Annotated in this window: 59 protein-coding genes and 1 tRNA gene (2 of these 60 only partly in view); 20 read left to right on the top strand and 40 right to left on the bottom strand. The window is 29.1% G+C overall.

Annotated features, from left to right (window positions below; genetic code table 11):
- The 4 genes from rny to ATR_RS04215 all read left to right on the top strand — a co-directional run.
- A protein-coding gene (gene rny / locus ATR_RS04230) for a ribonuclease Y (protein WP_115428234.1) crosses the window boundary here: on the top strand, nt 1–414 show its final stretch. 1,131 nt of this gene lie to the left of the window's left edge; 414 of the gene's 1,545 nt are visible here — the last part of the coding sequence; its start codon lies off the left edge, out of view; its stop codon occupies nt 412–414.
- A gap of 19 nt (nt 415–433) precedes the next feature.
- A complete protein-coding gene (gene rsmD / locus ATR_RS04225; protein WP_115428233.1) occupies nt 434–1,027 on the top strand; it encodes a 16S rRNA (guanine(966)-N(2))-methyltransferase RsmD in 594 nt (197 codons plus the stop codon).
- Complete coding sequence (locus tag ATR_RS04220; protein ID WP_115428232.1) at nt 1,027–1,827, top strand: ABC transporter permease; 801 nt, start codon at nt 1,027–1,029, stop codon at nt 1,825–1,827. The genes rsmD and ATR_RS04220 overlap by 1 nt, the downstream gene beginning before the upstream one ends.
- An 85-nt stretch (nt 1,828–1,912) precedes the next feature.
- Nucleotides 1,913–3,148, top strand: coding sequence for an argininosuccinate synthase (locus tag ATR_RS04215; RefSeq protein ID WP_115428231.1), 1,236 nt, complete (start codon nt 1,913–1,915; stop codon nt 3,146–3,148).
- A 58-nt stretch (nt 3,149–3,206) separates the two neighbouring features.
- On the opposite strand, the gene ATR_RS04210 is transcribed toward ATR_RS04215, so the two are convergent.
- Nucleotides 3,207–3,650: a Fur family transcriptional regulator gene (locus ATR_RS04210; protein ID WP_115428230.1), complete on the bottom strand. Its 444-nt coding sequence runs from the start codon at nt 3,648–3,650 to the stop codon at nt 3,207–3,209.
- A 143-nt stretch (nt 3,651–3,793) separates the two neighbouring features.
- Between ATR_RS04210 and ATR_RS04205 the strand changes: the two genes are divergently transcribed.
- Nucleotides 3,794–4,012 carry a FeoA family protein gene (locus tag ATR_RS04205; RefSeq protein ID WP_115428229.1) on the top strand — a complete coding sequence of 73 codons (219 nt, stop codon included), beginning with the start codon at nt 3,794–3,796 and terminating at the stop codon, nt 4,010–4,012.
- 2 nt (nt 4,013–4,014) lie between these two features.
- Complete coding sequence (gene feoB, locus ATR_RS04200; RefSeq protein ID WP_115428228.1) at nt 4,015–5,928, top strand: ferrous iron transport protein B; 1,914 nt, start codon at nt 4,015–4,017, stop codon at nt 5,926–5,928.
- 7 nt (nt 5,929–5,935) lie between these two features.
- Here the strand turns inward: feoB and ATR_RS04195 are convergent, their stop codons facing one another.
- The 3 genes from ATR_RS04195 to trpA all read right to left on the bottom strand — a co-directional run bounded on the left by ATR_RS04195 (nt 5,936) and on the right by trpA (nt 7,845).
- Nucleotides 5,936–6,280, bottom strand: coding sequence for a hypothetical protein (locus tag ATR_RS04195; RefSeq protein WP_115428227.1), 345 nt, complete (start codon nt 6,278–6,280; stop codon nt 5,936–5,938).
- 79 nt (nt 6,281–6,359) lie between these two features.
- Nucleotides 6,360–7,103 (bottom strand): arginyltransferase, encoded by a 744-nt coding sequence (locus ATR_RS04190; RefSeq protein ID WP_115428226.1) that lies wholly within the window; start codon nt 7,101–7,103, stop codon nt 6,360–6,362.
- A 1-nt stretch (nt 7,104) separates the two neighbouring features.
- On the bottom strand, nt 7,105–7,845 hold the full coding sequence (gene trpA, locus ATR_RS04185) for a tryptophan synthase subunit alpha (protein WP_115428225.1): 741 nt from the start codon (nt 7,843–7,845) through the stop codon (nt 7,105–7,107).
- 97 nt (nt 7,846–7,942) lie between these two features.
- Between trpA and panB the strand changes: the two genes are divergently transcribed.
- Genes panB through ATR_RS04170 form a run of 3 tightly spaced genes read left to right on the top strand, consistent with a single transcriptional unit; the run spans nt 7,943 to nt 10,844 of the window.
- Entirely contained in the window at nt 7,943–8,752 is an 810-nt protein-coding gene (panB, locus tag ATR_RS04180; protein WP_115428224.1) for a 3-methyl-2-oxobutanoate hydroxymethyltransferase, read from the top strand.
- Nucleotides 8,753–8,781: 29 nt separating this feature from the next.
- Nucleotides 8,782–9,819 (top strand): Holliday junction branch migration DNA helicase RuvB, encoded by a 1,038-nt coding sequence (gene ruvB / locus ATR_RS04175; RefSeq protein WP_115428223.1) that lies wholly within the window; start codon nt 8,782–8,784, stop codon nt 9,817–9,819.
- Complete coding sequence (locus ATR_RS04170) at nt 9,816–10,844, top strand: AI-2E family transporter (protein ID WP_115428222.1); 1,029 nt, start codon at nt 9,816–9,818, stop codon at nt 10,842–10,844. The genes ruvB and ATR_RS04170 overlap by 4 nt, the downstream gene beginning before the upstream one ends.
- Nucleotides 10,845–10,905: 61 nt before the next feature.
- On the opposite strand, the gene guaB is transcribed toward ATR_RS04170, so the two are convergent.
- From guaB to rpmJ, 8 genes are all read right to left on the bottom strand, one after another.
- Complete coding sequence (gene guaB / locus ATR_RS04165; RefSeq protein WP_115428221.1) at nt 10,906–12,351, bottom strand: IMP dehydrogenase; 1,446 nt, start codon at nt 12,349–12,351, stop codon at nt 10,906–10,908.
- Between the two features lie 16 nt (nt 12,352–12,367).
- A complete protein-coding gene (gene gatA, locus ATR_RS04160; protein WP_115428220.1) occupies nt 12,368–13,726 on the bottom strand; it encodes an Asp-tRNA(Asn)/Glu-tRNA(Gln) amidotransferase subunit GatA in 1,359 nt (452 codons plus the stop codon).
- A 157-nt stretch (nt 13,727–13,883) separates the two neighbouring features.
- Nucleotides 13,884–14,234, bottom strand: a complete 351-nt coding sequence (gene rplQ, locus ATR_RS04155) for a 50S ribosomal protein L17 (protein ID WP_105910829.1) — start codon at nt 14,232–14,234, stop codon at nt 13,884–13,886.
- Nucleotides 14,235–14,248: 14 nt separating this feature from the next.
- Nucleotides 14,249–15,247 (bottom strand): DNA-directed RNA polymerase subunit alpha, encoded by a 999-nt coding sequence (locus ATR_RS04150; protein ID WP_115428219.1) that lies wholly within the window; start codon nt 15,245–15,247, stop codon nt 14,249–14,251.
- 16 nt (nt 15,248–15,263) lie between these two features.
- Nucleotides 15,264–15,890, bottom strand: coding sequence for a 30S ribosomal protein S4 (rpsD, locus tag ATR_RS04145; RefSeq protein ID WP_115428218.1), 627 nt, complete (start codon nt 15,888–15,890; stop codon nt 15,264–15,266).
- A 10-nt stretch (nt 15,891–15,900) separates the two neighbouring features.
- Nucleotides 15,901–16,293 carry a 30S ribosomal protein S11 gene (rpsK, locus tag ATR_RS04140; protein ID WP_105915943.1) on the bottom strand — a complete coding sequence of 131 codons (393 nt, stop codon included), beginning with the start codon at nt 16,291–16,293 and terminating at the stop codon, nt 15,901–15,903.
- Between the two features lie 9 nt (nt 16,294–16,302).
- Nucleotides 16,303–16,671: a 30S ribosomal protein S13 gene (gene rpsM / locus ATR_RS04135; protein WP_115428217.1), complete on the bottom strand. Its 369-nt coding sequence runs from the start codon at nt 16,669–16,671 to the stop codon at nt 16,303–16,305.
- Nucleotides 16,672–16,676: 5 nt separating this feature from the next.
- On the bottom strand, nt 16,677–16,790 hold the full coding sequence (rpmJ, locus tag ATR_RS04130) for a 50S ribosomal protein L36 (protein WP_004509205.1): 114 nt from the start codon (nt 16,788–16,790) through the stop codon (nt 16,677–16,679).
- A 218-nt stretch (nt 16,791–17,008) separates the two neighbouring features.
- On the opposite strand from rpmJ, the gene ATR_RS04125 reads away from it, so the two are divergent.
- Nucleotides 17,009–17,368, top strand: coding sequence for an HIT family protein (locus ATR_RS04125; RefSeq protein WP_115428216.1), 360 nt, complete (start codon nt 17,009–17,011; stop codon nt 17,366–17,368).
- Here the strand turns inward: ATR_RS04125 and ATR_RS04120 are convergent.
- From ATR_RS04120 to ATR_RS04110, 3 genes are read right to left on the bottom strand one after another with little or no spacing between them, the layout of a single operon-like run.
- Nucleotides 17,365–18,294, bottom strand: a complete 930-nt coding sequence (locus tag ATR_RS04120) for a DHH family phosphoesterase (protein WP_115428215.1) — start codon at nt 18,292–18,294, stop codon at nt 17,365–17,367. The two genes, ATR_RS04125 and ATR_RS04120, sit on opposite strands and share 4 nt — an antisense overlap.
- A 9-nt stretch (nt 18,295–18,303) precedes the next feature.
- Entirely contained in the window at nt 18,304–19,371 is a 1,068-nt protein-coding gene (gene leuB / locus ATR_RS04115; RefSeq protein WP_115428214.1) for a 3-isopropylmalate dehydrogenase, read from the bottom strand.
- 4 nt (nt 19,372–19,375) lie between these two features.
- Entirely contained in the window at nt 19,376–19,870 is a 495-nt protein-coding gene (locus ATR_RS04110; protein WP_115428213.1) for a 3-isopropylmalate dehydratase small subunit, read from the bottom strand.
- Nucleotides 19,871–20,035: 165 nt separating this feature from the next.
- On the opposite strand from ATR_RS04110, the gene rpoD reads away from it, so the two are divergent.
- Nucleotides 20,036–21,910, top strand: a complete 1,875-nt coding sequence (gene rpoD / locus ATR_RS04105) for an RNA polymerase sigma factor RpoD (RefSeq protein ID WP_115428212.1) — start codon at nt 20,036–20,038, stop codon at nt 21,908–21,910.
- 12 nt (nt 21,911–21,922) lie between these two features.
- Here rpoD and ATR_RS04100 read toward each other — a convergent pair whose 3' ends face one another.
- From ATR_RS04100 to ribA, 7 genes are all read right to left on the bottom strand, one after another.
- Nucleotides 21,923–22,729, bottom strand: a complete 807-nt coding sequence (locus tag ATR_RS04100; protein ID WP_115428211.1) for a DNA ligase — start codon at nt 22,727–22,729, stop codon at nt 21,923–21,925.
- 175 nt (nt 22,730–22,904) lie between these two features.
- Nucleotides 22,905–24,929, bottom strand: coding sequence for a glycine--tRNA ligase subunit beta (glyS, locus tag ATR_RS04095; RefSeq protein ID WP_115428210.1), 2,025 nt, complete (start codon nt 24,927–24,929; stop codon nt 22,905–22,907).
- Nucleotides 24,922–25,080 (bottom strand): hypothetical protein, encoded by a 159-nt coding sequence (locus tag ATR_RS09855; RefSeq protein ID WP_164966719.1) that lies wholly within the window; start codon nt 25,078–25,080, stop codon nt 24,922–24,924. The genes glyS and ATR_RS09855 overlap by 8 nt, the downstream gene beginning before the upstream one ends.
- Nucleotides 25,077–25,457 carry a hypothetical protein gene (locus tag ATR_RS04090; protein ID WP_115428209.1) on the bottom strand — a complete coding sequence of 127 codons (381 nt, stop codon included), beginning with the start codon at nt 25,455–25,457 and terminating at the stop codon, nt 25,077–25,079. The genes ATR_RS09855 and ATR_RS04090 overlap by 4 nt, the downstream gene beginning before the upstream one ends.
- Nucleotides 25,457–25,681, bottom strand: coding sequence for a PP0621 family protein (locus ATR_RS04085; protein WP_115428208.1), 225 nt, complete (start codon nt 25,679–25,681; stop codon nt 25,457–25,459). The genes ATR_RS04090 and ATR_RS04085 overlap by 1 nt, the downstream gene beginning before the upstream one ends.
- 4 nt (nt 25,682–25,685) lie before the next feature.
- Nucleotides 25,686–26,267, bottom strand: a complete 582-nt coding sequence (rsmG, locus tag ATR_RS04080) for a 16S rRNA (guanine(527)-N(7))-methyltransferase RsmG (protein ID WP_228254251.1) — start codon at nt 26,265–26,267, stop codon at nt 25,686–25,688.
- Complete coding sequence (gene ribA, locus ATR_RS04075; protein WP_115428207.1) at nt 26,264–26,842, bottom strand: GTP cyclohydrolase II; 579 nt, start codon at nt 26,840–26,842, stop codon at nt 26,264–26,266. The genes rsmG and ribA overlap by 4 nt, the downstream gene beginning before the upstream one ends.
- A gap of 60 nt (nt 26,843–26,902) precedes the next feature.
- Between ribA and hemB the strand changes: the two genes are divergently transcribed.
- Nucleotides 26,903–27,877, top strand: coding sequence for a porphobilinogen synthase (hemB, locus tag ATR_RS04070; RefSeq protein ID WP_115428206.1), 975 nt, complete (start codon nt 26,903–26,905; stop codon nt 27,875–27,877).
- Between the two features lie 11 nt (nt 27,878–27,888).
- On the opposite strand, the gene ATR_RS09810 is transcribed toward hemB, so the two are convergent.
- From ATR_RS09810 to metX, 5 genes are all read right to left on the bottom strand, one after another.
- Nucleotides 27,889–27,964 (bottom strand) — tRNA-Glu (locus tag ATR_RS09810).
- Nucleotides 27,965–28,028: 64 nt separating this feature from the next.
- Entirely contained in the window at nt 28,029–28,472 is a 444-nt protein-coding gene (locus tag ATR_RS04065) for a Sua5 YciO YrdC YwlC family protein (RefSeq protein ID WP_115428205.1), read from the bottom strand.
- A gap of 2 nt (nt 28,473–28,474) precedes the next feature.
- Nucleotides 28,475–31,717 carry a carbamoyl-phosphate synthase large subunit gene (gene carB, locus ATR_RS04060; protein ID WP_115428204.1) on the bottom strand — a complete coding sequence of 1,081 codons (3,243 nt, stop codon included), beginning with the start codon at nt 31,715–31,717 and terminating at the stop codon, nt 28,475–28,477.
- An 89-nt stretch (nt 31,718–31,806) separates the two neighbouring features.
- Nucleotides 31,807–32,016, bottom strand: a complete 210-nt coding sequence (gene xseB / locus ATR_RS04055; protein ID WP_115428203.1) for an exodeoxyribonuclease VII small subunit — start codon at nt 32,014–32,016, stop codon at nt 31,807–31,809.
- Between the two features lie 25 nt (nt 32,017–32,041).
- Complete coding sequence (gene metX / locus ATR_RS04050; RefSeq protein WP_115428202.1) at nt 32,042–33,145, bottom strand: homoserine O-acetyltransferase MetX; 1,104 nt, start codon at nt 33,143–33,145, stop codon at nt 32,042–32,044.
- Between the two features lie 158 nt (nt 33,146–33,303).
- On the opposite strand from metX, the gene ATR_RS04045 reads away from it, so the two are divergent.
- Nucleotides 33,304–33,564 carry a hypothetical protein gene (locus ATR_RS04045; RefSeq protein ID WP_115428201.1) on the top strand — a complete coding sequence of 87 codons (261 nt, stop codon included), beginning with the start codon at nt 33,304–33,306 and terminating at the stop codon, nt 33,562–33,564.
- Complete coding sequence (locus ATR_RS04040) at nt 33,564–34,655, top strand: YeeE/YedE family protein (RefSeq protein ID WP_115428200.1); 1,092 nt, start codon at nt 33,564–33,566, stop codon at nt 34,653–34,655. The genes ATR_RS04045 and ATR_RS04040 overlap by 1 nt, the downstream gene beginning before the upstream one ends.
- 63 nt (nt 34,656–34,718) lie before the next feature.
- Here the strand turns inward: ATR_RS04040 and ftsZ are convergent, their stop codons facing one another.
- The 6 genes from ftsZ to ATR_RS04010 form a co-directional block, all read right to left on the bottom strand.
- Nucleotides 34,719–35,816 carry a cell division protein FtsZ gene (gene ftsZ, locus ATR_RS04035; protein ID WP_371317065.1) on the bottom strand — a complete coding sequence of 366 codons (1,098 nt, stop codon included), beginning with the start codon at nt 35,814–35,816 and terminating at the stop codon, nt 34,719–34,721.
- A gap of 59 nt (nt 35,817–35,875) precedes the next feature.
- The gene (gene ftsA / locus ATR_RS04030; protein WP_115428198.1) at nt 35,876–37,258 is read right to left on the bottom strand and encodes a cell division protein FtsA; all 1,383 of its coding nucleotides are present in this window, start codon (nt 37,256–37,258) and stop codon (nt 35,876–35,878) included.
- A 2-nt stretch (nt 37,259–37,260) separates the two neighbouring features.
- The gene (locus tag ATR_RS04025; protein ID WP_115428197.1) at nt 37,261–38,724 is read right to left on the bottom strand and encodes a peptidylprolyl isomerase; all 1,464 of its coding nucleotides are present in this window, start codon (nt 38,722–38,724) and stop codon (nt 37,261–37,263) included.
- Nucleotides 38,725–38,784: 60 nt separating this feature from the next.
- Nucleotides 38,785–41,109, bottom strand: a complete 2,325-nt coding sequence (locus tag ATR_RS04020) for an AAA family ATPase (protein WP_115428196.1) — start codon at nt 41,107–41,109, stop codon at nt 38,785–38,787.
- Complete coding sequence (locus ATR_RS04015) at nt 41,099–41,464, bottom strand: hypothetical protein (protein ID WP_115428195.1); 366 nt, start codon at nt 41,462–41,464, stop codon at nt 41,099–41,101. The genes ATR_RS04020 and ATR_RS04015 overlap by 11 nt, the downstream gene beginning before the upstream one ends.
- A gap of 82 nt (nt 41,465–41,546) precedes the next feature.
- Complete coding sequence (locus ATR_RS04010; RefSeq protein ID WP_115428194.1) at nt 41,547–42,815, bottom strand: Y-family DNA polymerase; 1,269 nt, start codon at nt 42,813–42,815, stop codon at nt 41,547–41,549.
- A 209-nt stretch (nt 42,816–43,024) separates the two neighbouring features.
- Between ATR_RS04010 and ATR_RS04005 the strand changes: the two genes are divergently transcribed.
- Entirely contained in the window at nt 43,025–43,318 is a 294-nt protein-coding gene (locus ATR_RS04005) for a c-type cytochrome (RefSeq protein ID WP_115428193.1), read from the top strand.
- Nucleotides 43,319–43,334: 16 nt separating this feature from the next.
- Nucleotides 43,335–44,627 (top strand): NAD(P)/FAD-dependent oxidoreductase, encoded by a 1,293-nt coding sequence (locus ATR_RS04000; protein ID WP_115428192.1) that lies wholly within the window; start codon nt 43,335–43,337, stop codon nt 44,625–44,627.
- A gap of 32 nt (nt 44,628–44,659) precedes the next feature.
- On the opposite strand, the gene ATR_RS03995 is transcribed toward ATR_RS04000, so the two are convergent.
- From ATR_RS03995 to ATR_RS03980, 4 genes are all read right to left on the bottom strand, one after another.
- A complete protein-coding gene (locus tag ATR_RS03995) occupies nt 44,660–45,262 on the bottom strand; it encodes a pyridoxamine 5'-phosphate oxidase family protein (protein WP_115428191.1) in 603 nt (200 codons plus the stop codon).
- A gap of 12 nt (nt 45,263–45,274) precedes the next feature.
- A complete protein-coding gene (locus ATR_RS03990) occupies nt 45,275–45,976 on the bottom strand; it encodes an MOSC domain-containing protein (protein ID WP_115428190.1) in 702 nt (233 codons plus the stop codon).
- Between the two features lie 81 nt (nt 45,977–46,057).
- Entirely contained in the window at nt 46,058–47,818 is a 1,761-nt protein-coding gene (locus ATR_RS03985) for an ABC-F family ATP-binding cassette domain-containing protein (RefSeq protein WP_115428189.1), read from the bottom strand.
- A 135-nt stretch (nt 47,819–47,953) separates the two neighbouring features.
- Entirely contained in the window at nt 47,954–48,790 is an 837-nt protein-coding gene (locus ATR_RS03980) for a GGDEF domain-containing protein (RefSeq protein WP_164966718.1), read from the bottom strand.
- Between the two features lie 359 nt (nt 48,791–49,149).
- On the opposite strand from ATR_RS03980, the gene ATR_RS03975 reads away from it, so the two are divergent.
- Nucleotides 49,150–49,338, top strand: coding sequence for a helix-turn-helix domain-containing protein (locus tag ATR_RS03975; RefSeq protein ID WP_115428187.1), 189 nt, complete (start codon nt 49,150–49,152; stop codon nt 49,336–49,338).
- A 105-nt stretch (nt 49,339–49,443) separates the two neighbouring features.
- Here the strand turns inward: ATR_RS03975 and lipA are convergent, their stop codons facing one another.
- Together lipA and ATR_RS03965 are read right to left on the bottom strand one after the other, a co-directional pair.
- Nucleotides 49,444–50,343 (bottom strand): lipoyl synthase, encoded by a 900-nt coding sequence (lipA, locus tag ATR_RS03970; protein WP_179948461.1) that lies wholly within the window; start codon nt 50,341–50,343, stop codon nt 49,444–49,446.
- A gap of 3 nt (nt 50,344–50,346) precedes the next feature.
- Nucleotides 50,347–51,060, bottom strand: coding sequence for a lipoate--protein ligase family protein (locus ATR_RS03965; protein ID WP_115428186.1), 714 nt, complete (start codon nt 51,058–51,060; stop codon nt 50,347–50,349).
- Nucleotides 51,061–51,164: 104 nt separating this feature from the next.
- On the opposite strand from ATR_RS03965, the gene aceE reads away from it, so the two are divergent.
- From aceE to lpdA, 3 genes are read left to right on the top strand one after another with little or no spacing between them, the layout of a single operon-like run.
- The gene (aceE, locus tag ATR_RS03960) at nt 51,165–53,837 is read left to right on the top strand and encodes a pyruvate dehydrogenase (acetyl-transferring), homodimeric type (protein WP_115428185.1); all 2,673 of its coding nucleotides are present in this window, start codon (nt 51,165–51,167) and stop codon (nt 53,835–53,837) included.
- Nucleotides 53,838–53,847: 10 nt separating this feature from the next.
- Nucleotides 53,848–55,506, top strand: coding sequence for a dihydrolipoyllysine-residue acetyltransferase (locus ATR_RS03955; RefSeq protein WP_115428184.1), 1,659 nt, complete (start codon nt 53,848–53,850; stop codon nt 55,504–55,506).
- 12 nt (nt 55,507–55,518) lie between these two features.
- Nucleotides 55,519–56,946 (top strand): dihydrolipoyl dehydrogenase, encoded by a 1,428-nt coding sequence (lpdA, locus tag ATR_RS03950; protein ID WP_115428183.1) that lies wholly within the window; start codon nt 55,519–55,521, stop codon nt 56,944–56,946.
- Nucleotides 56,947–56,961: 15 nt separating this feature from the next.
- Here lpdA and ATR_RS03945 read toward each other — a convergent pair whose 3' ends face one another.
- Nucleotides 56,962–57,671, bottom strand: partial view of a ferredoxin-thioredoxin reductase catalytic domain-containing protein gene (locus tag ATR_RS03945; RefSeq protein ID WP_115428182.1) — the 3' portion only. 22 nt of this gene lie beyond the right edge of the window; only the last 710 of its 732 coding nucleotides appear in the window; the start codon falls outside the window, past its right edge; its stop codon occupies nt 56,962–56,964.

Genomic DNA, 57,671 nt, shown 5'->3' with positions numbered 1-57,671 from the left:
GATTTAGGAGCAGAAATTTGTCAAAGATTTGGAGAGTGTGAAACTGTAATAAATGCAATTTATGCTCATCATGGACATGAAGAGCCAATAAATGTTGAAAGTGCTGCTGTTTGTGCTGCAGATGCATTAAGTGCTGCAAGACCAGGAGCAAGAAGGGAAGTTCTTGAAAGTTTTCTTAAAAGAGTTGAAGAGATTGAAAATATAACTACAAGTAAAATTGGAGTAACTAATGCTTATGCTATAAATGCTGGAAGAGAAGTACGAGTAATTGTAAATGCAAAACTTGTAAATGATGATGAAGCAGTGCTTTTAGCTACTCAAATAGCAAAAGAGATAGAAGAGAAAGTTCAATATCCTGGTGAGATAAAAATAAACGTGATAAGAGAGATACGTGCTGAAAGCTATGCTAGATAATCTATAAAAAAGGTAAAAAATGAACGGAGTAAAACCAACAACAAAAATAATAGCAGGTTTATATAAGGGTAAAGTTTTAAACTTACCATCTTTAGATGTTACAAGAAGTTCAAAGGCTGTTTTAAAAGAGTCTGTTTTTAATGTTTTGCAGTTTGATATTATTGATAAAATATTTATTGAAGCTTTTGCAGGAAGTGGTTCTATTGGTCTTGAAGCTATTAGTAGAGGTGCAAAAAGAGCATATTTTATAGAACTTGATAAAAACTCTTATTCAATTTTACTAAAAAACTGTAAAAATATAAATATTGAGAAATGTCAAACTATTCAAGGAAATGCCTTTGTTCAAACACCTGTAATTTTAGAATTCCTAAAAAATTCTAAAGAGGAGATTATTTTATATGTAGATCCTCCTTTTGATTTTAGAGATGGTATGGAAGATATTTATCTAAAGTCATTTAGAATGATTGAAAATATTGAAGTTGACAATATTTTTAAAATAATAGTAGAACATGAGTCAAAATTAGAAGTTCCAAAAGTTTTAGGAAAATTCTCTTTAGAAAAAACTAGAAAGTTTGGTAAAAGTTCACTATCTTACTTTAGTTATACAATTTGATGTTTAGATTTTCTTTATTTTTGCTTTTATTTGTAGCTTTATCAATGTTTATAGCTCCAATTTTTTATACAGTATCTCCATATGAATTAAATCCACAAAAAATCCTTTTGTCTCCATCTTTTGAGCATATTATGGGAACAGATAGATTAGGTCGTGATATTTTTGCTAGAGTTTTACAAGGTGGGCAAACTTCTCTTATTATAGGTTTTCTAGCATCCTCTTTTTCATCTTTTTTAGGTTTAATTATTGGAATAACTGCTGGTTATTTCAAAGGAAATATTGATAAAACTATCACTATTTTAATTGATTTATTTTTGACTTTTCCAACTTTTTTCTTACTTTTAGCTTTGGTTTCGTATATTGAAGCAAACTCTTTTGTTTTGATAATTGTAATATCAATTACTTCTTGGATGGGAATGTCAAGGATGATAAGAAGTGAAAGTTTTGCTCTTGCAAATAGACCATTTATAAAAATATTAAAACTAAGTAATGTTAGCAAAACAAAAATTATTTTAAAATATTTTGCTCCACTTTTAGCCCCTATTTTCTTAATCTCTTTCTCTTTTGGTGTTGCTGGTGCAATTTTAGCAGAATCTGGGTTATCTTTTTTAGGTCTTGGAGTAAATCCACCACAAATGAGCTGGGGAAGTCTGTTAAGTGATGGAAAAGCTGTAATAGATATTGCTTGGCATTTAAGTTTTTTTCCAGGTCTTATGATATTTATAATAACTTTTTGTTTGATACAAATAAGTGATTATCTACAAAATATAGCAAATAAAAAAGAGTTGATTAAAAATTAATAAATAGCAAAATATTGTTTAAATGGATTTATAACAAAATTTTGGTATTATCCACACCATAAATTACTAAAAATAGGAAAAAGTTATGAGTAAAAAAGATATAAAAAAAGTAGTATTAGCATATAGTGGTGGGCTTGATACATCTATTATTTTAAAATGGCTTCAAGATGAATATAATGCTGAAGTTATCACTTTTACAGCTGATTTAGGACAAGGAGAAGAGGTAGAACCTGCTAGAAAAAAAGCAATAGCATGTGGGATTAAACCTGAGAATGTTTATATTTTAGATGTTAAAGAAGAGTTTGTAAAAGATTATGTTTTCCCAATGTTTAGAGCAAATGCTATTTATGAAGGAGAGTATCTTTTAGGAACATCAATTGCTAGACCATTAATTGCAAAAAAACTAGTTGAAATTGCAAATGAAAAAGGTGCACAAGCTGTATCTCATGGAGCAACTGGAAAAGGAAATGACCAAGTTAGATTTGAGCTAGGAGCATTGGCACTTAATCCAGATTTAAAAGTAATTGCACCTTGGAGAGAGTGGGAACTTAACTCAAGAGAGAGCTTACTAGAATATGCAAGAAAACATAATATTGAAATATCTCAAAAACACCTAGACGAAAATGGAAATCCAAAAATAAGCCCATACTCTATGGATGCAAACTTACTTCATATCTCTTATGAAGGACTTCACTTAGAAAATCCAGCAAATGAGCCTGAAGAGTCAATGTGGCTTTGGACATCAAGTCCAGAAAATGCACCTGATAAACCTGAATATATTGAAATAGAGTATAAAAATGGTGACCCTATTGAATTAAATGGAGAGAAACTAACTCCTGCGAATTTACTTTTAGCTTTAAATAAACTTGGGAATAAACACGGTATTGGTAGAGTAGATATTGTTGAGAATAGATATGTTGGTATGAAAGCTCGTGGTTGTTATGAAACTCCAGGTGGAACAATTATGTTAAAAGCCCATAGAGCTATTGAGTCATTAACTCTTGATAGAGAAGCTGCTCACCTAAAAGATGAGTTAATGCCAAAATATGCAAAACTAATCTATCAAGGATATTGGTTCAGTCCAGAAAGAGAGATGCTTCAAGCAGCAATTGATGCAACTCAAAAAAATGTAGAAGGTAAAGTAAAATTAAAACTTTATAAAGGAAATGTAATGGTTGTAGGAAGAGAGTCAATTAAATCTTTATATGATGATGCATACTCTACATTTGAAAAAGATGAAGTTTATAATCAAAAAGATGCAGAAGGGTTTATTAGATTAAATGCTTTAAGACTTGTAATTGCAGGAAAAAAACAAAGATAATCGTAAGATTATAAATAATAGCTCATAAATTATTTTATGAGCTATTATACTTTAAAACTTATTGGCAACTTTCACAAAGACCGTATAATTGCATTGAATGGTCTGTAATTTTAAACTTATTAGCTTTTCCTATTTTCTCTTGTCTTTTTTCTATCTCTTCGTCAACAAATTCAACTATTTTTGCACATGAGGTACAGATTAAGTGATCATGATGTGATTTTATATTGCTCTCATACTTTTTCCCATCTACACCAAAATTAAGTGATGCTATAAGTTCAACCTCTTCTAAAAAGCTCAAAGCTCTATATACTGTTGCAATTCCAACGTTTGAGCTAGGGTAATCTTTTTTTATTTGATTATAAACCTCTTCTGCTGTTAAGTGACCATTTGCATGAAGTAATATACTTAAAACAATCTCTCTTTGCTCTGTATATTTAAGACCTTTTTGCTTAACAATTTTCTTTAACTCTTCTATAATCTCTTCATAACTACTATTTATCATAAAACACCTCTAAAAAATAAAATTCTAGTATATCTAAAGTTTTAAAAAATTTCAAACTTTTTCTATTCTTGTTGATATAAATCAACTAGTTTTAATAACCGTTATATTACAATAATCATTATCAGTATATTAAGGACTTATAGATGTCAGTAAATGATTTAGATTTAGAAAGAGTAGTTACAATAAAAGCTATAAATTGTGATGATATTTTAAGAAATAGATTATACTCTTTTGGAATAATTGCAGGAAGTCAAATTTGTGTAACAGCAAAGTCTTTAGCTAAAAAGACTATTGAAATAAAAATAAATCAATCAAAAGTTGCCCTAAGATATAGTGAAGCAATTAATATCAAAGTTGGATAAAAATGACTAATACTATAAGGGTTGCTCTTGTAGGACAACCAAATGTTGGTAAGTCTATGCTTATTAACTCTATTTCTAACTCAAGACTAAAAGTTGGTAATTTTTCAGGAGTTACTGTTGAAAAAAAAGAGGTAAATTTTAAATATAATGATTACAATATTAAAATAACTGATTTACCTGGTTCTTACTCTCTTACAAACTACTCTATAGAAGAAAAAGTTGTAAAAAACTTCTTAAACCAAGATAATTACGATATTATCATAAATATTTTAGACTCAACAAATCTTCAAAGAAACCTTCTCCTTACAAGTGAATTGCTCTCTCTTAACAAAAAAATGATTATTGTTTTAAATATGAGTGATGAAGCAAGAAAAGAGGGAATAAATATAGATAGCCAAAAACTATCATCTTTGTTAAATCAACCTTGTATAAAAACAAGTGCTAGAACAAAAGAGGGAGTTGATGAGCTATTAAAACAGATAGTAAAAACCTATAAAGAGGAAAAAACTTACTCTAATCAGTTTTTTACATCAAAAGAGCCATCTAATGATGAGATTTTAACTCAAAGATTTAATTTTGTAAAAGATTTAGTTTCTAACTGTGTAGAGATTAAAATCACCAAAGAGAAAACAGTTACAGAAAAAATAGATACCATTTTGATGAATAAATTTATTGGTCTTCCTATATTTTTATTTTTAATGTGGGGATTATTTCAACTAACATTTACATTAGGTGAAATTCCTATGGATTATATAGATAGCACTTTTTCTATGTTTGCTGATATTATTAAAGAGATAATTGGAGAAAATCAATTCTCTTCCTTAATTGCAGATGGAGTAATAGCTGGAGTTAGTGCAGTTGTTATGTTTTTACCAAATATTTTAATTTTATTTTTGGGTATCTCTTTACTTGAAGGAACTGGATATATGAGTAGAGTAGCATTTCTGCTAGATGGGATTTTCCATAAATTTGGACTTCATGGAAAATCATTTATTCCACTAGTAACTGGTTTTGGTTGCTCTGTTCCTGCTTATATGGCAGCTAGAACTTTAAAAAATGAAAGAGATAGATTATTAACTCTATTTATTATTGGTTTTATGTCTTGTGGAGCTAGACTTCCTATTTATGTACTTTTTGTGGGAGCATTTTTTGGTGTTGAGAATGCTGGAAATACTCTATTTTTAATCTATATTTGCGGTGCAATTTTAGGTTTACTTGCAGCTAAAATTCTAAGAGTTGTAATTTTTAAAGGGCAAGATGAACCATTTGTTATGGAGATGCCAAAATATAGGTTTCCTTCTTTTAAACTAATTTATAAAGAGGTTACAAATAAGGCCTTAATGTATCTTAAAAAAGCTGGGACTTTTATTTTAGCAGCTTCTATTTTAATATGGTTTATGAGTAACTACCCAAAATATCCAGATTTTGAAGATTTGATAAATCAAAAAATAGAGTTAGCAAATAGTGATGAGGCAAAGCAAGAACTACAAAATGAACTAGCTTTATACAATCTTGAAAACTCATATTTAGGAATTGTTGGAAAATTTAGTGAACCACTTTTTGCACCTTTAGGATTTGACTGGAAAATGACTGTTGCACTTGAAGCTGGATTAGCAGCTAAAGAGATTGTTGTTTCAACTCTATCTATTTTATATGGATTAGGTGAGAGCCAAAATCCAGATGAGCCAACTATAACTTTAATTGAAAAAATAAAAACAAATATACCTTTTGAAGCTGCAATCTCGTTTATAGTCTTTGTAATGATTTATCTTCCTTGCTTAGCTGCTTCTATGGTATTTGTAAAAGAGGCTGGAGGATGGAAATATCTTGGATATTTATTTGTATTTACTACATCAACGGCTTGGATAATGTCATTTATAGCATATAATATTACAAAAATAGTTGTAGCAATTTAAGCTACTTCTATTTTAATTCAAACTTTGTTGTATACTCTTTGTTGTTGTAAATAATTTTAAAATCCCATTTACCTTTTTCTCTCCCATCAAGATACCTAAAATCATAAGCAGAACTATCACCTGCTGGTATTATCATCTCTCTTGTTCTTGAAATAGTCCCATTTGGGTCAATCCAGTTTATAATCAATGTTTGATTACTTTCACTATTTAGCTCAACATCAAACTTACAAATTATAGAGTTCTCATCCTCTAAAATTAGACAATCTACATTTGGGTTATATGGTTTTTGTTCATCTGTACCTTGCGAAAAAAGCAAAGTAGAAAAAAATATAAAAATAACTAAATTTTTCATACAAATCCTTCATTTTAAATTGAGATTATAATTAAATTTTATTTTAACTATAATAATTTTTTCTATATTTACAAAAAAATTAGTTCTCTTGTTTAAATTCTTCCCATATAGGCTCTTCATTTAAATTTGCTCTATTTGTTAAAATTTCAAAAGGCATATACTCTTTTTTATACCCCATTGAGTAATGTTTATCAATCCAGTATCCCAAATAAATATATGGAATATTTAGCTCTTTTGCTATATTTATTTGTGTTAAAATAGAGAATTTACCTATAGAGAACTCCTCAAAATCGTGATCATAAAAACAGTAGATAGAGGATATTGATTTTGGTAAAATATCAACTAAGGCAACTCCTATTAATTTATCATCTCTAAGATACAAAAACTCTGTTGCAAATTCTACGTTTCCATCTACATAAGATTTTATATAATCATCATAATCTATTTGAACATAGTTCCAATCTTTTTTATCCTTCATATAACTATGATATTTATGATATAAAGATAAATGCTCTTTTGTAACAGAGGGTGGTCTTATTAAAATTTTTGTATCTCTATTTTTATTTAAAACTCTTTTTTGTGACTTTGAAAACTCAAAGTTTTTTACATCAATCCTCATAGATACACATTTTGTACAACTTTTACACTCTGGCACAAAATGTATTTTCCCAAACCTTCTCCAACCTCTTTCCAGCTTTTTCTGGTACTCTTCAATACTACAAAAATTTAAAAATCTATATCTAATATCTGACTTTTTATCTTTAAAATATGAACAATCTCTATTTTCTTCAAAAAACTCTAAATCTTGACTAAAAAACTTCATTTTACTCGTTTATCTTCTCTTTTATCTCTTTTGCCATTTTAGATATTTTCTTAATTTTTTCACTACTACTTAAATTATCATCTAAGATATGTTTTACAAAAGCACTTCCTACAATAACTCCATCTACACCTTTACTTTTCTCTTTGCAAGTTTTTTCATCTACTCCAAAACCAATATATAGTGGTGTTTGTGTAAATTCTCTTACATTATTTATAATTTCTGATAAGTCTTCACTTTTACCACTTCCAGTAATTCCAGTATATGCTACCATATAAATAAATTTCTGAGAATTTTCTACCAACATTTTTATTCTATCTTTTGGTGTTGTAGGTGCTACAAATGTAATATTTGAAATACCATTTTTTATAAAATCATCTTCATATCTTTTTACCATTTCAAAAGGTAAATCAGGAATAATTGTTCCTGTAGCACCAGAACTACTTGCTTTTTTTAGAAAATCACTAAAACCATAGTGATAAAAGGGATTCATATATCCCATATACAAAGTATCAATTTTATCTGCTATTTTACTTGTAACATAAAAAAGGTCTTCAATTTTAAATCCATTTTTAAGTGATAAAAAATTTGCTTTTTCAATTGTTGGTCCATCTGCAACAGGATCACTAAAAGGAACACCTAATTCTAAACTATCTACTCCACTCTCTTTTAATGAAAGAGCTAAATCAACTGTAAATTCTCTATCTGGATAAGATGTAGTAATATATGCAACTAATTTCTTCAAAATTCTTCCTAAAAATAAATTACTTGATTTTATCAAAAACCTAATTAAAATCTATTTTTGGCTATAATTTAAACCATTTTAATTTAGGATTTTTAATATGAGTATAATTAAACACAATTTTGAAAAATTAAATATTACAAAGATAAAAGAGGCAAAAAATAAATATAAACTAACAGTAATAACTGCCTACGATGCACTTTTTGCAAATTTATTTAAAGATAGTGCTGATATGATCCTAGTAGGAGATAGCTTAAATATGAGCTTTGCAGGGAAAAGCGATACTTTAAGTGCAACTTTAGAACAGATGATTTACCATACAAATGCCGTTTGTAATGGGGCAAAAGATGCATTTATAATAACTGATATGCCTTTTTCTACTTATATTAATAAAGACGAAGCTTTAAAAAACTGTTCAGAAGTTTATAGAAGAACACTTGCTAGTGCTGTAAAAATAGAAGGTGGAGAAGATAGAGCAGAAATAATAAATCATTTAACAAAAAACTCTATTGCAGTTATGGCTCATATTGGACTAATGCCTCAATATGTGCGAAGTGAGGGTGGATATAAGGTTCGAGGAAAAACAAAAGATGATGAAGAACAACTAATCCGTGATGCAATAGCTGTTGAGAAGGCTGGAGCTTTTTCAATAGTAATAGAGGGTGTAAAAGGTGATGTAGCAAAGAAAATCTCACAAAGTGTTAAAATACCAACTATTGGAATAGGAGCTGGGAAAGATTGTGATGGGCAGGTTTTAGTTTGGTCTGATATGTTAGGCTTTTTTGAAGAGTTTAAACCAAAATTTGTAAGAAGATATTTAGATGGTGCAAAATTGGTAAAAGAAGCTGTTGAACAATATAGAGATGATGTACAAAAACAAAGTTTTCCATCTCAAAATGAAGAGTACTAATATGAAAATTTTTAAAGCGGAGCTTTAGTGTGCAAAGATTAGTAGAAGTAGAAAAAGTCTCTTTTGAAGAAGAGAGCAATGAGCAGAGTTTAAGACCTTCAAATTGGGATGATTATATAGGACAGGAAAAGATTAAAAAAAACCTTAGAGTTTTTATAGATGCCTCAAAAAAAAGAGCTGAAGCACTTGACCATATTCTATTTTATGGACCACCAGGGCTTGGAAAAACAACTCTTTCATATTTAATCTCAAATGAGATGAACTCAAATATAAAAGTAACTGCTGGACCTATGATTGAAAAAAGTGGTGATTTAGCAGCAATTTTAACTAATCTTGAAGAGGGTGATATTTTATTTATAGATGAAATTCACCGTTTAAGTCCTACAGTAGAAGAGATTTTATACCCTGCTATGGAAGATTATAGACTTGATATTATTATTGGTAGTGGACCAGCAGCTCAAACCGTTAAGATAGATCTACCAAGATTTACACTAATAGGTGCAACAACACGTGCTGGAATGCTATCAAATCCTTTAAGAGAGAGATTTGGAATGCATTTTAGAATGCAGTTTTACACAGAAGAAGAACTAGCAAAAATAATTCAAAAAGCTTCATTAAAACTAGGAATGAACTCAAAAAATGATGCAAGTATGGAAATATCAAAAAGAAGCCGTGGAACTCCTAGAGTTGCTTTAAGACTTCTTAGACGAGTAAGAGACTTCTCACAAGTTGCAAATGAAAAAGAGATAGTTTTAAATACTTGTAAATATGCCCTTGATGAGTTAGGAGTAAACGAACACGGTTTTGATGAGATGGATATAAATCTTCTTGAACTTCTTATTTCAAATCGTGGAAAACCTATGGGGCTATCTACAATGGCTGCTGCTTTAAGTGAAGATGAAGGAACTATTGAAGATGCCATTGAACCATATCTACTAGCAAATGGTTATATTGAAAGAACAGCTCGTGGAAGAGTTGCTAGTATAAAAGCATATGATATGTTTAGACTCACTCCACCAAAATTTGAGAATAGTTCCAAAAACCAACAACAAGGAAACCTTTTTTGAAACCAATATATTTCTTAATACTTTTAGCACTTTTGCTATTTTACTTTATAATTGAACTATTTAATCCCTTTCTTAAATCAATTTTTGTAGCAACTTTGCTTACAATTGCTACAAATTCACTATATTTAAGACTAAATCAAAAAATAAAGAATAGAGTTATTAGCTCATCTATTTTTACAATATCTATGACTGCTCTATTCTTTTTACCTATTTTATACTGTATATTATCTTTTGCCACTTTTTTCAATCAAGTAGATCAAGCTCTTTTAATTCAAAATCTAAATGAGATAAAGAACTCAAGTCTTAGTTTTTTGGCTGAAATTAGCTTTATGCAAGATTTTCTTCAAAATATAACAAAACAGATTGATATTGGAAAAATTGTTCAAGAATTAGTAAGTTTTAGTGCTTATTTAGGAAAAAATAGTGCTAAATTTATGCTAGATATGATTCTAATTTTAATATTTTTCTTCTTTTTTACCCTATTTTCAAATCAAATTGCACAATATCTAAAGGATTTAACTCCTATAAATAGTGATGATGCAAATATACTATTTAATGAATCTTCAAGTGTAATGAGTGTTGTGTTTTACTCTATTCTTACAACTGCAATTTTCCAAGGTTTTTTATTTGGAGCATTTTTGTCCGCCTTTGGTTACAATGGTCTTCTTTTTGGAGTTTTATATGGATTTGCCTCTTTAGTTCCTGTTATTGGTGGAGTTATTATGTGGCTACCTGTAGCTATATATGAAGCTGCAACAGGTACTTTTTTTAATGCAATTTTTATTGCTATATACTCTATAGTGGTTATCTCAATCATTGCTGATACTTTTATAAAACCTTTAATAATAAGCTATATAAATAAAAGAATCGTCAAAACTCCTACAAAAATCAACTCTCTTTTAATATTTTTTGCAATAGTTGCAGGGCTTGGAACTTTTGGTTTTTGGGGAATGATAATTGGTCCTGCTATGGTTAGCTTATTTGTCTCTATTATGCATCTCATAAAAAAATATAGCAATTTCTAAAAAATAAAAAAGCCTAGATAAAATATCTAGGCTTTTTAAAATTAAAAGATTAATCTATTTCTTATACATGATAATTTGGAGCTTCATTTGTAATAGTTACATCATGAACATGTGACTCTCTAAGCCCTGCACTTGTAATTTCTACAAACTCTGCTGTATCTTGAAAAGTTGCAATATCTTTAGAACCTAAATATCCCATAGAACTTCTTAAACCACCAACCATTTGATGAATAATATCAGCAATAGTTCCTCTATAAGCAACTCTTCCTTCTATTCCTTCTGGTACTAGTTTATCAGCAGCTGTTCCTTCTTGAAAATATCTATCAGTGCTTCCTTTTGTCATAGCACCAATACTTCCCATTCCTCTATAAGATTTGAACTTTCTTCCTTGATAAAGAATTACTTCACCTGGGCACTCATCTGTACCAGCTAATGCACTTCCCATCATAACACAACTAGCACCAACAGCTAGAGCTTTTGCTACATCACCAGAATATTTAATTCCACCATCAGCAATTATTGGTGTTTCAGTCTTTTTAGCCTCAATTGAACACTCATCAATAGCACTCATTTGAGGAACTCCAACACCTGCAACTATTCTAGTTGTACAGATACTTCCAGGTCCAATTCCAACTTTAACTCCATCAGCACCAGCTGCAATTAAATCTCTTGTTGCTTCAGCAGTTGCTACATTTCCAGCAATAAGCTCAACTTTTAGCTCTTTTTTTATTGCTTTTACAGTATCTATTATCCCTTTACTATGTCCATGAGCTGAGTCTAAAACTAAAACATCAACTCCAATAGCAACTAAAGCTCTAGCTCGGTCAAGTTGATTAACTCCAATTGCAGCTCCAACTCTTAATCTTCCAAACTCATCTTTACAAGCACTTGGATACTCTATTTTTTTATTAATATCTTTAATTGTAATAAGACCGATTAATTTATTATTATCATCAACTATTGGAAGTTTTTCTATCTTATTTTGATGCATAATTTCAGCTGCTTGTTCTAAAGTTGTACCTTCTTTAGCAGTTACTAGTGGCATTTTTGTCATTTTTTCATATGCTTTAAATCTAAAATCTTTTGTAAATCTCATATCTCTATTTGTTAAAATACCAACCAAAATACCATTATCATCAACAACAGGAACACCTGAAATTTTATATGTAGCCATAATATCTTCAGCATCTTGAAGTGTTTGATTTGGTTTTATTGTAATTGGGTCTATTATCATACCTGATTCAGATTTTTTTACTTTTTGACACTGTAAAACTTGAGCTTCAATATCCATATTTTTATGAATTATTCCTATTCCACCAAGTCTTGCCATTGCAATTGCTGCTTGATATTCAGTAACTGTATCCATAGCAGCACTTACAAAAGGAACATTTAGTTCAATATTTTTAGTAAGTTTTGTTTTAGTACAAACCTCTTTTGGAAGTACTTGCGATTTAGCAGGTACCAACAATACATCTTCAAAAGTTAAAGCTCTTTTTCTTATTTTCATTGTAAATCCTATTCAATTATTTTATATACTTAACAGCTTTTTCCATAGATAAAGCACCATCAAACAGAGTTTGTTCCTCATAACTATTTGCGATTAATTGAAGTCCTATTGGAAGTCCTTCTTTGTCTTTTGCAACGGGTAAACTAATAGCTGGAAGACCTGATAAATTTACTCCAATTGTGTATATATCAGCTAAATACATCTCTAAAGCATTTGAATATGAGCCAAATTTTGGTGCAGTTGTTGGAGCAACTGGTGATAAAATCAAATCAGAATTCTCAAAAATTTTATCAAATTCAGCTTTAATAAGGCTTCTTACTTTTTGTGCTTTTATATAATAAGCATCATAATATCCAGAGCTTAATACAAATGAGCCTACCATAACTCTTTTTTTGACTTCATATCCAAAACCTTCTGTTTTTGTATCTACATACATATCTTTTAAATTTCCGTCACCTTTTCTAGCCCCATATCTAACACCATCAAATCTAGCTAAATTTGCACTTGCTTCTGCACTTGATATTATATAGTATGTAGAGATTATCTTATTTGTGTCTATCATATTTGTATGAACAATTTTATGACCTTGCTCTTTTAAAAGTTCAACTGCTTTATTAAAGGCAGTTTGTATTTCATTAGAAGCTTGAGCTACAAAATTATCAATTACAGCAATAGTAAATTTTTTATTGCTATTTAAATTTGGAGTAATTTTTGTATAAGGAATATTTGCACTAGTTGAATCTTTTTCATCATAACCAGCTATTATATCGTATAAAATAGCTGCATCTTCAACATTTTGAGTTATTGGTCCACATTGATCTAAAGATGATGAGTAAGCAGCAATACCATATCTAGAAACTCTTCCATAAGTTGGTTTCATTCCAACAACACCACAATAAGCTGCAGGTTGCCTAATACTTCCCCCTGTATCTGTTCCAAGTGCAGCAATAGCTATTCCAGCAGCAACAGCAGCAGCACTTCCTCCACTACTTCCACCAGGAATTCTTGTATTGTCAATAGGATTTAATGTTTTACCATAAGATGAACTTTCTGTTGAACTTCCCATGGCAAACTCATCCATATTTGTAAGTCCAAAAGGGCTTAAACCAGCACTTTGTAATTTTTCAACAACTGTTGCATTAAAAGGAGAGATATACCCTTTTAAAATATTACTAGAGCAATCAAGCTCCCAATTTTTAACATTTATATTATTTTTAATAGCTATGGGAACCCCATTTCCAGAACTACTTATCTCTTTATTTTCTATCTGCTCAATATAAGCACCAACACCACTATTTTTAATCTTTATTTTTAAATCTTCTTTTAATTTTTCTATATCTTCACTATTTAATTTTAATGCTTCTTTTAAAGTCATAAACTGGTTCTCCTAAGATTTCTAGGTATAATAAACGCCTGATTTTACCAAAATTTAGTTTAAAAAAGGTGTAAGTGGATTTTATATAGTTATTTTTTTAAAAATATGTTAGTTTTGTAGAGTAAAAAAAAGGGATAGTTTCCTATCCCTTGAAAGATTAGATGAAAGATATAAATGCCATTGGAGTAGCATCACCTTTTCTAATTCTAGTTTTAATAATAGATGTATAACCACCATTTCTACCTTCGTATTTTGGTGCTATTTCATTTATTAATTTTTTAGTAGCTTCTTTGCTTTGTAATGCTGCAAATACATATCTATGTGTATTTAAATCAGCATTTCTTGCAGATGTTACTAATTTTTCTATATATCTTTTTAACTCTTTTGCTTTTGGAACAGTTGTTTCAATTTTTTCTCTCTCAATAATTGCAATAGCTAAATTTTTTAACAATGCTTTTCTATGAGCAGAAGTTCTATTTAACTTTCTATAACCGTGCTTATGTCTCATCTTAAACCCTTAATTTATGCTTTTAATTGCTCTAATTTTCTTCTTAAAGAAGAAGCAATATTTTCTGGAAGTGTATTTTCAACTGGATAACCTAATGATTCTAACTTTTCAGCTATTTCATTATAAGATTTTGTTCCAAGATTTTTTATATTTTTAACTTCAACTTCACTCATAAGTACTAACTCACCTAAATATTTAATTCCGTTTCTATCCAAAGCATTATAACTTCTAGCAGTTAAGTTTAAATCTTCAATTTTTACAATTAAATCTTTTAATTCAACACTATCATCACTCGAATCATTAATTGATACCTCTGATAAATCAAAAACTTTATTAAATACTGACATTTGCGAATACATAACACTAACTGCTTCTTTAAATGCAGTGATTGGACTAATTTGTCCATTTGTAACTACATTAAATACAGCTTTTTCATAGTTTGGATTGTCTTCAACTAACATCTTTTCAATATTATAAACCACTTTTTTAACTGGTGTAAAAAAAGCATCTATTGGTATAAAATCAGGTCCTACAATATCTCTAATGTCTTCAGAAGGCATATATCCAATACCTTTTTGAATAATAACTGTAAAGTTCAAGTTACAGTCACTATTGATAGTTGCTAAGTGTTCATCAGTTGATACTACATCAACTTCAGAATTTATTAAATCACTACCTTTAATATCTCTTGGTCCACTAAAAGAGTACTCAACAGAAACTTGATTTTTATCACCATTTATTTTAAATCTCATATTTTTAAGATTAATAACAAACATAGCAACATCTTCAAGCATTCCTCTTAATGAATCAAATTCATGAGTAACACTTTCAATTTTAACAGCGATTGGTGCATAGCCAACAGATGAACTTAAAAGTAATCTTCTTAACGGATGAGCCAAAGTTATAGCAAATCCATCTTCAAATGGATAAGCTGTAATTTTTGCTTCATTAGCACTAATAGCTTCAATTTCAACTTCAGTTGGTAAAAACGGAGTTTCTGCAAACTTTTTCATTGGCTACCTTTTATTTTTATTTAGAGTATAACTCAACAATTAATCTCTCTTCTACAGGAATAACAACTTCTTCTCTAGCTGGTACTCTTGTGAAAATTCCAAATACTTTATCTTTATCCACATTTACCCAATCAACCATTCCAGTTTGATTTGTAAGCTCAATAGCTCTTTTAATTTGTGGATTATTTTTAGATTTTTCTCTAATTTCGATTTTTTGTCCAGCTTTTACTAAATAAGAAGGAATATCAACTTTTTTACCATCTACTAAGATGTGTCCATGAGTTGTTATTTGTCTAGCAAATGCTCTAGTTGTTGCAAATCCCATTCTGTAAACAACATTATCTAATCTTTGTTCAATTAAAGTAATAAGAATAGATCCTGTATTTCCTTCTCTTCTTACTGCTTCTTTAAAGTAGTTAGAGAATTGTCTCTCAGAAATACCATACATAAATTTAACTTTTTGTTTCTCTCTTAACTGTAATCCATACTCAGAAATCTTAGTTCTTCTTTGTCCATGTTGTCCTGGAGCAAATGGTCTTTTTTCTAAAGCACTTTTACCTGAAAGTCTTCTCTCACCTTTTAAACCAAGGTCTGCTTCAAGTCTTCTTTCGATTTTTTCTACTGGTCCTCTATATCTTGCCATATTTTACTCCTTACACTCTTCTTCTTTTAGGAGGTCTACAACCATTGTGTGCTAATGGTGTAACATCTTTTAACCAAGTAACTCTAATCCCGTTAATAGCACCAACTGATTTAACAGCAGTATCTCTTCCAGAACCAGGACCTTGAATTTTAATTCCTACATTTTTAATACCATGTTCCATTGCTTTTGCCATAGCATCTTCAACCGCAGCTTGAGCCGCAAATGGAGTTGATTTTTTAGAACCTTTAAACCCTAAGTTTCCAGCACTTGACCATGCTATTGCATTTCCCATGTTATCTGTAACTGTAACCATTGTATTGTTAAAACTTGCAGCTATATGAACGATACCGTCAGCAATATTTTTTCTTACAATTTTTTTTCTAGTAACTTTTCTTTTTGCCATTATCTATCCTTATTTACTCGCTGCACCAATAGTTTTCTTTTTACCTTTTCTTGTTCGTGCATTAGTTTTAGTCTTTTGCCCTCTACAAGGTAAACCTTTTCTGTGTCTTAATCCTCTATATGAACCTAAATCCATTAAAGATTTAATATCCATAGCAACTTTTTTTCTAAGATCCCCTTCAACAAGATAGTTTTCTTGAATCTCTTTTCTAATTAGAGCTGCTTCGTCTTCTGTTAATTCAAATGCTCTTTTATTTAAATCAATTCCAGTTGCATTTAAAATTAATCTTGAATTATGTAATCCAATTCCAAAGATGTATGTTAAAGCATACTCCATTCTCTTTTTATTTGGTAAATCAACACCCGCGATTCTTGCCATGTGTCTTATCCTTGTCTTTGTTTATGTTTTTTGTTTTCGCAGATTACTCTTACGATACCTCTTCGTTTGATAACTTTACACTTATCACACATTTTTTTAACTGAAGCTCTTACTTTCATAAGTCTCGTCCTTCTTTGTTTGTGTTTTTTTCCAATTTTCAACAGGAAAAATCTAAAATAAAACTCTTCCAACTCTCTGTAAAATACAAACTAAATTATTTAATTTTACAAAAACTTCTTTCATGGTTGAAAAAATGGAACTGCATTGTATTTAAATATTACTTAAGGCTTGTTTAATATGGTATAATTTCACAAAATATACTTAATAGGATTAATTTATGCAAATATACAAAAATAGTTTAATAAATATAGAGATAGAAAATAGTGAAATTCCATGGTTAAAAATTTTTACTAATAAAAATATAAAAGAGTTTTCACATTGTGATAATGAAACAAAGCAAGAGATTTGGAAATATCTTGATATTGTAGAAAAAAAGATGATTGAATACTATAATCCAGACAAAATAAATATTGCATCTTTTGGAAACTATGTTCCACATGTACATTTTCATATAATGGCAAGATTTAAAAATGATAGCTTTTTCCCAGAGTCTATGTGGGGAAAGAGACAAAGAGAGTCAACTTTACATTTACCCTCTTTTGATAGATTTATAGATGAGCTAAAAAAAAGTTTTTAGCCATCTTGATTTATCTTTTCTACCAATTTTCCTAAAACTTCATCTGCTTCACTTTTATTAATTTGACAAGCACCAGCTTTTTCATGACCACCACCATCATATTTAAGCATTAATTCACCAATATTTGTTTTTGAAGTTTTATTAATAATAGATTTTCCAGTGCTATAAACTACCTTTTCTTTATCTTTTGCATAAAAAACATGGATAGAGATATTTTGTTCTGGGAAAAGTGTATATACCATAAATCTATTTCCAGGGTATATAATCTCTTCTTCTCTATAATCAATAATTAAAAGATTTCCAATAACCTTTGTACATTTTTTAAGTTGCTCTTTAAACTGCTCTTCATATTGAAAATATAAGTCAACTCTCTCTTTTACATCTGGAAGTTCCAATATTTGGTCAATATTATGTCTTGCACAGTAATGAATTAAATCCATCATTAACTGATAGTTTGAAATCCTAAAATCTCTAAATCTTCCCAATCCAGTTCTACTATCCATTAAAAAACTAAGCAATGCCCAAGCTCTTGGATTTACGATATCCTCATATGTAAAATCTGCACTATCAGCCTTATTTGCTCCTATCATCATAGAGGTAAAATATCCTGGGAAAACTTCATCTCCATTGTAATAGTCATAAACAACTTGAGCAGCACTAGGTGCTTTTGGATCTATTATATGATTATCTCTTTTTTCATTTCTCAAAGTTTCACTATAGTGATGGTCAAATGCCATAAAAACACCTTCAACATAAGGTAAGTTTGTTGTTATATCATTATTTGTAATCTCTATTAAACCATCTTGCATATCCTTTGGATGAACAAAAGTAATCTCATCTATAATATCAAGATATTTTAGTAAAGTTCCACAAACTAATCCATCCATATCACTTCGTGTAACTAATCTATACTTTTTTTCACCCATTTTAGATCCTTATTTGTTGATATACTCAACTATTTTATCTCCCATAGCAGTACAATTTAAAACCTCTTTTGCATCAAAAGATGCTAAATCTTTTGTTCTATATCCATCTTTTAGTGCATCTTTAATAGCTTTTTCAATAATATCTGAAGCTTTTTCCTCATTCAATGTATATTTTAACATCATAGCTGCACTCAAAATTGTTGCTATTGGATTTGCAATCCCTAATCCTGCAATATCAGGTGCTGAACCATGAATTGGCTCATAAATTGCTGTTTTCTCACCTGTTGAAGCTGATGGTAACAATCCAATAGAACCAACTACCATTGAAGCTGTATCAGATAAAATATCTCCAAATATATTTCCAGTTACAATAACATCAAACTGTTTTGGATTTCGCACAAGTTGCATAGCTGCATTATCTACATACATATGGCTAACTTCAACACTAGGATATGATTTTGCAACTTCGTTTACAGTATCTCTCCAAAGTTGTGAAACCTCAAGAACATTTGCTTTATCTACACTACAAACTCTTTTATCCCTTTTTAAAGCCAATTCAAATGCTGTTTTTGCAATTCTTTCAATTTCAGGTTTTGTATAAACCATAGTATTATATGCTTTAAACCCATCATTTTCTCTAGGTTTTCCAAAGTAAATACCACCAATAAGTTCACGAACAACCATAATATCGCAACCTTTTATAACTTCAGGTTTTAAACTAGACGCATTTACAAGCTCATCATAAACAATAGCTGGTCTTAAATTTGCAAAAACACCCATTTTCTCTCTAAAGCTCAAAAGCCCTGTTTCAGGTCTTAAATCTCTAGGAAGTGTATCCCATTTTTCTCCACCAATAGCACCAAATAGACAAGCATCACTTTCTAAAACACCTTTTACTGTCTCGTCTGGAAGAGGAACTCCTACTGTATCAATAGCAATTCCACCCATTAAATACTCTTTATAACTTAAAGTAAAATCACATTTTTTAGCAACTGCATTTAATACTTTAATAGCTTCAGTTACAATCTCTGGTCCTATCCCATCACCTTTTATTATTGAAATATTATAATTTTTCATTTATCTACCTTTTCATCTCTTCTTTTGCATAATTAATAAGCCCACCACTTGCAATTAACTCTTGCATAAATGGAGGAATTGCTATAAATTTATAAGTTTTATTTGTACTATTATTTGTAATTTCTCCATTATCTAAATCAATACTAATCTCTTGACCCTCTTTTATCTCAAGACTTTCAGGTAGTTCAAAAATAGGAAGTCCCATATTAAAAGCATTTCTATAAAAAATTCTAGCAAAAGAAGGAGCTACAACAGCTGCAACTCCCGCTGCTTTTAGAGCTATTAGAGCATGTTCTCTACTTGAACCACATCCAAAATTTTCTCCAGCAACTATAATATCGCCTTTTTTTAATTTTTTTGGAAATTCTGGGTCTGCATCTTCCATAACATATTTTGCCAAGTGCTCTGGGTCTGAACTATTTAAATATCTTGCAGCTATAATAACATCTGTATCAATATTTGCACCAAAGTTCCAAACTTTACCTGTAATTTTACTCATATCTCATTCCTTATTTTTATTAAACAGTAAATATCAAGCAAAAATTTTATCCTAACTTTTAGTAAACTTTGTTTAAACAATACTCTATGTGGTTAATTATAATCATATCTTTAGATAATTTGGATATAATGTCCGATTATTTAAAAAGGAGGATTTCCTAAATCAATGAGTACAAAAGACATAAATAAAACTATTGAGCAGTTAATAAAAGAGTACAAGGACTCTATCTTAACTTATGAAAAAATTATAAAAATTTTTCCAAAAGCTCCAACAGGTGCAACTATTAAAAAAATCCTTGCCCTTGTTCAACTTTATAATGTAAAAGTTATAAGCTCTCAAGAACAAGCAAAACTTCTAAATGACGAAGAAGCAAAAAAAAGAAAAGAACAAAGAGAAAAACTAATTGAAGCAGAAGATGATGAGTTTGATTTATTAAAAAATAAAGAGCTACTTGAATGGTCAAGATCAGATTCACCTGTAAGAATGTATCTTAGAGAAATGGGACAAATTCCACTTTTAACAAAAGATGAAGAGATTGAAATTTCTAAAAGAATTGAAATGGGTGAAGATATTATTCTTGATGCCATTTGTTATGTTCCTTATCTTATAGACTTTATTTTAGAGTATAAAGAACCACTTGTAAATAGAGAGAGAAAAGTAAAAGAGCTATTCAAAAACTTCGATGATGACAATGAAGAAGAAGAGGAAGAAGAAGAGATTGAAGAGTATGAAGATGAAGAACCTTTTGATGCTGAAGATGATGAAAAGAAGCTTTCAGGTGCAAAACAAAAAAAACTAGACAAAAGAGCTCAAGTTATAATTGAAGCTTTCAAAAACCTAGAAAAAACAAAAAAAGAGTGGTTAAAATTTCAAACAAAAGAGGTAGCTAAATCTGATGATGAAGTTGATATTATGACTTTTGACTTAGCTACTGCATTTAAAAAGAGATTACTAAAAGATGCACTACTTGATTTAGGACCTACTTCAAAACTTATAACTGAAATAGTAAAAGCTATGGAAACATCTTTAAAATCTGATGTTGGTTTTGATAGTGAACTAAAAAGATTAGAGTATAAACTTCCACTTTTTAATGAAACTTTACAAAAAAATCACCAAAAAATTTTGGAAAATATCATAAATCTATCAAAAGCTCAAATAACTTCAATGGTTCCAGAAGCGACAATGGTAGGAACTTATATGGAGATAAAAAAACTTTTCCAAACAGCAGAAGCTTCTAAAGATGGTTTTGACTTAACTCCTGAAGAGTTAAAAGCAGTTTTGGAACAGATAAAAAGAGGAAAAAGAATAACTGATACTTCAAAAGATAGAATGGCAAAATCAAATCTTAGACTTGTTGTATCTATTGCAAAAAGATACACAAATAGAGGTTTAGCATTTCTTGATTTAATTCAAGAGGGAAATATCGGACTTATGAAAGCTGTTGATAAGTTTGAGTATAAAAAAGGTTATAAATTCTCTACATATGCAACTTGGTGGATCAGACAAGCTATTTCTAGAGCAATTGCTGATCAAGCAAGAACTATACGAATTCCTATTCATATGATTGAAACTATTAATAGAATAAATAAAATCATTAGAAAAGGTATTCAAGAAAATGGTAAAGAGCCAGATGTTGAAGAGATTGCAAAAGAGGTTGGATTACCTGTTGATAAAGTAAAACAAGTAATTAAAATCACAAAAGAGCCAGTTTCACTTGAAGCTCCAATAGGAAGCGATGATGATGGTAAATTTGGAGATTTTGTACCAGATGAGAAAGCTCCAACTCCAATTGACAACATTATGAAAGAGGATTTACAAGGGCAAATTGACCAAATTTTAGGGCAATTAAATGAGAGAGAACAAGCAGTAATCAGAATGAGATTTGGACTTATGGAAGATGCTAGTGATAGAACTCTAGAAGAGATTGGAAAAGAGCTTTCTGTTACAAGAGAGAGAGTAAGACAGATTGAATCAAGTGCTATTAAAAAACTAAAACACCCAAAAGTTGGAAAAAATCTTAAAAATTATGTAGAGAGTTAATCTCTACATATACTATTTATCTTCTCTTACTCTTAAAAAAGAGGCAAATTTTGGTTTCCCATTTTTTGTAAAACCGTAATATTTAAAAGTGATAGTTTCGCCAATCTTTGGTGGATTCTCTCTATATTTTTTTGAAAAACCATTTCCTAAATTAAAAACTTCTCCACTTTTAAGCTTTATTACTAGACTTTTTAAACTACCATTACTATTTAAATTATAAGCTTGAATAATTCCCTCATCATCCAAAAATCTTTTAACTTTTAAACTATTTTTACTTCGCCCTACTTCATACTCTAAGTTTGGATTTTTTACTATAACACCTTCTGCTTTTTTCTCTAATAGCTCTTTTAAAAATGATTGTAGATGATTCTCATCTTTACAAACTATTTGAGGAATGATTTTTATATAGTTGTTTGGATTCTTATCTAACCAATTTTTCAAAAAATCTAATCTGGCTTTAAAATTTCCAGTTGCATTTGGAACTTCAAAGATATTATAAGTTATATTTTCCCAAGCTAGGTTTGAGTTGTTATTTAAAACTATACTTTGGATATTTTCAAAATCAGCCCTTTTTGTCCAAAGTTCACCATCTAGCTCAAAAGGTGGAAAATCTTTTGTAAAAAAACTAGGGGCAAAAATCTCATTTTTATTTTTTGTATATAGCTTTTTACCATCCCAATAAGCTCTTATGCCATCTAGCTTTTCGCTCATAAACCAACCATCTATTTTATCTCTTTTTTCATCATAAACCATAGGTTTTTGAAGTTCAAAAGAGAAAGTGTGTAAACTACAAAGAAAAAGTAAGATAATAAGTCGCATATTAACTCCTTAATATTTTGATTATATCAAAATAAAAGAAAGCTTCATAAAAAAGTTTAATATTGAACTACGACAAATTAGGTCATAAAATTTTATTTTTTGGATTTTATTTATTTTAAGCTATAAAGTGTATTTGTTTAAAACTCTTCTTTTATCAAATACACTTTTATTATATTTATATAGTTATCTCTTTAATATCTGCTATATTTTTAAATGCTAGATAGATATTTGCTATTAGGTTTTTTCTATTTTGTTTTATCTTCTCATTTTCGTGATTTACAAAAACTTTATCAAAAAAATTATCAAGTTCTGGTTTTAAAGAGAAAAGTCTATCTAACTCCTCTTCAAAACTTGTAAAATTTATAGCTTTTATCTCTTTGAATTTAGCAAAAAGTTCTCTCTCTTCATCCATCTCAAATAGATTTTCAAAAATATCTAAAGAGCTAGAAAAATCAACATCTTTTACGATATTTGCAACTCTATTAAAAGTTGTACTATACTCTTTGTAGTTATCACTTATTACTATTGGGTTTAAAGCTTCAACTTTTTTGTATATATTATAGATATTTGTCTCTCCACTACTTATTACTGCTTTTAAAACAGTAGGATTTACTCTATCAAAGATTTTGTAAAGTCTATCTATAAAAAACTCATTTAATAGTTTTGTATCTAGGTTTTTATACTCTAGCTTTAAATCTTCAAAAATTGCTTTAAAATCAATAGGAAGTTTATGCTCTATTGCAATTTTTACAACTCCTAATGCTGCTCGTCTTAGAGCAAATGGGTCTTTTGAACCTGTTGGGATTTTTCCAATACTAAATAAAGCCATAAGATTATCAATCTTATTTGACATAGCAACAATACTTGAAAAAATAGTAGTTGGAAGTTCTGAATTTTCACCAACAGGAAGATATTGCTCTTTTAGAGCTAAACTTATCTTCTCATCATATTTTTCAATTTTTGAGTAGTAGTATCCCATAAGACCTTGTAGCTCTGTAAACTCATAAACCATCTCACTCATCAAATCTGCTTTGCTTAGCATCACAGCTTTTTCTAATAATGCACTCTCTTTCTCTTCTACACTTAATTTGTTTGCCAAATATGAAGCTATTTTTGCCTCTCTTTCGCACTTCTCATAAACAGTTCCTAAACCCTCAACAAATACTAATTTCTTTAATCCATCATTTTTTAAACCATTTTTTATATCATTTCTATAAAAAAACATAGCATCTGCTAATCGTGGTCTTAAAACCTTTTCATTTCCAGCAATTATATATCCAAAATCATTTGTAAGAGCATTTGAAACTACTACAAAGTTATTAATTAGTTTTTCATTTTTATATACTGCAAAATATCTTTGATTCTCTTTCATAGAAGTAACAATTACTTCACTAGGAAGCTCCAAGAACTCTTCATCAAACTTTCCTAAAAGTGCAGTTGGATACTCTGTAATAGCCACAACTTCAGCTAATAACTCCTCATCTATTTCTACTTTTATATTATGCTTTGTCTCAATATCTCTTAGTTGTTTTAAGATTTTTTCTCTTCTTTCATCTTGATATAAAATCACTCCATATTTATCAAGTTTACAAAAATAGTCTCCTACATTTGAGAAAGAGAAAGGTTCATAACTATCCATTCTATGTCCAAAAGAGATATTAGAAGATTTAATCCCAAAAAGTTCTCCATCAATTATTTCACTATCTAGCATCATTGAGAAAAATCTAATAGGTCTTATAAAACTATCATTTCTACTTCCCCATCTCATACTTTTTCCAAAGTTTAAAGATGACACAAACTCATTTATCATACCATTTAAAATATCTTTTATAAAAACTCCACTAACTTCGCTTTTATGATATAAAACTTCACCTTTCCCAAAATCTTTAAACTCTAACTCTTCAACTTCAACACCACATTTTTTCGCAAAACTAAAAGCCGCTGGAGTAAAAGTTCCATCTTTAAAAGCGATACTTTTTGGAGCACCTATATTTTCAACTTCACTATCATCTTGTTTGATTTTAAACTCTCTATGCCATAAAACCAATCTTCTTGGAGTATAAAAAATATCAAAATTACAAAGTAGCTGATTTTTTTCTAATATATCACTCCATTTTTTCTCTACATTTGGTAGCTCTTTTAAAAATGGAATTGCTGGTAACTCCTCTGTACCTATCTCTATTAAAAGTGGTTTAAGCATCTTCTTTTTCCTTTTTTTGGTTTTTAATTTTCTCTATCTCTTCTAACTTATCTGTATGTTTCTTAATCTGTTGGCGGTTGAAGTTTATAATAAACATAGCTACCATAAAAACAAATAGAGCTAAAACTATAAAATCTAAAATCTCTTTCAATTTTTCCCCTTTAAAGCTTCACTATATATTGCTCCATCTATCTCTTCAAGAGCTACTTCTTCTAGATCATCACTTTTATATATCACTTTTAAAACTTTCGTATCAAACATATAATTATCTGCTATTTTTTGCATCTGTTTAGCCAAAGAGTTAGAACAAACTATATACTTTGAGTTTAAACTACTAGCATATAATCCCTCTTTTATAGAGCTTATATATACAAAAAAATTTAATTTTTCTTTATAGCAATACTTTAAAAGTTCCTCATTGTAAGCAAAAAAAAGTAGTGAATTTGGTTTTGTATCTTTTATCTCATTTATATTTGAAACTTTATAAAACTCTTCAAAAGGAACTAAACTATCTCCAATTATTATCACTATTTAGCCTTTTTGTTATTCAAACACTCTTTTGAGCAATAAAATCTTCCACTACTTAAAATAGCTTCACTTTGTGCTACATAAGTACTACAAGTAGGACACTCTACCATCTCATCACTAATTAGTTTATCATTCTTTTTAACACCATCAACTCTTTTATTTTTAAAAAATAGTATATATACAATAAATCCTATAAATACTACAGCTATCACTTTTAACAACATTTATCTATCCTTTTATATATAAATAGTTTCTATCTTTTTTTGAAACTACCTTATAGTTATTTATTTTTGCATCTTCTAGTTCATTTTCTAACATACTTCCCTTATAAAAAAGGTATGAAGTAGTAGAAGTTTGCATACTTTTTGTAAGCTCTAAAAGTAATTTTGTATTTGTCACTGCTCTACTTGTTATTAAATCTACTTTTAACTCTTCAATATCCTCTGCTCTTTTTTGTAAAATTGTAAGGTTTTGTAAATTTAAACTTGCTTTTACAAAATTTAAAAATGCAACTCTTTTTGCTCTAGGTTCTACTAAATATGCTTTTACATCTCTCCTTGCAATAGCCAAAATAAGCCCTGGATATCCAGCCCCTGTTCCAATATCTGTAAAACTTTTAAAATCTTCTATAAAGCTAAGAGGAAAAATAGAGTCTAAAATATTTTCATATATAGAAATATCATCCAATCTTCCACTAAGATTGTGAACTTTTCCCCATTTTTTAAGTAACTCTATAAAAATAGTAATATCTTGATAAAAACTATCACTATAGTATATATTCTCTTTTTCAAGCATATTTTTTAGACTCAAAGCATATGCCCCATTTGCTCTTTTTTTGTTCTTAGGTAATCTTTATTGTAACAGTTTGGCTCTACAATTGTAGGAATTCTTCCAACTATCTCCAATTTTTCTATTTTTTCTAAAAACTCTATTTTTGAAGGGTTATTTGTAAGTATATTTATCTTTTTTACTCCTAAATCTTTCAAAATATACTCAACAATACTATATTCTCTCTCATCTTCTTTAAAACCTAAAGCTAAATTTGCTTCAATAGTATCTTTTCCACTATCTTGTAAACTATAGGCATTTACTTTGTTTAAAAGTCCAATATTTCGCCCCTCTTGTCTATGATAAATTATCATTCCACCATTTTTTGAAATATATGAAATAGCAAGTTCTAGCTGTTTTTGGCAGTCACATTTTATACTTCCAAAAACATCACCTGTTAGACACTCTGAGTGAATTCTTAAATTTATAGTCTCATTTGGATTAAAATTCTCGCTCATAAGAGCCAAATGCTCTTGACTATTTTGTTTATATGCTTTTATTTTAAAATTTCCATATTTTGTGGGAAGGTTTGCTATATTTGATTGTATTATTTGCATTTGTTTTTTAAACCTTAAACTGTTAAAATCGTAAGATTATATCCAAAAAAGGTAGTTATTATGTTTAAACGATTTAGAAGATTAAGATTAAATGAGACTTTAAGAAACTTAGTAGAAGAGACAACAATTAGTAAAAATGATTTTATATATCCACTTTTTGTAAAAGAGGGAAAAGGTATAAAAATAGAAATTTCATCTATGCCAGGTGTATTCCAAATGAGTATTGATGAGATTTTAAAAGAGTGTGAATATTTGCAAGAAATAGGACTAAATTCTATTATACTTTTTGCAATTCCAGATTTAAAAGATAGTGTTGGAAGTGAATGTTTATGTGATGAAAGTATTATTTCAAGAACAATAAAAGCTATAAAAGAGAAATTTCCTAATATCTTTATAGTTACTGATTTATGTTTTTGTGAATATACAGATCATGGACATTGTGGAATTCTTGATCCTAAAACAAAAAGTGTTCACAATGATAAAACTCTTGAGATATCTGCACAACAAGCATTAGTTCATGCAAAAGCAGGAGCAGATATGATAGCACCTTCAGGAATGATGGATGGAATTATTACAGTTTTAAGAGATACTTTAGATGAAAATGGATTTAAAGATTTACCAATTATGGCATATTCAACAAAATTTGCTAGTGGATATTATGGACCTTTTAGAGATGTAGCTGAATCAACTCCTAGCTTTGGAGATAGAAGAACTTATCAGATGAATGTAGCAAATAGACTTGAAGCAATAAGTGAATCTTTAGAAGATGAAAAAGAAGGTGCAGATATTCTAATGGTAAAACCAGCTTTAGCCTTTTTAGATGTTGTAAGAGATATAAGAAATGAGACGAAACTTCCACTTTGTGTTTATAATGTAAGTGGAGAATATGCTATGTTAAAACATGCTGGACTTGCTGGACTTATTGATTATGAAAGAGTTATGATGGAGACTATGATAGCTTTTAAAAGAGCAGGAGCAAATATAATCATATCATATCATGCAAAAGAGGTTTGTGAAATTTTAAATAGAAAATAAGAGTTTTGAAATGGCGACCCCAGCATGATTCGAACATGCGTCACTAGGAGGAAATCCTAGGGTCCTTGGCCGCTAGACGACAGGGTCATAAAAAAAGAAAATATTTTACTTAAAATTTAGTTTTACTTTGCTTAAGAATATAGGATTACTTTTATCTTATTTTTTTTATAGATTTCTTTCCTATTTTATATATTTTTGAAGCTATCTTTTCAGAAAAACCAATATTATTTACTACTTCAACATCACATTTTTCAAAAGCAAAATCATAATCAAAACTCTTTTTTGTATAATTTGCAGAAGTAGAAGATAATACTTTGAACTTTTTTATGAAATCATGAAAAAGTTCATCTTTGCTTATAACTCTAAAAGAGTTTAAGTTTGGATATATAAAAGTTGTTTTTTTACTATTTCGTACAATTCTTCTAAACTTTTTTGGAACTCTTACAAAACTATTTAAAGTTGTAAAACTATCGATTGTTTTTAATATCTTTTGTTTATTATCTCTTTGTTTTATATTTGATAGTTTCTCATCATCAAAAGATGAGAAACCAACAGTTGTATCTGTCTGTACCAAATATATTGAGTTTGGATTCATTTTTAGTAGTTTAAAAACTCTTGTATTGATTTTGGAGTTGAAACATCTCTTGTTTTTAACTCTTTTATTCCATCTGCTGCAGCAATTGCAGCTGCCACTGTTGTAAAGTATGGAACATTCATTCTTAAAACAGCTCTTCTAATCTCTTTACCATCATCTTTTGAACTCTCTTGCTCACCACTTGTATTTATTGCCATTGATATATCACCATTTGTTAATAGGTCTGTAATATTTGGTCTTCCTTCACTTACTTTTAAAACCTTTTCACAAACTACTCCAGCATTTGTTATAGCTTTTTCTGTTCCACCTGTTGCACAAATAGTAAATCCACTATCTACTAAACTTTTTGCAATTTGTGGAGCAAACTCTTTGTCTAAATCACAAAGAGATATAAATACTTTTCCACTTTTTGGAAGAGAGTTTTTAGCTGCATTTTGGCTCTTTGCAAATGCCATAGCAAAATTATCAGCGATTCCCATAACTTCACCAGTACTTTTCATCTCTGGGCTTAAAAGTAGATCAGCTCCTGTTAATTTATTAAAAGGGAAAACCGACTCTTTTACAGCTACATGATTTTTTAATTTTGGCTTTAATACACCATTATCTTCATATACAATATCTCTATCATAAACTTTTAGTGCATCTTTTAAACTTTCACCCCACATAACTCTAGTTGCTACTTTTGCTAATGGAATTCCTGTTGCTTTACTTACAAATGGTACAGTTCTACTAGCTCTTGGATTTACCTCTATTAAATAGATTTCACCTTTGTAAATAGCATATTGTGTATTCATAAGCCCTACAACTCCAAGTCCTAAAGCCATCTCTTTTGTTTTTGTCTCTAATTGTTTGATTAAATCTTCACTTATTGATATTGGAGGTAATGAACAAGCACTATCACCTGAGTGAATACCTGCTTCTTCAATATGTTGCATGATTCCACCAATATAAGCCTCTTTCCCATCACAAATACAATCAACATCAAGTTCTATTGCTCTATCTAAGAATTTATCTATTAAAACAGGTGCATCATTTGAAACACTAACTGCCTCATCCATATATTTTTTTAACTCCAAAGTCGAGTAAACGATTCTCATACCTCTTCCACCTAAAACAAATGATGGACGAACTAATACAGGATAACCTATTTTTTCAGCTATTTTTATAGCTTCATCAAGTTTTACAGCTGTTCCATTTTCTGGTTGAAGTAGCCCTATTTTCTCAACAAATGCAGAGAATTTTTTTCTATCTTCAGCTAAATCAATTACATCTGCCGTTGTACCAATTATTTTTGCTCCAGCTTTTGTAAGTGCTTGTGCAAGTTTTAAAGGAGTTTGTCCACCAAAATGTACTATTACTCCATCAGGTTGCTCTTTTTCAACTACACTTCTTACATGCTCAAAATCAATTGGTTCAAAATATAAAACATCTGAAGTATCATAATCTGTACTTACAGTTTCAGGATTACAGTTATACATAATTGTTTTAACACCCATCTCATTTAAAGCAAAACTTGCATGTACACAACAGTAATCAAACTCAATTCCTTGACCAATTCTATTTGGTCCCCCTCCAATAATCATAACTTTTTTATCAGTTGATTTAGGAGTTTCTACTTTTGGAAGTTTTGAAATATTTGTAGTTGAATATAAGTATTGATTTAGAGCTTTAAACTCTCCTGCACAAGTATCAACTTCATTGTATTCAAAATCTATATCTAAATCTTTTCTTGCAAGATATACATCTTCTTCACTTTTTCCAATAATGTTTGCAATAAATTTATCACTAAAACCATTTGATTTAAGTTTTCTTAAAAGTTTTTCATCTTTTAAAATTGCTGGTGTTATAGAGAGTTCCATATCATACAACTCTCTAAACTTAGCTAAAAACCATGGATCAATTTTTGATAAATCAAAAATATCTTCATTTGTTAAGCCTAGTCTCATACCATCCATTAGGTATTGAAGTCTTTTATCATTTGGTCTTCTAATCTCTTTTTTAATAAGTTCTAAATCTGTTGATATAGCATCAAATCCACAAAGACCAGTCTCTAATGAACACATAGCTTTTTGAATAGCTTCATTGAAATTTCTTCCAATAGACATAACCTCACCAACACTCTTCATAGAAGTTGTCAAAGTTGAGTTTGCTTTTGGGAATTTTTCAAATGTAAATCTAGGAACTTTTGCAACAATATAATCAACTGCTGGTTCAAAACTTGCTAATGTACCTGTCATATCATTTTGTATCTCATCTAGTGTAAATCCAACTGCAAGTAGAGTTGAAACTTTTGCTATAGGGTAACCTGTTGCTTTTGAAGCAAGTGCTGAACTTCTTGAAACTCTAGGGTTCATCTCAATAACTAGCATTCTTCCTGTATTTGGACACATAGAGAACTGTACATTTGAACCACCACTATTTACTCCAACTTCTCTTAAAATAGCAAATGATGCTTCTCTCATTTTTGCATACTCTTTATCTGTAAGAGTAAGTGCAGGAGCAATTGTAATACTATCTCCTGTATGAACTCCCATTGGGTCAAGATTTTCAATAGAACATACTACAATACAATTATCATTTGTATCTCGTATAATCTCCATTTCATACTCTTTCCAACCTAAAACTGACTCTAAAATCTCAATTTCATTAATTGGTGAAGCATCAAGACCAGCTTGTGCTAGTGCTTTAAACTCTTCCATATTGTATGCAACTCCACTTCCCGCACCTGCAAGAGTAAATGAAGCTCTTGAAATAACAGGGAAACCGATATCTTTTGCTAATTTCATTGCCTCTTCAAGAGTATATGCATTTTCACTTCTTGGTAAGTCAAGTCCTATTTTTTTCATACTTTCAGTAAAAAGATGTCTATCTTCACCTTTTTTTATAGCTTCAGGATGAACACCTAAAAAAGTAATTCCTTCTAAAAGTCCTTTTGAATATAGCGAAGTTGCAATATTTAAAGCAGTTTGCCCTCCCATCGTTGGAAGTATTGCATCTATATTCTCTTTTTTAATTATATTTAAAACAACCTCTTCTGTGATTGGTTCTATATAAGTTTTATCAGCAAACTCTGGATCTGTCATAATTGTTGCTGGATTTGAATTTACCAGAACAACTCTATACCCTAGCTCTTTTAAAGTTTTCGTTGCTTGAGTACCAGAATAATCAAACTCACACGCCTGTCCTATTACAATTGGTCCTGAACCAATTAACAAAATGTTTTTTATATCTTCTCTTTTTGGCATAACTTTCCTTTCGCTGATTTAAAATTTGGCAAGTTTATCTAAAAAATACTTAAATTCCATTGGATAAAGCTATAGTTAGAATAGTTTTATTAAAAGTTATTATTTTTTGTAACAAAAACTAGCTTTGCTTCTTCTAACAATTTTTGAGCTGATTCAAGCTCTTTTAAACCATCTTGATACAAGTTCATCGACTCATTTAGTGTAATTTGGGGATTAGAAAGTTTTTCTAAAAGCTCTTTTGCTTTTACTATTTTCTCTTCAAACCCTGTATTATCACTATTTTTTATATTATCTTCCATATATATACCTCTTTAATTTTTTAACCTAACTCAATAAAATATTTTTTATATGCCCTTCAAACTTCTCAACTTCAACCAAAAATGAGTCGTGCCCACTTGAGCTATCAACCTCTAAATATGTTGTTTGCTCTTTTTTACCAATTTTTTCCATAATATCTCTTATCTCTTCCATCTCTTCTTTAAAAAAAAGCATATCATCCTTAAAAGATATTAAGTGAAGTTTTCCCTCAATTTTTAAAAAACTATCTTCTAGTTTATCTTTATTTCTTCCTGCATCGAAAATATTTATGGTTTTACAAATATATAAATACGATAGTGGGTCAAAAAATTTTGGAAAACTATATGAGTTATACTCAAGATACTTTTCTATCTCAAATCTTCCAAAAAGTTCATAAAGACCATCTGTACTTACATAATCTCTTCCAAATTTTTTATTAAACAAATTTGGGCTTAAATAGGCAATCAAACCAGCCATTCTACCAACAGCAAGTCCAACTAAACCACTAGCTTTTAAATCATCTTTTAAATATTCACCGTTTTTAAAAGCTTTATCATGTCTAATAGCCTCAATTGCAATTTTATTTAAAGCAATTACCCAAGGTCTTGTATATGCAGTACAAGCTAGTGCAATATAGTGTTTTGCAAATGTTGGATGCTCTATTGCATAGCTTAAAGTTTGCATTCCACCCATACTTCCACCAATAACTGCGATAGCATTTTTTATACCTAGTTTTTCATAAAGCTTCATCTGAGCATTTACAATATCTGAAATTGTTAAAACAGGGAATTTTAATCTATACTCTTTTTTTGTACTTGGATTTATACTAAGAGGACTTGTAGAACCATAAGAGCTTCCAATATTATTTGAACAAATTACAAAATATTTTTTGGTATCAATAGTTTTTCCATCTCCAATGAACTTATCCCACCAACCAGCTTTTGCCTCATTTTCATAACGACCAGCTGCATGATGACTTCCTGATAAAGCATGGCAAATAATAATTACATTTGATTTATCTTCATTTAATGTTCCATAAGTTTCATAAATAATCTCAAACTCTTCAAGTAGCCTTCCACTTTCAAGATATAAAGGTTCATTAAACTTTGCAATTTTTGTCTCTATTTTCAAAATATTTTCCAAATTTTTCAATTTTTTAAGATTAAAGTCTATCTAAACTAAAATAAAAAAGCCTTTTAGTGGCAAAAATTTATAAATTTAAAAACAAAAATCAGTAATATAAGTAAATTTTTATATAATTATACTTTTAAATTATAAAAAGGATTTTTGTGAATAAAATTGAAGAGCTAAAAAAACTTTTAGAAAAAGAGGTTTTACCAGAGTTAAAAGCTGAAATAGAAGCTTTAGAAAAATTAGTTTCAAAAAAAAACGATAAAGAGATAAAAGATGAGCTAAACTACTTTTTAGAGGTAAAAAAGTTTTATGATGAAGCTTTAAGACTCATAAAAGAAGATAAACTAAGCGAAAAAGAGGCAGAAAATATTTTGCTTGATTTAGAAGATATGGAAGATGATGAGGGAGATATTTAGTGTTTGACTTAGAAGTTTATGAAATTGTTTTTATAGCATTTTTTGCTATTGCTTTTATATTTGGTTTTTTTGCCCAACAAAAGCAGTTTTGTTTTAGTGGGAGTATAAAAGATTATATACAAATCAAATCTACAAGAAGAGCTGCTAGTGTTATTATGGCAATGATTGTAGCAATTATTTCTACTCAACTTTTTGCATATATTTATGATATAAATTTGAGTTCAAGTAGCTATTTTAAGAGTAATATAAACTATTTTGCAATAGTTTTTGGTGGAGCTTTATTTGGTGCTGGAATGATGATAGCAGATGGTTGTAGCAGTAGAAGTATAGTAAAGTTTGCACAAGGAGATGCAAATGCACTTGTAACTCTTATTTTTATCGCAATTTTTGCATTCGCTAGTACAAAAGGTATTTTATTTAGCTTAGTAAATGGATTTATAAACAACCAATTTATGATAGATATTTCTAACTATTTATCAAATTTTACTCTAAATATCTACTTTGTTTTAGCTATTTTAATCTTGATTTTAGGATATTTCACAAAAAAAGTTAAAAGAGTTTTCACTCTATATGATGGTTTTATTATTGGACTTTTAATTGGTTTTGCTTGGTTTATATCAGGGTATATTGGGGCAGAAAGTTTTGAAAAAAGTGTACAAGTTCAAGCTTTAAGCTTTGTATTTCCTAGTGCAAAAACTTTAGAGTTTTTTACATTTTTTGAAATAACAGAATTATCTATTGGAGTTTGCATTGTTTTAGGAGCAGTTTTAGGGGCATATTTATCAACACTTTTTAATAAAAAATATAGCTTTGGATGTACTTCAAAAATCAACTTCAACAAATTAAAATATAATATGATAGGTGGTTCTATGATGGGAATTGGTGGAATTATGGCTATTGGATGTACAGTTGGACAAGGATTAAGTGGTATTTCTACACTTTTATTCAGCTCATTTTTAGCAATAATATCTATTGGAATTTCTGGATTTATAACAGGAAAGATACTTCATAAAAGAGATAAACTTCCTATGTGCTTCTTATTTGAGTGGGAAGACAATACAAAACAAAAACCTTTGGATTATGAGATATAGATAAAAAAAGCATACAAGCTCAAATATTGAAGCTTGTATGCTTGTATATTTTATTAAATACTTTTAGTGAAGCGGATACTCTACAGTATAACCTCTCATAAGAGGTGGAGTATCAAGAGTACTTTCAACTGCTTCTACTTTTATAGCCTCAATCTCATCTTCATCACTATCTTTTTGCTCCTCTTTTATCTCATTTTTAGATTCAAATCCAGTTGCAATAATAGTAATTTTTACTTCATCTCTTTCAAAATCAGTATCAGTTGTAGTTCCAAAAATAATCTGAGCATTTATATCAACTCTATTATTTATATTATTCATTACATCTTCAATAGCAAAAAGTGAAATCTCTGGGCTTATTGTAAAGTGTATTAAAATACCTTTTGCTCCATCTAAAGGTACTTTTTCAAGTAATGGAGAGTTAATAGCATTATCCAAAGCTCTACTTGTTGCTTCATCTCCTTTTGCTTTTCCAATTCCCATAAGAGCGATACCTTTATGTTTCATAATAGTTTTAACATCAGCAAAATCGGCATTTATATCATTTCCACTTCCAGCATTTAAAATAACCTGACTCATACCATTTACTGCTTGATACAAAATATTATCTGTAACTTTAAAAGCATTCTTTATACCAATTGTCTCATCAACAGCTTCTCTTAATTTATCATTTGCAATAACAATCAAAGAATCGCTAACTTTTTTAAGCTCTTCAAGACCTAAATTAGCTAAAGCTGCTCTCATTCGACCTTCAAAACCAAAAGGTTTAGTAACAACAGAAACAGTCAAAGCTCCAACTTCTCTAGCTGCTTTTGCGATTATCGGAGCAGCACCTGTTCCTGTACCACCACCTAATCCAGCTGCTACAAAAACAATATCAGCACCTTTTAAAGTCTCTTTTATCTCTTCATAACTCTCTAAAGCTGCATTTCTTCCAACTTCAGGATCCATTCCAGCACCAAAGCCATTTGTAAGCATAGGTCCTAGTTCAATCTTTTTTGGAGCTTTTGATATATGAAGCACTTTTAAATCTGTATTTGCAACTATTAAATCAATCCTATGACTTCCCTCTTCTATCATATGATTAATCATATTACAACCACCTCCACCAACACCGATTACTGCAATTTTTGGAAGGTTATTTGATAGTGCTTTTGTAGGCATATCCTCTTTTATTGTTATATCATCTACTCTAAATAGATTATTGCTATTACTATTTTCCATTAAAACCACTCCTGTAATCTTTTCAAAATACCAAACCCTTTTTTCTTTTTATCTTTTGGTAAAGGCTCTAAGATTGTATCATTTGTTCTTATTCTCATATCAACTCCAACTTGAGAAGAGTGTGAAGATGTAGGAATCGTAAATTTCTCAGGGCTTTGACCTTTTCTTATTGGTCTTATTAATTTTTTACTTGAATCTAATTGATAACCTCTATTCATTCCCAAAGCAAACATAATTAATCCAACAGTTGTTGCCATATTTGGTTCATCAAAACTAACTCTAAAAGAGTTTTGGAGATTTTTTGGAGAAGAAACAGTTACTGGAATTTTCTCAAAAATATTTTTTGTAAGCTCTTTTATTCCACCAAGTTCACTCATTCCACCTGTTAAAACTATTCCAGAACCAATATTATCAAGCAGAGCATTCTTTTTTAACTCATTTTTTACTAAAACTAAAAGTTCTTCTACTCTTGCATGAATAATTGTTTGAATATGCCCTAAAGGAAACTCTTTAAAATACTCTTCATCATTGATTTGAGAAACTCCAACATTAGATGGTCCAACTTCTCCATTTCCAAAATAATCTTTTATTAAAGACCCATACTCGATTTTTATCTTTTCAGCCGTTCTTAAAGGTGTATTTAACATCAAAGATAGATCATTTGTAATATTTTTTGAACCAACTGGAATAAATCCATTATAAATTATAGAGTTCCCTTTATGATATACAAACTCAGTTGTTGTAGCACCTAAATTAATAACAACTGCACCTATTCTTTTTTGTTGATCATCTAAAACTGCTAAAGAAGCAGCATATGAATCAAGCACAAATCTTACATCATCTATTCCAAATATTTTAAGGGCTGATTTTATATTTATTAGTGCATTTCTTTTTGCAGTTACAATATATACAGATGCTTCAAGTTTTGAACCATTCATATTAAAAGGATTTTCGACCTCTTGATCATCTACTTTAAAAAATAAAGGTATTACATGCACTACATCATAATCTGGTAAAATTGTTGAGTTTGATAGTGCCATTTGCATTGCTTGATTAATATCTGTTTCAGAAACCAAACCATTTGGAATTGTTACATAACCAGTTGATCTTGTACCTCTTGTATAATTTCCAGAAATTGATACAACAGTTGTTCCAATACTCTCTGTTACACTCTCTTTTGCTTGAAGTATTGCATCTTTTATTGTTCTTGAAACATCTTCTATATTTGTTATAAGACCTTTATTTACTCCAACACTCTCTTGTGAACCAAAACCCAAAATATCAATACTATTATCTAAATCATATTTTGGTTTAGAAATTACAGCACTTGTAATGCTAGAACCAATATTTATTGTAAGAAAAATATCATTTGTATTATTCAAAACTACTCCTTTGTCTGCATTAATGTTTTTATTGCAATACTATTTTCAAGTTTTTTAAGTAAATTTGACAATAAATCAGAATTTTGAACTTGCTTTATTTCATCTAGTACAAAACTATCTTTTGCTTTATCATAAGATGCCATTTTTGAACTATTTACTCTATATAAAACAACTTTTGAACCAACTTTTGCAATACCATCCTTTGTAGAACTAGCAAAAAGTTGCCCTAAAAACTCTATCGCTTCTTGCTCATTTAATCCTTTTATTTTAGCAGCACTTGCTCTATTTACACCAACTGCATCATTTCCTTTAAAATCTTTTAAACTGTTTTGAGCTAATTCATCTAACTTTTTAGCTTTTAAACTAAGCTTGAAATCTTCAATAACTTTTGTTTTTGCCTCATCAAATGTTAAATTCACAGATGGATTTGTTTTTACTAGCTTTACTATATAAAATCTATTATTTTCAAAAAATGGTTTTAAAATTTCATCTTTTTTTAGCTCTTTTATTTTTTCAACATTTTCAGCTAAAAATGGTATTTTATTTTGTGAGTAAGTTACCTTTTTATCAAAATTATCTTCAGATTTTTTAAGTTTTAAATATAAAGAAAGAGCCTCTTTTTTTGTAAAATTCTCATCTAAATCTTTTATAATCTCCTCTTTTGCCTCTTCAAAAGATTTTATTTTTCCATCATCAAATTTATAATCACTTTTAAATTTATCAAAGTGATTTTGTATATCTTCTTGTGTAGCATTAGCAGATAAAAGAGCAAACTCTTTTATCTCTAAATCATACGATACTTCACTTTTATATGAGTTTTGATTTTCATCAAAATATTTTTTTAACTCATTTTCATCAATAGTTACATCAACATCATCTAAAGTTAATATTTTATAAGTAATATCATCTTCTAAAAAAAGTAATTTACTAATATTCTCTATCTCATTAGCTGTTGGTTCTATAGTAAAAAGAGCTTGTACTTTTTGAAACATTATTGAATTTCTTAGGCTATTTTCAAAATCTTGAGGAGACATTCTATTTTGTTGCAAAATAGCAACATACTTATTTTTATTAAATTTACCATCTACTTTAAACTCTTCATAATTAATCAACTCTTTTGCTATCTCTTCATCAGTTACAATTAATCCTAAAGAGCTACCATAAGACATAAGAAGATTTTTCTGCATAAGTTGAGCAAATGCAATATCTTTTAATCTTAATTGTTCTGCTAACTCTTTATTAAAAGATGCTCCAAAAATTTGTGAATATTGACTATAAAGGTTTGAATACTCACGGCTGTACTCTTCAACACTAATCTCTTTATCTCCAACAGTCGCTACTACTCCACCTTTAGTTCCGTAATTATACGAGCCCCAACCTACAAATCCAGCACCTACAAAGGCAATAGTACTAATCCAAATCGTAATAACCAACCACTTTTTATGTCTTTGCATCCAAGTTATCATAAAATAAACCCTTAAAAAAAATTTAGAGATTATGATACAAAAATATTGCTTTTATGTTATTTAAACACTTATAGATAAACTATTTGTTTCAGTTTTTTTATCTTTATTGCTCAAAAGATCATTAATAACACTCTCTCTTATTGTTACCTCTATTTTTTTACAAGCACTTTTAAAAGCCTCTTCTTCTCCAACAATAAAACACATATTTTTTGCTCTTGTTATTGCTGTGTAGAGTAGTTTTGTGTTGTGCATTATATAGTGTGAGAAACTCATAGGAATTAGGGCATTCTCATACTCCATTCCTTGTGTTTTATGAATTGTTAGACAGTATGCTAAATTTAAAAGATGATGAATATTATCAAAGTCATAAAATACTACCATATCATCATTTGGATATAAAACGACACATTTTTTATCATCAAAATCCAATTTTATTATCAAGCCTAACTGCCCATTATAAACTCTTCTTTCCATAAATTCACTAGAGTTTGATTTATACATACTCATAGTTTGTGCTTTCATATTCTCATTTTTTATATGAATTACTTTATCTGTAAGTTTATACTCAATATCTTTTATCTTTAGACTTCTATTTTTTGTATGATTAAACAATCTTTGAAGTTCTATATTTAAATTCTCAACTCCTAAAACTCCACCTTTCATTGGAGTAATAACTTGAAAAAGAGTAAGAGCTTTTCCTATATTTTTATCTTTTATAAAATCATAGTAATTTTGTATATAATTACTTGCAATATTTAAAATATTATTTAAAATATAGTCACTATTTTCACCTCTCATATCTGAAAACTCATTTTGACTTAATGAATTTTTCATAGAGTAGTAGTTTCCTATTGAGACATCTACAAACTTGAAATCATCATACTCTTCTTTGTAATTTGGTAATTCACCTTTTCTTATATCGTTTGCAATTACTGCTATTGCTTGATTCTCATTTTGTCTATAGATTTTTGTTAGTTTACAAATAGGAGCTAGGTCAAATTTTATACTATCTGCTAATATATTTCCAGCTCCAATAGCTGGAAGTTGTCCATCATCTCCAACAATTATAAAAATTGTATCATCACTTATTTTACTTATTATTTGGAAAAAAGTAATAGAGTTTACCATTGAAGCTTCATCTAATAAAATAACTTTATATGGGAAAAAATCTTTATCTTTATGTTTTACCAATAAACTTTGAATTGTACTTGAGTTATAACCAGTTGTATCACTTATTCTTTGACTAGCAATTCCACTTAAAGCAATAGTTATAATATCATCATAACTAACAATCTCTTCTAAAAGCTCTAAAATAGCCCTACTTGAAGTTGATTTTCCTGTTCCTGCATATCCTATTAAAAATAGGGTTTTTTCTCCAAAATTTATTAACTCAACCGCTTTTTGTTGCTCACTACTTAAAGTAAAGCCTAAAGTTTTCTGTTTTTTTTCTAAATATTCATCAAAATTTTCTATGATTTTTTTATTTTTAATATCTTTTCTTATATTAAAAAAATCTAATATCTTTTTTTCACAATGGTATAACATTGAAAGAGCAATACGATTTTTGCTTGTAGAATATATCTCCTCTTTTGCCAACATTTCAACTAAAATATTTTCATAAAGTAACTCTTCTTTTGAAAACCTCAAACTATCATCTAATAGTTTAAAAAGATGAAATTTATCTATTGAAGAGTTACCGTTGTTGTCGCAATACTCTCTTAAAGTATAATTTAAACAAGCTTTTATCCTAAAAGGTGATTTAGGTTCTATCCCCAAAGCTTTTGCTATCTCATCTGCTCTTTTAAATCCTATTCCTTTTATATTTATCAAAATATAGGGGTTTTGTTTTATCTTTTCAATTAAATTTTCAACTTCACTAAAAGTTGAATATATTTTTGTAATTAGATTTGAAGTAACTCCAAATTTCCCCAAAAAAGCACCTAACTCTCTAAGATGCTTGAAAGAGTGCCAAGAGTTTAAAATAGATTTTAATTTCTTCTCCTTTATACCTTTTACACTTAAAAGCTCATTTGGGTTTTCATCTAAAATCTTTATTAAACCCTCTTCCCCATATTTTTCCAAAATCTCTGTTGCTGATTTTTTTGTAAAGCCTTTAATTATTTTTGTAAGAAAAAAGAATAGTTCATGCTCTTTTACTTGTAAAGTATTAAACTCAAATTGAACACCATATTTACTATGAGTTATCCAGTTTCCAGTTAATATTATCTCTTCACCAAGAAGTTTTTCAATATCTGCATCAAAATATACTCCACAAATTTTTTGGTTATTTTCTAAAACAGCAATAGTATATTTTGTTTCATCATTTTTATATAAAACCTTCTTTAAAACTCCACTGAGATTAAAGTTTTTTTCGCTAATTTCCATCGTTATACTTATCTTTTTTATGTTTATCTTTTTTGTATGAGTTTTTATTTTTCTCTTTTTGAAGTAGGTTTGCCTCTTTTAAAAGCATCCCTCTTTCATCTTCAAAAGTTTCACTAGGGTTTTTTATAGAAATAAGAGTTTTTTCAATAAAGTTATTTAACAAGGAGTAGTAATCTGAATATAGTTCAACTTTTGGAGTTTTGCACATATCTTCATAGTTTTTAAGTGTTCTTTTTAGAAACAGTTCTTTATCAAAATTTTCTAATTTCAATAAAGATATTGTTCTTGTCAGAAACTTCTCTACAACTCGTATATAACGAATTCTTAACTGTTTTTCATTTATTTCAAAACCCATTTTATGATACCCATTTTTTTAAATTCTCGAATTATAACTAAATCTATTTAAGAAATGTTAAAATATTACAAATTGTGATATTTTAACTTAGTTCAGAAGCATTTTTTAATATATCAACACCAAATTTTTCTCTTAAAATTTGTATATTTTCTCCTAGTTTATCTTTTTTTAAATCATCTTCATATTCAAAGAGATTAAAGGTATGTTCACCTTTCTTTGCAAAGTTAAAAACTGTTATATATAACTGTACAACTCCATAATTTCTATGTTTATCAGCACTTAAAAATAGTTTTATCATGGAGTTTTTGAAATCAAATTCATTAAAAATTTTATTGCTATTTTCTTGAGCTTTTGATTTTATATTGTACTCATATCTAATTTGAATTTGAAAAGATAGAGGATTATATTCCTCTTTTTTTACAATAAAACTTAAATATCTACTTAAAATCATAACTCTTCTTTTAATCTCTTCTCTACTAAAAACCACATCAAAACTTCTACCAATTCCTAGACTTTTTCTCTCTTTATTTATTGTTAATTTATTATCTTTTATTCCACAAACTCTATTATAAGTATCAACTCCAATTTTTCCAAAAGAGTAGAATAAATCTTTATTTTTTCTAATATCACCCAAAGTTTTTATGTTGTAGCCAGATAACTTTTCACAAAAAGCTTTTCCAATACCTGTAAAGTTTTCAATCAAAATATCTTTTGTAAACTCTTCTATATCCTCTTTTTTTAATAGTTTAACTCCATTTGGTTTTGCTTCATTTGTCATAAGTTTTGATAGATATTTTGTATTTGCTAAACCAATAGAGCAAGGAAGTTGTAACTCATTAAATATCTTATTTTTTAGCTTAATAGCAAACTCTTTAGCCTCATTTTCAGAGATATAACCACTTAAATCACCAAAAAATTCATCAATAGAAAATTGTTCAACAAGAGGAATTTCAACTTCCAATAGCTTTTTTAGTTTAGAAGATAACTCATCATACAGACTATATTTTGGTGCTATCATCTTTAAATTTGGACAAAGTTGTAAAGCTTCATTTACACTCATAGCTGTTTTTATTCCAAAGGCTCTTGCTTCATAAGATGCTGTTGTTATAATTCCTCTTACTCTACTATTTTCATCAATAAAATAATCTATTCCATTTTTTTCATCTTCATTATCTAGGATTTTACTTGAAAAACTAGCACGATTTGTTGCCATTTTTCTTTTTACTCTTGTATTTGAAAAAATATCTACATTACTTTTTCCTCCAACTGCAACTGGAATACCTATTAAGCTCTTATCCAGAGTTCTATGTGCTGATACAAAATAGCAATCTAAATCAATATGAATAAACATAAGGTTAATTTTACCCTCTTTTTTTTAAAGCCACACAAAATATTACAATTTGTAATTTTTTATATTTTATTTCTTCTATAAAAATGTGCATAATCTACACATAATTTTTTTTTATGTTACAAGAGTTATTAAATTTAATATTTTAAATTTTTATTAAGTTTATTAAATTATCATTCATTTGTATTTGTTATAAAAAAGGAGAAGATTAAATGAAAAAACTAGCATTTTTACTTGCTTTAGCAAGTTTGTCATTTGCTGTAGACTATGACCCTATAAGAGGAGAGATGTTATCACTTTCTTGTGCAAACTGTCATGGAACAGATGGAAAATCAACTACTTCAATTCCAAAAATAGCGGGACTTGATAAAAACTATATGTATCAAACCTTACTTGAGTATAAAACAGGAAAAAGAGTTGATACTCATATGATGCAAAAGCACACAAAAGGTTTTACTGATGAAGAGCTTGAGCAACTATCTTACTACTTTTCAAAAGTTAAATAAGAAGAAAGGATAAACGATGATAAATAGAAGAGATTTTGGAAAATTAGTTTTAGGAGCTACAGCTTTATCTTTTACTGCTTGTAATAGTTTAGCTAGTGGTTTATCAACAATTCCTGCAAACAAAAAAAGAGTTGTAATTGTTGGTGGTGGTTTTGGTGGAGCTGCAACTGCTAGATATTTAAGAAAATTTGATTCAGATGTTGAAATTGTTTTGGTTGAGCAAAACAAAGAGTATTACACTTGTCCATTTTCAAATGCTGTAATAGCTGGTATGGAGAAAATAGATTTTATAAAACATGATTTAAATACTTTAGCAAAAAAATACAATATCAAAGTAGTTTATGCAAAAGTTACAAAAGTTGATGGAGCTAATTCTAATGTAATTTTAGAAAATGGAGAAAAAATCTCTTATACAAGAGCTGTTGTAAGCCCTGGAATTGATTTTAAATATGAAAAAGGTTACACAAAAGAGAATGAAAAATATGCACCACATGCTGTAAAAGCTGGAGAGCAAACTACAATTCTTCAAAAACAACTAGAAAATATGAAAGATGGTGGAACTTTTGTAATGGTTGCACCTGCTGATCCATTTAGATGCCCTCCTGGACCTTATGAGAGAATTTCTCTTGTGGCTCACTATATAAAAAATAACAAACCAAATTCAAAAATAATAGTTCTTGACCAAAAAGACAAGTTCTCAAAACAAGCGCTATTTTCAAATGGTTGGAAAGAGCTTTATGGTGATTTAATCGACTGGAGAGCAGCACAATTTGGTGGAAAAGTTATAAGTGTTGATCCAGTTAAAAAAGTAATTGTAACTGAAGATGAGGAGATAGAAGCAGATGTTTTAAACTATATTCCAAATCAAAAAGCTTCTCAATTAGCATTTGATTCAGGATTAGTTGCTAATGGAAAAGATTGGTGTGATATTCATCCAAAAACTTTTGAGTCTAAACTAGTTAAAAATGTTCATGTTATTGGAGATGCTTCAAATGCGGCGCCAATGCCAAAATCTGCATTTAGCGCAAGTACTCAAGGAAAAGTTGTAGCACTTCAAATAGCAAGAATATTAAAACAACAAGAACCTTTAAATCCTCCAAAACTAGCAAATACTTGCTATAGTTTATTAAATCCAAACTACGGTATATCAATTGCTGCTGTTTATAATGCACTTGATGACAAAATACAAAATGTTGATGGAGCTGGTGGAGTTAGTCCTGAGCAAGACCCAGATGGTCATATTAGAATACTTGAAGCAAAATATGCTTATGCTTGGTATGAAAGCCAAACTTCTGATATTTTCAAATAATTTTTAACTAGAGTTTAAAACTCTAGTTAAAATTAATTATTATAAATTCTCATCTCTTTTATAGTTTTTATATCAACTCTTGAAGCCCTATTTCCTAGCTTTTCAAAAAGTTTATCTCTTTTTTCATCATTCAAATTTTGTCCTACTTTAATTTTACAAGATATATTTTCTGGTTTTAACTCAATTACTGTCACTTTATCAATCATTTTTGTGTACATAGGCTTATTATAAGAGATCTCTTCATATCCACCATCTTTTTGCAATTTCTCCATTAAAGCACTTAAAACTTTTGCTTTTTCATCACTATTTTCTATAAAATTCAAAGTTCCTTCAATAAGAACAGAAGCAAAAAATTGTGTTGCAGGACAAGCTGCAACTGTATCAAAGAAATGTGACGGAATAATCGAATATGGATTTACAACTAAAAAAGCACCATTTGAGTTTGCTTTTATTGTATCTATTTTTTTACCCTCACTACTTCCATGAAAATAGATAGAGCCTTTAAAATATACAAAATTTAGAGCTACACAATATGGCTTTTCACCATTTATTAAACTCAATGTTCCATATTCACAACTTTCTAATACTTCTTTTATACTATTTTCATCTTTTATATCAAACTCTGCTCTTCTCATATTCAATCCTTTTTATGTATGATAAAAGGTAAATTGATCATCTTTATCCCCTAATTCATATCTTTTTTGTAAAGAATTTTTAAAAGCTAAACCTAAATCTTCACAATTTAAAGCATTTATAGTTAATTCTTCATCAATCAGTGGATTAACTATTAGTTGATTTAATTTTTCAATAGTTAATTTTGGATTTCTCCTATTTTCCAAAATAACCTCATCATTTTGTAAAATTTGCCCCTCTTTCAAAACTTTTGCATAAAATCCTGTATAACCACTTTCAAATATAAATTTCGTCATATTTTTTTTATCTGTATTTGCACTCAATTTCCAACAAGGTTGTCTAGGTTGTGTAATTTCTATTTTTGCTTCACCAATTTTTAATATATCGCCAATACATATATCTTTTTCACAAATTTCATCAAGTATTATGTTTTCACCAAAATATGCCATATTTGTCATATCAAAACTATTTTCAAAATAAGAACTTATTTTTTTGTAAGTTAAACAAGAAAATAAAAATAGAGCTTTATTTTCTCCTCCATGATGAAGTAAATCTGCTTGAAAATCATCACTAAATCCATTTTTTGTTAAATATGCTTTTCCTACTGGATATTTTTTAATGCCAGAAACAAGCTCTTCTCTCTTTTGATCTGTAAGTTTTGTAACAGTTACATTTCCAACTTTTATATATAAAACTTTTGATATTTTTGTAGCCATCTTCTATACTTTCTATTTTAATTATTGAAAGTATAGAAAAATAAAAAAATTTTTACAATCTGTTTATTGCTAGTTTTTAAATTAAAATTCACTCATTTTTTGTTCAAATTCAATATTTATACTCTCAATTTTTTGCATAATTTCCAAAATCTCATTTTCTACTTTTGTTTTATCAAGTCCCATTAGAGTTTTTGCTTTTTCTTCTAAAATTTCAAGTTCAGCTTTTAAAGGTTTTAAATCTTGACTCTTCTTAGCAACTAACTCTGCTCTTAATTTTTTGCTCTCTTTTTTATTTATCTTTGGTTTATCTTTTTTTTCATCTTTATTTGAAGTTTTAGAAGGTTTTGTTTCATCTATATCATCACCCCAACCTATTTTTTCTAAAAACTCATCATAAGTTCCATTAAAATAATCAGCTCCATCATTTGTAAAAACTATCAATCTATCACAAACAGCTCGAAGCAACTCTTCACTATGAGTTACAATAATACTTGAACCTTCAAACTCTTTTATAGCATTTGTAAGAGCTTCTATAGACTCAATGTCAAGGTGGTTTGTAGGCTCATCAAGGAAAAGAAGATTTACATCTTGTGCAATAATTTTTCCTAGCATTACTCTACTTTTTTCTCCTCCACTTAAAAGCGAGATTTTTTTCTTTGCATTATCTCCGCTAAACATCATAATTCCACATATATTTCTTATAACTGATTCAGGTAGTTTTACATTTACAGAGTGAATTTCATCCATAATTGTATTATTCATATTTAAATGATTTATATTTGTTTGCCCAAAATGTCCAAAAACAGTGCTTGGATGAAAATCAACACTTCCACTAAGAGCTTTTAACTCACCTGCTAGGACATTTAAAAGTGTAGATTTACCTTTTCCATTTTTTCCAATAATTCCCAAAGTTTCACCACGACTAAGTGCAAAAGTTATATCTTTAAAAAGTATACTGTTTTTATCATATCCAAAACTCACATCTTTAACTTCTAGCAAAAATTTTGCACTTGTATCTTTATAGTTAAAATCAAATTTCAGATCTCTTTCATACTCAATATCTTCTAGAATATCCATTTTTTCAAGTATTTTCACCTTTGATTGAGCCAAAGTTGCAGTGGCTGCTCTAGCCTTATTTTTTGCAATAAACTCTTCAAGGTCTTTTATCTTCTTCTCTTGAGCAATTTTTTGCTTTTCATAATGCTCTTCATTTGCACTTAGTTGTTCAAAGAATTTTTGAGTTCCACCAGCAATTATAAAGGCATCTTTTCTTATAATTCCCATAGTATGTGTACAAACACTATTCATAAAATCTCTATCATGAGTTATTAAAATAACCTCACCATCAAAACTTTTTAGAAACTCTCTTAACCATCTAATAGATAAAATATCCAGATAGTTTGTAGGCTCATCGAGTAAAAGCATATTTGGTTCTGTTAAAAGTAGTTTTGCCAAATTTATTCGTATTTGATAACCACCTGAAAAACTTTTTGGCTCTTTTTGAAAATCTTCTTCACTAAATCCAAGTCCAAAAAGAATCTTTTCTGCTTTATAAATATTATACTTATCATCTTCACTTAGAGCTGTTGCTGTCTCTTCTAAAAGAGTTTTCTCTTTGAAATCAAAGTACTGTTTCAAAGCTCCTATTTTATAATTTTTTGGCTTTGCTATCTCTCCACTATCTGGTTGTTCTTCTTCTAAGATTAACTTAAAAAGTGTTGATTTTCCTGTTCCATTTCTTCCAACTAATCCTACTTTGTCACCTTTATTTAACCTTAGATTTAAATCTTGATATAAAGTTTGTGTTGGATATGATTTTTGTATATTTATTAGCTCTATCATCTTTATTTCTCTTTTTGGGTATTTTAAATTTTTTAAGGCGAGATTGTATTATATTTTGTGTTAGATATTGGTTATTTAAAGTTTTAGTAATTTATACTATCTTTTTTAAATCCTTTATCTTAGAAAAATAGACTTTTATAATATTTGCTCTACTCTATTTTTACCTTTTGATTTAGCTAGATACAAAGCTCTATCTGCTCTTTTAATCAACTCATCTATATTATCTGTATCTTTATAACTTGCTATTCCAAAACTAGCTGTCACTTGTCTTAATATCTCAAAATCTTGTTTTAATAATATTTTTCTCAAATTTTCTGCTAGTTTTTTAACCCCTTCTTGCTTTGTATTACTACAAATTATTATAAACTCTTCACCACCAAATCTACCTACAATATCTGTATCTCTTACATATTTTTTTAAAACTTCTGCAATTTTTATAAGAACCTTATCTCCAATTAGATGACCGTAAGTATCGTTTATCTCTTTAAAATTATCTATATCTATTAAAATTATTGAAAATTCATTACTACATTGCTTAAATATTTTCTCATTCTCTTGTAAAAAATAATCTATTGATTTTCTATTATTTACCTGTGTCAAATAATCTATTGAACTCATTATTTCAAGTTTGATATTTGTTGTTTTTATCTCTTTCATATAGTTTAATTTATTTACTAAATAGTAAGACAAAATATATACATATATTAAAAATATTATTTCGATTTGATATTTTATATAGTATGTTACAAAAATAAAATATAGTATAAATATCATAAGATAAACTATCTTATTTGATTTAATATCTTTATTACGTTCAAACAATATATAAATAATTAACATTAAAACAGAAAAAGATATAAATTCACTTAGAATATCTGAGTTAGAATTTATTTCAACTAATAATATTGTTACAAAAGTATTTATTGCCTGTATAAAAAATAGAACTGTTAGTAAAAATAACTTTTTATTCACAAATTTTGATAATAATATTAATAAAAATAAATATGTTATAAATATGTAAATAGATCCAATAATTATTTTATAAATATTATCCTTATGGCTATTTATTGATAAAAAATCAATCTGGTTTATTTCAAATAAAAGAAAGATGCCAAAGAGGCTTATAAAAATAATAAATAAAAATGTTTTCATTATGTTCCTTGTAAATAAAGATAATATTTTTCTCTTTTTATTAGTTTAAGAAAAAATATTTTATCTTATTTTTTTAAAGATAGTTAAACATTAACTAATTTTACTACTCTTATGGTTAATATTTAATCTGTTGAGTAATAAAGCTGTATAAGTTAAATTTTATTTAAAAAGGCTAAAAAATGACTCAAAGAGATATGGCTGGATATATAGGTGTAACTCCTGTAACTTTAAGAAATTGGAGAAAAGATAAACCAAGACTTTATGAAATAGTAATGAAAGGTTTTGCTTTTGAAGAAGCAGTAAAAAAGGCTCAACAAAATGCAGATGAACTAAAAACTCTTGAAGAGAGTTTTAAGATAAAAAAATAACAATTTCTATAGAATATATAACTTTAACATAATAAAATCAATACAATATTATATTTTAAACTAATATGTCAAATATATAAATAAAGATTTTAATAAATCTCTATTTTATAAAGCACTTGCCATATTTAAGTAGTGATGAGCCATATAAGAACTTCTTGCATATGGACTTGCTTTTACAAATTCAAATCCCATAGAATAAGCTATTTTTTCATATTTCTCAAATTGCTCTGGTTTTACAAACTCTACAACTTTTTCAAAATCTCCACTAGGAGCTAAATATTGTCCAATGCTTAAAAACTTACAACCAACAGTTAATAGATCTTGAAAAACAGCTATCATTTCATCTTCTGTTTCTCCCAAACCTACCATCAAAGCACTTTTTGTTTTTACTTTTTCTCCACCTAGCTCTTTTAACTTTCTTAAAACTTCTAAACTTCTTCCATAAGTTCCATTTCTTCTAATACGATATAAACTAGGAACTGTTTCTATATTATGTCCTATTATTGTTGCACCTGACTCTATAACTCTTTTTAAACTATCTTCACTACCTTTAAAATCAGGGATTAATATCTCAACTTTTGTCTCTGGAGATTTTTCTATAATATCTCTTGTCACTTTATAAAACTGCTCTGCTCCTCCATCTTTTAAATCATCTCTTGCTGGGCTTGTAATTACCACAAATTTTAGACCCAAAGATAAAACAGAAGTTGTAACCTTTTTTATCTCGCTTTCATCAACCATATTTGGCATACCTGTTGTTACATTACAATATGTACATCTTCTTGTACATATATTTCCTAATATTAAAAAAGTAGCATTTTTATTTGAAAAACACTCACTAATATTTGGACATTTAGCCTCTTGGCAAATTGTATGTAGCCCACCAACTCCTTTTAAAAGATTCTCCATCTCAATTTGAGCAGATGGATTTAGTTTCTTTCTTAACCACTCTGGTTTTTTATATGCTACTTCACTTTTTATATTTACATTAATATTTTGTGTCATTATCTAATCCTTACATAATTCATTATATATTTTTATCTCTTCATTATTTAATTTATCTTCAAAAAACTCTACATTAAAAACCTCTTCAAAAGCTTTTATCAAAATATTTTTTGCCTCTTCAAAACTTAGTTTTTTGGAAAAATCTTCCAAACTGCTTCCAAAAAATTCACTACTATTTTTACTAAAAAGAGGAATTGAACCGTGCTGCAAAATACAACTCTTTGCTCTTTTTTGTGCATTTCCTCCAATTTTTTTTCCATCTATTATAATATCATAAGCTTCAAAGCCAACTTGACAAAAAGGGCTTTTACTTAAAGTTATCTCTTTTATATCCTTTGCAAATTTTGGATTTAAGTCTAAAGTTTCATAAAACCTTATCAAAAATTGACAAAGTAAAAAATATGTCTCTTTTACATCACGATTTTCTATCTCATTTGGGTTTATTAAAATTGTATAAGAGATATCATGCCCATGAAATAATATTCCACCACCTGTTAGCCTTTTTGATACATTACTTTTGTAATCTCTTTGTAGCTTTTTGTAATCATCAATATTTTGCCCAGCACCTAAAGTTACACTATCTTGCCAAGAATAAAGCCTTAATATTGGTGTAGAATTTTTTGAAAAACTTTTGAATAGTGCTTTATCTATATTTGAATTCTCAATTGAACTTAAATTTTGTGATATAATCAGTCTAAACTTATTGTTAAACTTCATCTGTGTTTATCCTAAATATTTTAATATAAGTGGATTATAATTTATTTTATATTAAAATTGCAAATTAATTTTAAAAATTAAGAAAACTTTTATAAAGGAGATTTATGCCTAAACTTAATTTAGAAGATATTAACCCACTAGAGACAAAAGAGTGGATGGAAGCGTTAGAAGCTGTTATAGAAGAAGAAGGAGTTGAGAGAGCTCACTTTTTACTAGAAAAACTAATAGATAAATCAAGAAGAAGTGGTGCACATTTACCTTATAGTGCTACAACTGCTTATATAAATACTATTCCTACAAATGAAGAACCAAAAATACCAGCAAATATGGACCTAGAGAGAAAAATTAGATCAATTATTAGATGGAATGCTCAAATAATGGTTCAAAGAGCTTCAAATAAAAAGTTAGAGCTTGGTGGTCATATTGCATCGTTTCAATCATCTGCAACACTTTATGATGTTGGTTTCAATCACTTTTTTAGAGCACCAAACGAAAAAGATGGTGGAGATTTAATATTTTTTCAAGGGCATATAAGTCCAGGTATTTACTCTAGAAGTTTTCTTGAGGGAAGATTTACTGAAGAACAGATGGATAATTTTCGTCAAGAAGCATTTACAAAAGGTTTATCATCATATCCACACCCAAAACTAATGCCTAGTTATTGGCAGTTTCCAACTGTTTCAATGGGACTTGGACCTTTACAAGCAATATATCAAGCTAGATTTCTAAAATACCTTACAAATAGAGGAATAAAAGATTGTAGTGAACAAAAAGTTTATTGCTTTATGGGAGATGGAGAAACAGATGAGCCAGAATCTTTAGGAGCCATTGGAATGGCTGCAAGAGAAGGCTTAGATAATCTTATCTTTGTAATAAATTGTAACCTACAAAGATTAGATGGTCCAGTAAGAGGAAATGGAAAAATTATTCAAGAGCTTGAAGGTGGATTTAGAGGAGCTGGTTGGGAAGTTATAAAAGTAATTTGGGGAGGACTATGGGACTCTTTACTTGAAAAAGATAGTTCTGGAAAACTACTTGAATTAATGGAACAAACAGTTGATGGTGAGTATCAAAACTTTAAACAAAAAGGTGGAGCATATACAAGAGAGAATTTCTTTAATAAATTCCCTGAAACTGCAAAACTTGTTGAAAACTTAAGCGACAACGATATTTGGAAGCTTAATCGTGGTGGACATGACCCTGTTAAAGTTTATGCAGCATTTAAAAGAGCTGTTGAAACAAAAGGAAGACCAACAGTTATTTTAGCAAAAACTGTAAAGGGTTATGGAATGGGAAGTGCTGCTGAGGGTATGAATATAGCTCACCAAGTAAAAAAAGTGGATGTTAATCACTTAAAAGCTTTTAGAGATAGATTTGATTTACCAATAAGTGATGAAGAGGTAGAAAGCTACTCATATTATAGACCAGATGAAAATTCGCCAGAGATTAAATATTTAAAAGAGAGAAGAGAAGCCTTAGGTGGATTTGTTCCTCAAAGACTAGAAAAATTTACAAGTAAATTAAAAATCCCAACTTTAAGTGATTTTGAAAGTATCACTGCTGGAAGTGGTGATAGAGAAATATCTACAACTATGGCATTTGTAAGAGTTTTAAATGTACTTTTAAAAGATAAAGAATTAGGAAAAAATATTGTTCCAATAGTTCCAGATGAAGCTAGAACTTTTGGAATGGAGGGAATGTTTAGACAATATGGAATTTACTCAAGTGTTGGACAAAAATATATACCACAAGATAAAGACCAAGTAGCCTTTTATAAAGAGGATATAAAAGGTCAAGTTTTACAAGAGGGGATTAATGAACTAGGAGCTATGAGTTCATGGATAGCAGCTGCTACATCGTACTCTGTAAATGATTATCCAATGATTCCATTTTATATATTCTACTCTATGTTTGGATTTCAAAGAACGGGAGATCTATGTTATGCAGCAGGAGATCAAAAAGCAAGAGGTTTTCTTGTAGGTGGAACATCTGGAAGAACTACTTTAAATGGAGAAGGTTTACAACACGAAGATGGTCACTCTCATATTTTAGCAAACACTATTCCAAATTGTGTAACATATGACCCAACTTATGGATATGAAGTTGCAGTTATAGTGCAAAATGGTATGGAAAGAATGTATGGAGAGAAACAAGAAGATATTTTCTACTATATTACAACTCTAAATGAAAACTATGCTCAACCAACAATGCCAAATGGTGCTGAAGAGGGTATTATAAAAGGGATTTACAAAGTAAAAACTTTTGAAGCAAAAAATGATTTCAAAGTTAAAATTTTGGGTTCAGGTTCTATTTTTCAAGAGGCTATAAGAGCTGCAGAAATTTTATCTAGCGAATATAATATAAAAGTTGATATTTACTCAGTTACTTCTTACAATGAACTTACACGTGAAGCTCAAGAAATAGAAAGAGCAAATCTTTTAAATCTAGAGAAAGAACCTCAAACTCCTTATATAGAAAAAGTTTTAGGTAGCAATAGTGATAATATAGTAATTAGTGCAACTGATTATATAAAAGCTTATTCAGAGCAATTAAGACCTTATGTAAAAGGAAGCTTTAAAGCTTTAGGTACAGATGGGTTTGGAAGAAGTGATAGTAGAGAGAATTTAAGAAAATTCTTTGAAGTTGATACAAACTTTATAATTTATACAACTTTAGCTGAACTTGCAAGAAATGGTAAAATAGATAAAAAAGTGGCTATTGAAGCTATGAAAAAATATGAGATTGATGCAAATAGAATCAATCCTTTACATGCTTAAGGAGTAAAAAATGGCAAATATAAAAGATATTTTTATTCCTGATTTAGGTGCTGATAAAGATGTTGATTTAATAGACATCATGGTTAAAGTTGGAGATATAGTTGAAGTTGAAGATGGATTAATAACTCTTGAGACTGAAAAAGCTTCTATGGATGTTCCAACTCCCTATAAAGGAAAAGTTGTTGAGATTTTAGTAAAAGTTGGAGATAAGGTAAATAGTGGAGATTTAATTGTAAAGGTTGAATCTACAGAAGAATCTATAAATGAAGTTCCAAGTTCATCAAATGAAAACGAAAAAGAGCCTATAGCTTCTCCAAAAGATGATGAGTCTAAAATCACATCACCAACACAATTTGTAAAAGAACAAACTATAAAATCTGTACTAGAAGAGGTAAGAGTTCCAGATTTAGGGGCGGATAAAGACGTTGATTTAATAGATGTTATGATTCATGTGGGAGATATTATTGTAAAAGATTATAGTATTATTACTCTTGAAACAGAAAAAGCATCTATGGATGTACCAGCTCCATTTGGTGGTGAAGTTATAGAGATTTTTGTAGAAAAAGGTCAAAAAATAAATGGTGGCGATTTAATAGCAAAAGTTATAAAAACGGTTGTTATTGAAGATAAAGTTCCAACTCCTTTAGCAAAAATAGTAGAAGATGAAAAAATAGTAGAAAAAGCATCTTGTCCAATACCAACTATTCAAGAAGTTGCAGCTAGAAGTATAGAGCAAGAAGAGAGCAATGTTTTATCTAAAAAGGCTACAAAAGTATATGCAAGTCCTAGTGTAAGAAGAGTTTCAAGAGAGTTTGGAGTTGACTTAGGCTTTGTAAAAGGTAGTGCAAAAAAAGGACGAATTACAGTTGAAGATATAAAAGCCTATGTAAAAGAGCAACTAAATAAACCAGCAAGTGCAACAGGAGTTGGTTTTGGATTTAATCTTCCTGAAATAAAAGAGATAGATTTCTCACAATTTGGAAAAGTAAAAAGAGTAGAACTGAGTCGTGTACAAAAAGTATCTGGTCCATTTTTACACAAAAACTATCTCGCTTCTCCACATGTTACACAGTTTGATGAGTGTGATATTACAGAGCTTGAGAAGTTTAGAAAAGAGCAAAATGAGATTGCAAAGGATTTCAAACTTTCACCTCTTGTATTTATAATAAAAGCTGTTGAAAAAGCTCTAAAAATTCATCCAAAATTTAACTCAAGTTTAAGTGCTGATGGACAAGAGTTGATTATGAAAGAGTACTTCAATATTGGAGTTGCCGTTGATACTCCAAATGGTTTACTTGTTCCAGTTATTAAAGATGTTGATAAAAAAGGTTTCAAAGATATAGCTATTGAGTTATCAGAACTATCTAAAAAAGCTAGAGATGGAAAATTAACAAATGCAGATATGAGTGGTGGATGCTTTACAATTTCAAGTCTAGGTGGAATTGGTGGAACATACTTTACGCCAATAATAAACTCTCCAGAAGTTGCAATTTTAGGAGTTTCAAAATCATCTATAAAACCTATTTATGATGGTTCTGATTTTAAACCAAGATTGATTTTACCTTTAAGTCTCTCATATGACCATAAAGTAATAGATGGTGCAGATGGAGCTAGATTTACAACAACTCTAAGTCAAATCCTAAGTGATTTACGACTTTTAAGCATGTAAGGAGTTTTAGAAATGAATGAAGTAAAAACTCAAGTTTTAGTTATTGGTGCAGGTCCTGGTGGATATTCAGCTGCTTTTAGATGTGCTGATTTAGGGCTTGAAACTATAATTGTAGAGAGATATTCAACTTTAGGTGGAGTTTGCTTAAATGTTGGATGTATTCCTTCAAAAGCCCTTTTACATGTTGCAAAAGTTGTAGAAGAAGCAAAGCATATAGAAAAAGCTGGTATATTTTATGAAAACCCAAAAATAGATATAAAAAAAATAGCTGAGTATAAAAGTGGCGTTGTAAAAAAACTAACTGGTGGTTTAGACGCAATGGCTAAAATGAGAAAAGTAAAACATATTCAAGGGGTTGCAAAATTTTTAGATGAAAATAGTGTTGAAGTAGAGCTTATAAATGGCGAAAAAACAAAAGTTATTTTTGAAAATTGTATTATTGCAGCTGGAAGCCAAAGTACAAAAATGCCATTTATTCCTCATGAAGATCCAAGAATTTGGGATTCAACAGATGCTCTTGAAGTAAAGGAAGTTCCTAAAAAACTTTTAATTCTTGGTGGAGGAATTATTGGTCTTGAGATGGGAACTGTTTATTCAACTCTTGGAAGCCAAGTTGATGTTGCTATAAGAGGTGAACAACTTATGACCGGAACAGATAAAGATATTATAAATATCTATACAAAAGCAAATAAAGATAGATTTAATATCATGAGTAAAACTCAAACTCAAAGCATAATTCCAAAACAAGATGGAATTTATGTAGAGTTCAAAGGGGAAAATGCTCCAAAAGATGGTGTTTTATATGATGCTGTTTTAGTTGCTCTTGGAAGAAGTGCAAATGGAAATAAACTTGGACTTGAAAATACAAATGTTGAAGTTGATGAGAGTGGTTTAATCAAAGTTGATAATCAACTACGAACAAAGGTGCCTAATATTTTTGCTATTGGAGATATAATTGGTCAACCTATGCTTGCACACAAAGCAGTACATGAAGGACATGTTGCGGCTGAAGTTATTGCTGGTCATAAAGTATATTTTGAACCAAAACAGATACCATCTATTGCATATACTTTCCCAGAAATTGCGAGTGCAGGAATGAGTGAAATAGATGCAAAAAAAGCTGGAATAGATTATGAAGTAAGCTCATTTTCTTGGAATGCCAGTGGTAGAGCCTTGGCTAGTGATGTTGCATCTACAGGTATGACAAAACTAATCTTTGATAAAAATACAAAGCAGCTAATAGGGGGAGCGATTGTTGGAGAAAATGCTGGAGAACTTCTAGGAGAGATCTCACTTGCTCTTGAGATGGATTGTGATGCCGAAGATATTGCTCTTACAATTCATGCTCATCCAACACTTCACGAATCAATTGGTATGGCAGCAGAGATTTTTGAAGGAACTATTACAGATTTACCAAATGCAAAAGCTGTAAAAAAATAAAATTTGAGCCAAAAACTACTTTGGCTCACCTCTTAAAGTCTCTCCTCCAAAACTAATAATCCCATAATCAAAATTTATAACTTTTGAGAATCCCATATTTAGCATTATTTTTTGGCAATAAGCACTTCTACTTCCACTATGACAATATAAAATTATTGGAATATCTTTTTTATCATTTATCTGCTCTAAAGAGTTATAAAAGCTAGTTGTAGGAACTAAAAAATCAACACCTTTTATTCGTACATTTACCCACTCCATCCACTCTCTTGTATCAACTAAACAGAAATTTACAGCACCTATATCTCTTGCTTCTAAAAGTGCCTCAAGTTCAATCGAACTTACCTCCTCTTGATTTAGTAGCTCTTCACACTCTTGTTTTGTCAAACCTCTAAAATGTGTAGATATAGCCTCATTTGTATCAATACTTGAAAGTAACTCTTTAGATTTCTCTTTTGTACAATAAATTCCACAGTGACAATTTCCATTTTCTGGTATTTCTTTACTCAAAGCTGGTACACAAGGACACAATCTATTTTCTTCATCATTTTCTACTACCATAAAACAAGGACAATATCTTTTTCCATAAATAAGCATATTTCTAGCTAGTCCCATTTGCACAGATAAATTCACTTCATCATCAGGATTGAAAACTAAATCATATTTTTTTAATACATCTTTTGTAAACTCTTTTGTATTTTCAAGTTCATTTTGGAAAACTAAAGAGT

This window comes from Aliarcobacter trophiarum LMG 25534 (assembly GCF_003355515.1).
GTDB lineage: Bacteria > Campylobacterota > Campylobacteria > Campylobacterales > Arcobacteraceae > Aliarcobacter > Aliarcobacter trophiarum.
The sequence above is the reverse complement of the archived record's forward strand: the minus strand, read 5'-3'. Positions and strand labels throughout refer to the sequence as shown.

Bases quoted from the DNA above. Each gene is read 5' to 3' on its own strand.
- rsmD (WP_115428233.1), top strand. From the start codon at position 434: ATGAACGGAGTAAAACCAACAACAAAAATAATAGCAGGTTTATATAAG.
- ATR_RS04220 (WP_115428232.1), top strand. From the start codon at position 1,027: ATGTTTAGATTTTCTTTATTTTTGCTTTTATTTGTAGCTTTATCAATG.
- ATR_RS04215 (WP_115428231.1), top strand. From the start codon at position 1,913: ATGAGTAAAAAAGATATAAAAAAAGTAGTATTAGCATATAGTGGTGGG.
- ATR_RS04210 (WP_115428230.1), bottom strand. From the start codon at position 3,650: ATGATAAATAGTAGTTATGAAGAGATTATAGAAGAGTTAAAGAAAATT.
- ATR_RS04205 (WP_115428229.1), top strand. From the start codon at position 3,794: ATGTCAGTAAATGATTTAGATTTAGAAAGAGTAGTTACAATAAAAGCT.
- feoB (WP_115428228.1), top strand. From the start codon at position 4,015: ATGACTAATACTATAAGGGTTGCTCTTGTAGGACAACCAAATGTTGGT.
- ATR_RS04195 (WP_115428227.1), bottom strand. From the start codon at position 6,280: ATGAAAAATTTAGTTATTTTTATATTTTTTTCTACTTTGCTTTTTTCG.
- ATR_RS04190 (WP_115428226.1), bottom strand. From the start codon at position 7,103: ATGAAGTTTTTTAGTCAAGATTTAGAGTTTTTTGAAGAAAATAGAGAT.
- panB (WP_115428224.1), top strand. From the start codon at position 7,943: ATGAGTATAATTAAACACAATTTTGAAAAATTAAATATTACAAAGATA.
- guaB (WP_115428221.1), bottom strand. From the start codon at position 12,351: ATGAAAATAAGAAAAAGAGCTTTAACTTTTGAAGATGTATTGTTGGTA.
- gatA (WP_115428220.1), bottom strand. From the start codon at position 13,726: ATGACTTTAAAAGAAGCATTAAAATTAAATAGTGAAGATATAGAAAAA.
- rplQ (WP_105910829.1), bottom strand. From the start codon at position 14,234: ATGAGACATAAGCACGGTTATAGAAAGTTAAATAGAACTTCTGCTCAT.
- ATR_RS04150 (WP_115428219.1), bottom strand. From the start codon at position 15,247: ATGAAAAAGTTTGCAGAAACTCCGTTTTTACCAACTGAAGTTGAAATT.
- rpsD (WP_115428218.1), bottom strand. From the start codon at position 15,890: ATGGCAAGATATAGAGGACCAGTAGAAAAAATCGAAAGAAGACTTGAA.
- rpsK (WP_105915943.1), bottom strand. From the start codon at position 16,293: ATGGCAAAAAGAAAAGTTACTAGAAAAAAAATTGTAAGAAAAAATATT.
- rpsM (WP_115428217.1), bottom strand. From the start codon at position 16,671: ATGGCAAGAATCGCGGGTGTTGATTTACCAAATAAAAAGAGAATGGAG.
- rpmJ (WP_004509205.1), bottom strand. From the start codon at position 16,790: ATGAAAGTAAGAGCTTCAGTTAAAAAAATGTGTGATAAGTGTAAAGTT.
- ATR_RS04125 (WP_115428216.1), top strand. From the start codon at position 17,009: ATGCAAATATACAAAAATAGTTTAATAAATATAGAGATAGAAAATAGT.
- ATR_RS04120 (WP_115428215.1), bottom strand. From the start codon at position 18,294: ATGGGTGAAAAAAAGTATAGATTAGTTACACGAAGTGATATGGATGGA.
- leuB (WP_115428214.1), bottom strand. From the start codon at position 19,371: ATGAAAAATTATAATATTTCAATAATAAAAGGTGATGGGATAGGACCA.
- ATR_RS04110 (WP_115428213.1), bottom strand. From the start codon at position 19,870: ATGAGTAAAATTACAGGTAAAGTTTGGAACTTTGGTGCAAATATTGAT.
- rpoD (WP_115428212.1), top strand. From the start codon at position 20,036: ATGAGTACAAAAGACATAAATAAAACTATTGAGCAGTTAATAAAAGAG.
- ATR_RS04100 (WP_115428211.1), bottom strand. From the start codon at position 22,729: ATGCGACTTATTATCTTACTTTTTCTTTGTAGTTTACACACTTTCTCT.
- glyS (WP_115428210.1), bottom strand. From the start codon at position 24,929: ATGCTTAAACCACTTTTAATAGAGATAGGTACAGAGGAGTTACCAGCA.
- ATR_RS04085 (WP_115428208.1), bottom strand. From the start codon at position 25,681: ATGTTGTTAAAAGTGATAGCTGTAGTATTTATAGGATTTATTGTATAT.
- ribA (WP_115428207.1), bottom strand. From the start codon at position 26,842: ATGCAAATAATACAATCAAATATAGCAAACCTTCCCACAAAATATGGA.
- hemB (WP_115428206.1), top strand. From the start codon at position 26,903: ATGTTTAAACGATTTAGAAGATTAAGATTAAATGAGACTTTAAGAAAC.
- ATR_RS04065 (WP_115428205.1), bottom strand. From the start codon at position 28,472: ATGAATCCAAACTCAATATATTTGGTACAGACAGATACAACTGTTGGT.
- carB (WP_115428204.1), bottom strand. From the start codon at position 31,717: ATGCCAAAAAGAGAAGATATAAAAAACATTTTGTTAATTGGTTCAGGA.
- xseB (WP_115428203.1), bottom strand. From the start codon at position 32,016: ATGGAAGATAATATAAAAAATAGTGATAATACAGGGTTTGAAGAGAAA.
- ftsZ (WP_371317065.1), bottom strand. From the start codon at position 35,816: ATGCCTACAAAAGCACTATCAAATAACCTTCCAAAAATTGCAGTAATC.
- ATR_RS04025 (WP_115428197.1), bottom strand. From the start codon at position 38,724: ATGATAACTTGGATGCAAAGACATAAAAAGTGGTTGGTTATTACGATT.
- ATR_RS04020 (WP_115428196.1), bottom strand. From the start codon at position 41,109: ATGGAAATTAGCGAAAAAAACTTTAATCTCAGTGGAGTTTTAAAGAAG.
- ATR_RS04015 (WP_115428195.1), bottom strand. From the start codon at position 41,464: ATGGGTTTTGAAATAAATGAAAAACAGTTAAGAATTCGTTATATACGA.
- ATR_RS04010 (WP_115428194.1), bottom strand. From the start codon at position 42,815: ATGTTTATTCATATTGATTTAGATTGCTATTTTGTATCAGCACATAGA.
- ATR_RS04005 (WP_115428193.1), top strand. From the start codon at position 43,025: ATGAAAAAACTAGCATTTTTACTTGCTTTAGCAAGTTTGTCATTTGCT.
- ATR_RS04000 (WP_115428192.1), top strand. From the start codon at position 43,335: ATGATAAATAGAAGAGATTTTGGAAAATTAGTTTTAGGAGCTACAGCT.
- ATR_RS03995 (WP_115428191.1), bottom strand. From the start codon at position 45,262: ATGAGAAGAGCAGAGTTTGATATAAAAGATGAAAATAGTATAAAAGAA.
- ATR_RS03990 (WP_115428190.1), bottom strand. From the start codon at position 45,976: ATGGCTACAAAAATATCAAAAGTTTTATATATAAAAGTTGGAAATGTA.
- ATR_RS03985 (WP_115428189.1), bottom strand. From the start codon at position 47,818: ATGATAGAGCTAATAAATATACAAAAATCATATCCAACACAAACTTTA.
- ATR_RS03975 (WP_115428187.1), top strand. From the start codon at position 49,150: ATGACTCAAAGAGATATGGCTGGATATATAGGTGTAACTCCTGTAACT.
- lipA (WP_179948461.1), bottom strand. From the start codon at position 50,343: ATGACACAAAATATTAATGTAAATATAAAAAGTGAAGTAGCATATAAA.
- ATR_RS03965 (WP_115428186.1), bottom strand. From the start codon at position 51,060: ATGAAGTTTAACAATAAGTTTAGACTGATTATATCACAAAATTTAAGT.
- aceE (WP_115428185.1), top strand. From the start codon at position 51,165: ATGCCTAAACTTAATTTAGAAGATATTAACCCACTAGAGACAAAAGAG.
- ATR_RS03955 (WP_115428184.1), top strand. From the start codon at position 53,848: ATGGCAAATATAAAAGATATTTTTATTCCTGATTTAGGTGCTGATAAA.
- lpdA (WP_115428183.1), top strand. From the start codon at position 55,519: ATGAATGAAGTAAAAACTCAAGTTTTAGTTATTGGTGCAGGTCCTGGT.